53 protein-coding genes and 1 pseudogene (2 of these 54 running past the window's edge) are annotated in these 57,671 nt (G+C 57.0%); 20 read left to right on the top strand and 34 right to left on the bottom strand.

Translation table 11 applies throughout. From position 1 onward, the window contains the following. From ACQE3D_RS23040 to ACQE3D_RS23060, 5 genes are all read left to right on the top strand, one after another. Window positions 1-367: the end of a chemotaxis protein CheB gene (locus tag ACQE3D_RS23040; protein ID WP_313730319.1), read on the top strand. Its footprint begins 2,252 nt before the window's first position; 367 of the gene's 2,619 nt are visible here — the last part of the coding sequence; its start codon lies beyond the left edge, outside the window; it ends in the stop codon at window positions 365-367. After that, window positions 351-2,591, top strand: coding sequence for a putative bifunctional diguanylate cyclase/phosphodiesterase (locus tag ACQE3D_RS23045; RefSeq protein ID WP_427551298.1), 2,241 nt, complete (start codon window positions 351-353; stop codon window positions 2,589-2,591). Before ACQE3D_RS23040 ends, ACQE3D_RS23045 begins: the two co-directional genes overlap by 17 nt. Before the next feature lie 557 nt (window positions 2,592-3,148). Continuing rightward, complete coding sequence (locus tag ACQE3D_RS23050; protein ID WP_064026728.1) at window positions 3,149-4,066, top strand: GGDEF domain-containing protein; 918 nt, start codon at window positions 3,149-3,151, stop codon at window positions 4,064-4,066. A gap of 130 nt (window positions 4,067-4,196) precedes the next feature. Beyond that, a complete protein-coding gene (locus ACQE3D_RS23055) occupies window positions 4,197-4,601 on the top strand; it encodes an exosortase system-associated protein, TIGR04073 family (protein ID WP_281021686.1) in 405 nt (134 codons plus the stop codon). A 29-nt stretch (window positions 4,602-4,630) separates the two neighbouring features. After that, on the top strand, window positions 4,631-5,326 hold the full coding sequence (locus tag ACQE3D_RS23060; protein ID WP_313730317.1) for an OmpA family protein: 696 nt from the start codon (window positions 4,631-4,633) through the stop codon (window positions 5,324-5,326). Between the two features lie 49 nt (window positions 5,327-5,375). Here the strand turns inward: ACQE3D_RS23060 and ACQE3D_RS23065 are convergent, their stop codons facing one another. The 6 genes from ACQE3D_RS23065 to ACQE3D_RS23090 all read right to left on the bottom strand — a co-directional run bounded on the left by ACQE3D_RS23065 (window position 5,376) and on the right by ACQE3D_RS23090 (window position 11,141). Continuing rightward, window positions 5,376-5,558, bottom strand: coding sequence for a hypothetical protein (locus ACQE3D_RS23065; protein WP_313730316.1), 183 nt, complete (start codon window positions 5,556-5,558; stop codon window positions 5,376-5,378). 29 nt (window positions 5,559-5,587) lie between these two features. Then, complete coding sequence (locus ACQE3D_RS23070; RefSeq protein WP_313730315.1) at window positions 5,588-5,866, bottom strand: late competence development ComFB family protein; 279 nt, start codon at window positions 5,864-5,866, stop codon at window positions 5,588-5,590. Window positions 5,867-5,927: 61 nt separating this feature from the next. Further along, complete coding sequence (locus tag ACQE3D_RS23075; protein ID WP_281021688.1) at window positions 5,928-6,482, bottom strand: YfiR family protein; 555 nt, start codon at window positions 6,480-6,482, stop codon at window positions 5,928-5,930. Further along, window positions 6,457-8,481, bottom strand: a complete 2,025-nt coding sequence (locus ACQE3D_RS23080) for a TonB-dependent receptor plug domain-containing protein (RefSeq protein ID WP_313730314.1) — start codon at window positions 8,479-8,481, stop codon at window positions 6,457-6,459. The genes ACQE3D_RS23075 and ACQE3D_RS23080 overlap by 26 nt, the downstream gene beginning before the upstream one ends. A 252-nt stretch (window positions 8,482-8,733) precedes the next feature. Next, window positions 8,734-9,933 carry an ABC transporter permease gene (locus ACQE3D_RS23085; protein ID WP_168028403.1) on the bottom strand — a complete coding sequence of 400 codons (1,200 nt, stop codon included), beginning with the start codon at window positions 9,931-9,933 and terminating at the stop codon, window positions 8,734-8,736. Between the two features lie 2 nt (window positions 9,934-9,935). Then, the gene (locus ACQE3D_RS23090) at window positions 9,936-11,141 is read right to left on the bottom strand and encodes an ABC transporter permease (protein WP_313730313.1); all 1,206 of its coding nucleotides are present in this window, start codon (window positions 11,139-11,141) and stop codon (window positions 9,936-9,938) included. 422 nt (window positions 11,142-11,563) lie between these two features. Here ACQE3D_RS23090 and ACQE3D_RS23095 point away from each other — a divergent pair, with 422 nt between their 5' ends. Beyond that, on the top strand, window positions 11,564-12,472 hold the full coding sequence (locus ACQE3D_RS23095; RefSeq protein ID WP_313730312.1) for a DMT family transporter: 909 nt from the start codon (window positions 11,564-11,566) through the stop codon (window positions 12,470-12,472). A gap of 185 nt (window positions 12,473-12,657) precedes the next feature. Here ACQE3D_RS23095 and ACQE3D_RS23100 read toward each other — a convergent pair whose 3' ends face one another. From ACQE3D_RS23100 to ACQE3D_RS23165, 14 genes are all read right to left on the bottom strand, one after another. Further along, window positions 12,658-15,264 (bottom strand): glycosyltransferase, encoded by a 2,607-nt coding sequence (locus ACQE3D_RS23100; protein WP_313730311.1) that lies wholly within the window; start codon window positions 15,262-15,264, stop codon window positions 12,658-12,660. Window positions 15,265-15,487: 223 nt separating this feature from the next. After that, window positions 15,488-15,685: a winged helix-turn-helix domain-containing protein gene (locus tag ACQE3D_RS23105; protein ID WP_064028147.1), complete on the bottom strand. Its 198-nt coding sequence runs from the start codon at window positions 15,683-15,685 to the stop codon at window positions 15,488-15,490. 88 nt (window positions 15,686-15,773) lie between these two features. Further along, window positions 15,774-16,028, bottom strand: coding sequence for a cell division topological specificity factor MinE (minE, locus tag ACQE3D_RS23110; protein ID WP_064028145.1), 255 nt, complete (start codon window positions 16,026-16,028; stop codon window positions 15,774-15,776). Further along, a complete protein-coding gene (gene minD, locus ACQE3D_RS23115; protein WP_064028142.1) occupies window positions 16,028-16,840 on the bottom strand; it encodes a septum site-determining protein MinD in 813 nt (270 codons plus the stop codon). Before minD ends, minE begins: the two co-directional genes overlap by 1 nt. 19 nt (window positions 16,841-16,859) lie before the next feature. Beyond that, on the bottom strand, window positions 16,860-17,603 hold the full coding sequence (gene minC, locus ACQE3D_RS23120) for a septum site-determining protein MinC (protein WP_313730310.1): 744 nt from the start codon (window positions 17,601-17,603) through the stop codon (window positions 16,860-16,862). A 69-nt stretch (window positions 17,604-17,672) separates the two neighbouring features. Further along, complete coding sequence (gene mgtE / locus ACQE3D_RS23125; protein WP_064028140.1) at window positions 17,673-19,031, bottom strand: magnesium transporter; 1,359 nt, start codon at window positions 19,029-19,031, stop codon at window positions 17,673-17,675. A gap of 17 nt (window positions 19,032-19,048) precedes the next feature. Then, window positions 19,049-19,918, bottom strand: a complete 870-nt coding sequence (rapZ, locus tag ACQE3D_RS23130) for an RNase adapter RapZ (protein WP_071159107.1) — start codon at window positions 19,916-19,918, stop codon at window positions 19,049-19,051. A gap of 51 nt (window positions 19,919-19,969) precedes the next feature. Then, window positions 19,970-20,260, bottom strand: a complete 291-nt coding sequence (hpf, locus tag ACQE3D_RS23135; RefSeq protein WP_064028135.1) for a ribosome hibernation-promoting factor, HPF/YfiA family — start codon at window positions 20,258-20,260, stop codon at window positions 19,970-19,972. A gap of 36 nt (window positions 20,261-20,296) precedes the next feature. Next, a complete protein-coding gene (locus tag ACQE3D_RS23140; protein WP_313730309.1) occupies window positions 20,297-21,733 on the bottom strand; it encodes an RNA polymerase factor sigma-54 in 1,437 nt (478 codons plus the stop codon). A 14-nt stretch (window positions 21,734-21,747) separates the two neighbouring features. After that, window positions 21,748-22,473 carry an LPS export ABC transporter ATP-binding protein gene (lptB, locus tag ACQE3D_RS23145; protein ID WP_064028131.1) on the bottom strand — a complete coding sequence of 242 codons (726 nt, stop codon included), beginning with the start codon at window positions 22,471-22,473 and terminating at the stop codon, window positions 21,748-21,750. Next, on the bottom strand, window positions 22,473-22,973 hold the full coding sequence (lptA, locus tag ACQE3D_RS23150; protein WP_064028129.1) for a lipopolysaccharide transport periplasmic protein LptA: 501 nt from the start codon (window positions 22,971-22,973) through the stop codon (window positions 22,473-22,475). The genes lptB and lptA overlap by 1 nt, the downstream gene beginning before the upstream one ends. After that, entirely contained in the window at window positions 22,960-23,529 is a 570-nt protein-coding gene (gene lptC / locus ACQE3D_RS23155; protein ID WP_064028127.1) for an LPS export ABC transporter periplasmic protein LptC, read from the bottom strand. Before lptC ends, lptA begins: the two co-directional genes overlap by 14 nt. Continuing rightward, window positions 23,526-24,059 (bottom strand): 3-deoxy-manno-octulosonate-8-phosphatase KdsC, encoded by a 534-nt coding sequence (kdsC, locus tag ACQE3D_RS23160; RefSeq protein ID WP_313730308.1) that lies wholly within the window; start codon window positions 24,057-24,059, stop codon window positions 23,526-23,528. Before kdsC ends, lptC begins: the two co-directional genes overlap by 4 nt. Window positions 24,060-24,071: 12 nt before the next feature. Next, a complete protein-coding gene (locus ACQE3D_RS23165) occupies window positions 24,072-25,046 on the bottom strand; it encodes a KpsF/GutQ family sugar-phosphate isomerase (RefSeq protein ID WP_281021693.1) in 975 nt (324 codons plus the stop codon). Between the two features lie 429 nt (window positions 25,047-25,475). On the opposite strand from ACQE3D_RS23165, the gene ACQE3D_RS23170 reads away from it, so the two are divergent. Next, window positions 25,476-25,730 carry an HTH domain-containing protein gene (locus ACQE3D_RS23170; protein WP_313730307.1) on the top strand — a complete coding sequence of 85 codons (255 nt, stop codon included), beginning with the start codon at window positions 25,476-25,478 and terminating at the stop codon, window positions 25,728-25,730. A 45-nt stretch (window positions 25,731-25,775) separates the two neighbouring features. Continuing rightward, window positions 25,776-27,242, top strand: coding sequence for a WYL domain-containing protein (locus tag ACQE3D_RS23175; RefSeq protein ID WP_313730306.1), 1,467 nt, complete (start codon window positions 25,776-25,778; stop codon window positions 27,240-27,242). Window positions 27,243-27,735: 493 nt separating this feature from the next. Here the strand turns inward: ACQE3D_RS23175 and ACQE3D_RS23180 are convergent, their stop codons facing one another. The 7 genes from ACQE3D_RS23180 to ACQE3D_RS23210 all read right to left on the bottom strand — a co-directional run bounded on the left by ACQE3D_RS23180 (window position 27,736) and on the right by ACQE3D_RS23210 (window position 37,031). Beyond that, window positions 27,736-28,278, bottom strand: a complete 543-nt coding sequence (locus tag ACQE3D_RS23180) for a flavin reductase family protein (protein WP_071159117.1) — start codon at window positions 28,276-28,278, stop codon at window positions 27,736-27,738. Between the two features lie 187 nt (window positions 28,279-28,465). Beyond that, window positions 28,466-28,963 (bottom strand): hypothetical protein, encoded by a 498-nt coding sequence (locus ACQE3D_RS23185; RefSeq protein ID WP_313730305.1) that lies wholly within the window; start codon window positions 28,961-28,963, stop codon window positions 28,466-28,468. 227 nt (window positions 28,964-29,190) lie between these two features. Further along, window positions 29,191-29,925, bottom strand: a complete 735-nt coding sequence (locus ACQE3D_RS23190) for an RES family NAD+ phosphorylase (RefSeq protein ID WP_313730304.1) — start codon at window positions 29,923-29,925, stop codon at window positions 29,191-29,193. Between the two features lie 250 nt (window positions 29,926-30,175). Beyond that, window positions 30,176-33,280 (bottom strand): efflux RND transporter permease subunit, encoded by a 3,105-nt coding sequence (locus ACQE3D_RS23195; protein ID WP_313730303.1) that lies wholly within the window; start codon window positions 33,278-33,280, stop codon window positions 30,176-30,178. Then, window positions 33,277-34,443 carry an efflux RND transporter periplasmic adaptor subunit gene (locus ACQE3D_RS23200; RefSeq protein WP_313730302.1) on the bottom strand — a complete coding sequence of 389 codons (1,167 nt, stop codon included), beginning with the start codon at window positions 34,441-34,443 and terminating at the stop codon, window positions 33,277-33,279. Before ACQE3D_RS23200 ends, ACQE3D_RS23195 begins: the two co-directional genes overlap by 4 nt. Further along, on the bottom strand, window positions 34,440-35,822 hold the full coding sequence (locus ACQE3D_RS23205) for an efflux transporter outer membrane subunit (protein ID WP_313730301.1): 1,383 nt from the start codon (window positions 35,820-35,822) through the stop codon (window positions 34,440-34,442). Before ACQE3D_RS23205 ends, ACQE3D_RS23200 begins: the two co-directional genes overlap by 4 nt. Before the next feature lie 12 nt (window positions 35,823-35,834). Beyond that, complete coding sequence (locus ACQE3D_RS23210; RefSeq protein ID WP_313730300.1) at window positions 35,835-37,031, bottom strand: PepSY-associated TM helix domain-containing protein; 1,197 nt, start codon at window positions 37,029-37,031, stop codon at window positions 35,835-35,837. 518 nt (window positions 37,032-37,549) lie between these two features. Between ACQE3D_RS23210 and ACQE3D_RS23215 the strand changes: the two genes are divergently transcribed. The 4 genes and pseudogenes from ACQE3D_RS23215 to ACQE3D_RS23230 all read left to right on the top strand — a co-directional run bounded on the left by ACQE3D_RS23215 (window position 37,550) and on the right by ACQE3D_RS23230 (window position 41,746). Then, complete coding sequence (locus ACQE3D_RS23215) at window positions 37,550-37,981, top strand: putative toxin-antitoxin system toxin component, PIN family (protein WP_064023876.1); 432 nt, start codon at window positions 37,550-37,552, stop codon at window positions 37,979-37,981. Further along, entirely contained in the window at window positions 37,978-38,196 is a 219-nt protein-coding gene (locus ACQE3D_RS23220; protein WP_168028442.1) for a ribbon-helix-helix protein, CopG family, read from the top strand. The genes ACQE3D_RS23215 and ACQE3D_RS23220 overlap by 4 nt, the downstream gene beginning before the upstream one ends. A 694-nt stretch (window positions 38,197-38,890) precedes the next feature. Further along, window positions 38,891-39,973, top strand: a pseudogene (locus ACQE3D_RS23225) (DUF4297 domain-containing protein). A 54-nt stretch (window positions 39,974-40,027) separates the two neighbouring features. Further along, the gene (locus tag ACQE3D_RS23230) at window positions 40,028-41,746 is read left to right on the top strand and encodes a hypothetical protein (RefSeq protein ID WP_313730298.1); all 1,719 of its coding nucleotides are present in this window, start codon (window positions 40,028-40,030) and stop codon (window positions 41,744-41,746) included. A 108-nt stretch (window positions 41,747-41,854) separates the two neighbouring features. Here the strand turns inward: ACQE3D_RS23230 and ACQE3D_RS23235 are convergent, their stop codons facing one another. The 4 genes from ACQE3D_RS23235 to ACQE3D_RS23250 form a co-directional block, all read right to left on the bottom strand. Then, complete coding sequence (locus ACQE3D_RS23235; RefSeq protein WP_313730297.1) at window positions 41,855-42,055, bottom strand: hypothetical protein; 201 nt, start codon at window positions 42,053-42,055, stop codon at window positions 41,855-41,857. Between the two features lie 1,029 nt (window positions 42,056-43,084). After that, the gene (locus ACQE3D_RS23240) at window positions 43,085-43,258 is read right to left on the bottom strand and encodes a hypothetical protein (protein WP_281021708.1); all 174 of its coding nucleotides are present in this window, start codon (window positions 43,256-43,258) and stop codon (window positions 43,085-43,087) included. A 249-nt stretch (window positions 43,259-43,507) separates the two neighbouring features. Next, on the bottom strand, window positions 43,508-45,994 hold the full coding sequence (locus tag ACQE3D_RS23245) for an ABC transporter permease (RefSeq protein ID WP_313730296.1): 2,487 nt from the start codon (window positions 45,992-45,994) through the stop codon (window positions 43,508-43,510). Further along, window positions 45,991-46,677 (bottom strand): ABC transporter ATP-binding protein, encoded by a 687-nt coding sequence (locus ACQE3D_RS23250; protein WP_064023871.1) that lies wholly within the window; start codon window positions 46,675-46,677, stop codon window positions 45,991-45,993. The genes ACQE3D_RS23245 and ACQE3D_RS23250 overlap by 4 nt, the downstream gene beginning before the upstream one ends. On the opposite strand from ACQE3D_RS23250, the gene ACQE3D_RS23255 reads away from it, so the two are divergent. Next, the gene (locus ACQE3D_RS23255; protein WP_313730295.1) at window positions 46,676-47,278 is read left to right on the top strand and encodes an arylesterase; all 603 of its coding nucleotides are present in this window, start codon (window positions 46,676-46,678) and stop codon (window positions 47,276-47,278) included. The two genes, ACQE3D_RS23250 and ACQE3D_RS23255, sit on opposite strands and share 2 nt — an antisense overlap. A gap of 6 nt (window positions 47,279-47,284) precedes the next feature. Here ACQE3D_RS23255 and ACQE3D_RS23260 read toward each other — a convergent pair whose 3' ends face one another. From ACQE3D_RS23260 to ACQE3D_RS23270, 3 genes are all read right to left on the bottom strand, one after another. After that, window positions 47,285-48,307, bottom strand: a complete 1,023-nt coding sequence (locus tag ACQE3D_RS23260; protein ID WP_313730294.1) for a glycosyltransferase — start codon at window positions 48,305-48,307, stop codon at window positions 47,285-47,287. A gap of 45 nt (window positions 48,308-48,352) precedes the next feature. Next, entirely contained in the window at window positions 48,353-49,441 is a 1,089-nt protein-coding gene (locus ACQE3D_RS23265; RefSeq protein ID WP_064023868.1) for a GNAT family N-acetyltransferase, read from the bottom strand. Window positions 49,442-49,567: 126 nt separating this feature from the next. Next, window positions 49,568-50,011 (bottom strand): hypothetical protein, encoded by a 444-nt coding sequence (locus ACQE3D_RS23270; RefSeq protein WP_071159146.1) that lies wholly within the window; start codon window positions 50,009-50,011, stop codon window positions 49,568-49,570. 404 nt (window positions 50,012-50,415) lie between these two features. On the opposite strand from ACQE3D_RS23270, the gene ACQE3D_RS23275 reads away from it, so the two are divergent. The 7 genes from ACQE3D_RS23275 to ACQE3D_RS23305 all read left to right on the top strand — a co-directional run. Beyond that, window positions 50,416-51,834, top strand: coding sequence for an acetyl-CoA carboxylase biotin carboxylase subunit (locus ACQE3D_RS23275; protein ID WP_313730293.1), 1,419 nt, complete (start codon window positions 50,416-50,418; stop codon window positions 51,832-51,834). Window positions 51,835-51,849: 15 nt separating this feature from the next. Beyond that, window positions 51,850-53,673: a sodium-extruding oxaloacetate decarboxylase subunit alpha gene (gene oadA / locus ACQE3D_RS23280; protein WP_313730292.1), complete on the top strand. Its 1,824-nt coding sequence runs from the start codon at window positions 51,850-51,852 to the stop codon at window positions 53,671-53,673. Between the two features lie 134 nt (window positions 53,674-53,807). Beyond that, the gene (locus ACQE3D_RS23285) at window positions 53,808-54,776 is read left to right on the top strand and encodes an L-threonylcarbamoyladenylate synthase (protein WP_071159142.1); all 969 of its coding nucleotides are present in this window, start codon (window positions 53,808-53,810) and stop codon (window positions 54,774-54,776) included. Window position 54,777: 1 nt separating this feature from the next. Beyond that, window positions 54,778-55,227 (top strand): tRNA adenosine(34) deaminase TadA, encoded by a 450-nt coding sequence (gene tadA, locus ACQE3D_RS23290; protein WP_168028427.1) that lies wholly within the window; start codon window positions 54,778-54,780, stop codon window positions 55,225-55,227. 217 nt (window positions 55,228-55,444) lie between these two features. Continuing rightward, window positions 55,445-55,996: a pyridoxamine 5'-phosphate oxidase family protein gene (locus ACQE3D_RS23295; RefSeq protein WP_168028425.1), complete on the top strand. Its 552-nt coding sequence runs from the start codon at window positions 55,445-55,447 to the stop codon at window positions 55,994-55,996. Window positions 55,997-56,323: 327 nt separating this feature from the next. Next, window positions 56,324-56,620, top strand: coding sequence for an antibiotic biosynthesis monooxygenase (locus ACQE3D_RS23300; RefSeq protein ID WP_313730291.1), 297 nt, complete (start codon window positions 56,324-56,326; stop codon window positions 56,618-56,620). A 2-nt stretch (window positions 56,621-56,622) separates the two neighbouring features. Beyond that, a protein-coding gene (locus ACQE3D_RS23305; protein WP_313730290.1) for an iron-containing alcohol dehydrogenase crosses the window boundary here: on the top strand, window positions 56,623-57,671 show its 5' portion. The gene runs 148 nt beyond the window's last position; 1,049 of the gene's 1,197 nt are visible here — the first part of the coding sequence; its start codon is at window positions 56,623-56,625; the stop codon falls past the right edge of the window.

Below are 57,671 nucleotides of genomic sequence, written 5' to 3' on the forward strand. Positions count from 1 at the left end.
CAATCTGCTAAATAGCATGGAAATCGCCACGGTGTTCCTGGACGGCACGCTGAATATCCGCCGTTTTACCAGTCACATCGGCCATTTGTTTAAGTTGATCGCCGCCGATGTGGGGCGGCCGTTGTCCGACATCGTCACCGATCTGGACTATCCCGATCTACAACAGGATGCGCGGGAAGTGTTGCGAACCTTGGTGTTCGTGGAAAAGCAGATCAGAGCGAGCGACGAACGTTGGTTCAAGGTGAGGATCATGCCGTACCGGACCCAGGACAATTTGATCGACGGCGTGGTTATTACCTTTATCGATATCTCCGAAACCAAGAAGCTGGAAGCCGAATTAAGGAACAGCCATGAAAAATCGGAATGACACGATTCGCACGAAAGTCGAGCTGCGCCAACGAGCCGAACGGCAGTTGGCCAATACCGTGCCGGCCATGCCGGTTGATCCGCAAGACCGCTCGCTGCACGAGTTACAAGTGCATCAGATCGAACTGGAAATTCAAAACGAAGCGTTGCGGGAAGCCCGCGGCCTTGCCGAACAAGCGTTGGAGCGCTACGCGGAATTGTTCGATTTCGCGCCGATCGCCTATTTTACGTTAGGCGACGACGGCGGCATCCAGCAAGCCAATTTCAAGGGCGAACAATTATTGAAGCTGCAGCGCTTCACGGTTGACGGGCGACGCTTCGCAGATTTCGTTGCCGGCGAATTTCGGTCGGCGTTCGATCAATTTCTGGAGCAGGTGTTTGCCGGAATCGCCGCGCGGCATTGCGAGATCGTTCTGGCAGCGGCCGGAACTTCCCGTTGGGTGACTATCGAGGCGATTGCCGATCGGAAAAATCGAACCTGTCTGGCGGCGGTCATCGACATCACCGAGCGCAAACGCAACGAACAAGAAGTACAGTTGGCCGCGACAATTTACCTGGCGCTCTCGGAGGCGATTATGGTGGCCGACGCCGACAATCGCATTGTCGCGATCAATCCGGCGTTTAGCTCGCTGACGGGATATTCCGCCGACGAAGCCATCGGGCAATCCACCTCATTGCTGAAATCCGGTCGCCAAGATCAGGCGTTTTTTCAGGCGATGTGGCACAGCTTGCATCAAACCGGCCAATGGCAAGGCGAGCTTTGGAACCGCCGCAAAAACGGCGAGGAATTTCTGGCGCGTTTATCGATCAGCACCGTCTACGGCGACAGCGGCCAAATCGTTCGCCGGGTGGCGATGTCGTCCGACATCACCGAACAACGCCGAGCGGAAGAAATCATTCACAGACAGGCCAACGTCGATCCTTTGACCGGCCTGCCTAACCGGCGTCTGTTTCTAGATCGCTTGCAACGCGCGATTGGAAAATCCCGCCGCGGCCACCAAAAATTGGCGCTGATGTTCCTGGATCTGGATCACTTTAAGGATATTAACGATACCTTGGGACACGACGTGGGCGACCGTTTGCTCGAGGAAACCACGCATCGTCTGATGGCCTGCATCCGCGAGACCGATACCCTGGCGCGGCCGGGCGGGGATGAATTCACGCTGATCATGGGGGAATTGCAAGACCTTAACAGCATCGATCGGGTGGCGCAGGCGATTCTGCGGACCATGACGGCGCCGTTCAAATTGAAGGATGAACGTTGCTACATCTCCGTCAGCATCGGCATCGCCCTGTATCCGGACGATGCCGACTCATTGGAGGATTTACTGAAAAAAGCCGATCAAGCCATGTATGCCGCCAAGAAGCTGGGCCGCAGCCGGTTTTGTTACTTTACGCCGGCAATGCAGGAAGCCGCCGAAATTCGCTTGCGGCTGACCAACGACCTTCGCCACGCGTTGGCCGACCAACAAATCTGGGTGGCGTATCAACCGATCGTGGATTTGGCTACCGGAGAAATCCGCAAAGCCGAAGTGCTGATCCGCTGGGAACATCCCACTCGCGGCCTCGTCAATCCCGCCGAGTTTATTCCCATCGCCGAAGACACCGGGCTGATCACCGAGATCGGCTCCTGGGTGTTTCATCAAGTGGCCGAGCAAGTCGCGGTTTGGCGCAATCGTCACAGTGCCCAATTCCAGATCAGTATCAATAAATCCCCCGCCCAGTTTCACAACAATAGCGACAAGTTGGGCGACTGGTTCGAGCATTTGCAGCGTCTGGGTTTGCCGGGCGGATGCATCGCGGTGGAAATTACCGAAGGTTTGTTGCTGGACGCCTCCAATACCGTTACCGAGAAACTGCTGGCTTTTAAAAACGCCGGGATGCAGACGTCGTTGGACGATTTCGGCACCGGCTATTCGTCGCTATCCTATCTGAAAAAATACCAGATCGATTTCTTGAAGATCGATCAGGCTTTCGTCTCCGGTTTGACCGCGCATTCCACCGATATGGCCTTGTGCGAGGCAATTATCATGCTGGCGCACGTATTGGGCATGAAAGTGATCGCCGAAGGCGTGGAAACCGAGGTGCAGCGCGATTTATTAATGCAGGCCGGCTGCGATTACGGGCAAGGTTACCTTTTCTCGAAACCGGTGCCGGCGGCGGACTTCGAAAAGCTGTTCAGCTCGACTCGGGCCGATGGTGGACCGCGATTTCAACAGCGTTGAACCTAAAAAGAGCAGTTTGGCGATGAAAAATCCCGTTCGTCCTGAGCTTGTCGAAGGGCGCGCGGGACTTTTCATTCACCCGTTTGGTGAGTGTATTGCGAGCCGTCCATGCTTCGACAGGGCTCTCCTGAGCGCAGCCGAAGGGCTCAGCACGAACGGCCCGCAATACACGCCAACTGCCCTTTTTAGGTTGAAGGACTCTCGATGACAATCTCATCGGCGTTTTCGACCCATTTTCCGGTTTCGCTAGCCCGCTGCAGGGTAGGTTGACCGGATATGGCTACTAGGCTCGCGGTGCGACGGACAATATCGCGGCGCAGTTTCAAACCGGGCGAGCGGCCAAACCGACTTTTTCAAAATGGGTGCTGCCTGTCAGTGTAAGCGTTGGCGCCAATACCCTACCCGCCATCGTGTCGGCGCGCTCGCTATCGGCGCGGCCTCCGCAGCTCCACCGTTTCAGGCAAATGCAGACACCAAACGCCGGAGGTTTTACAATATTGGCCTATGCTTGACTACACCCTTAAACACTAACGACGGAACAGGGTTACAATGCCGCCATGACCAGCACTCCCCCGGATAAGACCCAGCAAGACTCGGCGAACACGCTGGTGACCAAACTGTCGGAAGCCGGCAGGACCAGAACCGAGCTGGAGCCTTACCTGATCATGCTGTCGGGGCATCATCAAGGCAAACAGTACAAACTGGACAAGCCGCAAATCAGTTTGGGGCGGGGGGCGGATGCCGACATCTGCGTGCCGGACCCGAAAATCTCCCGCCAACATTGTGCCTTCATCCGCTATCCCGGCTACATCGTTATCGCCGACCTCAACTCCACCAACGGCACCTTCGTCAACGGAAAACGCATTCAAAAGCAACGCATCGATTTGCTGGACCGGGTCCGGGTCGGCGATTTATACCTGAAGATCGATTATAAGCGCTTCATAGAAGCCCGCTCCGAGGAGGAACTATACCAAGCCGCCAATATCGACGCGCTGACCGGCATCCTGAACCGCAATGCTTTTATGATGCGGGCTCAACAAGAATTGGCGTTTTGCAAACGTGCCGACGCTCGAATGACCATCGTCATGTGCGACGCCGATCATTTCAAACAGAAAAACGACACCTACGGCCATTTGGCTGGTGACCAGATTCTCCGTGAACTGGCGAACATCCTCGGCGCGGAAATGCGCGAGGAAGACTTGGTGGCCCGCTACGGGGGCGAGGAATTCATCATGCTGCTCCGCGAATCCAGCGTTGCAGCCTCGGTCGCCTGGGCCGAGCGTATTCGTTTAACCGTGATGAACCATAGTTTCCGTTTCCAAAACCGCTACATACCGACGACCATATCGATCGGTATCTGCAGCCGCCCCATCGATCCGTTCCTGACGCTGGAAGCCATCATCCAAGCCGCCGACGATGCGTTGTATCTCGCCAAGAAAAACGGCCGCAATCGGGTCGAAGTTGCTGGCGACTGAGCTGAAAAGAAGGCCCCCTGGCGACCGCTAAACCCTAAATATCCGCTGTCACGGATGCTTTTCCGTTGATCGCTGCTATGCTTAAGCGGCTATGCGGAATTACCTTATGCAACATAACGGGAGCACTGTCATGAAAATCCATCCATTTCTCACCACCTGCCTGCTTTCCGGTTTCCTGTTGACACCGGCGGCAAACGCACACGAAAACGGTTATTTGCACGACTTTACCGACAAAATTAATCAGGGCTTTTTTAATATGGCGCTGGGCGTCGGCGAGCTGCCGAAAAACATCGTCAATATCAGCAGCGAACAGAATATTCTGGTCGGCATGAGCTGGGGTTTGTTGCGCGGCGTTGCCCACACCGTCGGCCGAACCTTGGTCGGTACCGTCGAATTTATCAGCGCGCCGATCCCGAGCGATGAATTCATCTCCCCGGCCTACGTCTGGGAACGCTACAGCGAAGACACCCGCTATTTCGGTCTGCACCTGCCCGGCTATTGGACCCATTACGGTCCGATGGACGACGGCGAGTAACGGCGCACCACCACGACGAGGAGAACACCATGAAAACGCAATCAGTTTACTTGCCACTCGCGGTTTTAGCCGTGTCCTTGACGGCCTGTACCACACCGAAACACGATACCTCGGAATTAAAAGCACAGATCGACGCCTCCATGGCCGGCCATTACGGACAATCTATCCTGCACGAGGAAAAAGCTGCGGAAAACCTGGAAACCGCCAATCACATTCTGGACCATTGGGAGAAAGGCTACTATTGGAATATCGACGAGAAGCAACAGGCTCAAGCCGCCGCGCGAGCCGCCGCCGAGCATAAATTGCAGTCAGAGAAGGAACTGTGCGCTTGGTTGACCGAAGTTCACGGCCACAACCATCACCAGAACGAGCCGATCCACCACGTCGCAGCCTATTTCAAAACCGGCAGCGCGGTACCGTTCAAAACCGATCACGGCGGCATCGGCCATCTCGGTCACTACCTTGGCGCGCATCCGGATGCCAAGGCGGCGGTCACTGCATCGGCCGACACTGTCGGCAAACCCAACGACAACATGGCGCTGTCCAAACGCCGCGCCGATACCGTGGTCAAGTTATTGATCGATCACGGCGCCAAGGCCGAGCAATTGACCGTCAGCGCCACCGGTGAAGGCCAAGGTCCAGACAATACGCCCAACCAGGATTATCGGGTCGCCACGATTACCACCAGCCATCCCAAATACCTCGATTGTCCCAATCTGAAATAAGCCTTTGACTCTCCCGACCCGCGCCCGATGGGCGCGGGCTCGGCCTGTATCACATCTGGTCGGCCGCCTGCTTTTGGCGTTCGGCACTTTCGAAAATTTGTTTTTCCGCGTCCCTGGCTTGTTCGACCGGCTTTTGCAGCGCCTCGGCGACCGCTCGGCCATCGCCGCCGGCGCGTGGCTCGTCCGGCGGCTGATCGGCAGAACCGCAACCGGCGATAACCAGCATCAGCATCGAGCAGACCACTGTCCTAGCCGCCCGTCTCACGAGGCATCCCGGTCGCTTCGCGGCCTATCGAGCACCTGTTTAACGGCTTCGGCAATCGCCGCCTCGACGTTGGCGGTCATCCGTTGATATTGGCTGTCGTCAACGTGTATCCCCTTGTCGATCGGGTTGCGCACGTAACACGGCGTTAATCGGTTCAAGGCCAGGCAAGCCACGTCTTCCCGCAAGCCGCCCCCCTCCGGCAATTCGCCGGATTCGGCCATTTTCCATAACCGGTCGACGACCAATTGCTCGTAATAATTGACGATGTTGAACATACAAACTCCTGACTGAAAACAAATGCAGGTTAACCATAGCCCAGATTCGGACGAGCGCGGTTCATTGCACGATTTCCGCCATTCGCAACAATTTGGAACTGAGTTTCAAACCGGCATCCCTGACCGCCGGCAAATTCACCACCAACTTTAATTTATTGTCGCGCAACGTAAATTGCACCATGCCGCCGCGGCGGGCGAAATCCTCGACATCGCTGACCAGCAGTACGTGGCGGATGCGGGCATATTCGCTGACCGCCTTCGACAATACGTGGAGATCGCTTAAAAACAGGATGCGGCAATTGTCGATGTTATCGCCGAGCGACACGTGTACGACGCGGTTGTCGATTTGCCAGCCTTCCAAAACCGGTAAATAGTCGCGTAGCGGACTGTCGCCCAACAGACAAATATTGACTGGCGCCGATTCCGGCCATTCCGCCAATTCCGCGAAATGAAACAAATAGGCCGTCTTTAGCTGATACTCCTGATTGGATGGCACGCTGTCGCTGGCAGCGACCCACGAAATCGCCGCCACGGCCAACAGCGAAATCCAGCCAACGCGCCAGCGCGCCAGCGCGCCCACGACCGACCGGTTAAAACCGCCAGGATACTTGGGCAAAATAACCACGCTGCAATTGACTGACCGATTGTATGTACAGAATGTCGCTAAACTCGGGATGGTAGGCGTCCAGCAAATTTTGGCCGCTGACCGAAAACTCCAAATTCCGGTGCGGATGCCAACCCAGGCGTAAATCGAGGGTAATGTAATCCGGTATTTCGTGTTGATCCACATAAAGCCTATCGACATAGCGCGCCCAGGCGTCCAGTTCGATTTCGCTGGTCAGGTTGAATAGCGAGCGTAGCGACAACTGATGACTGGGATTGAAGTGCTGCTCGGTCAGCGGATCGCGCAGCCAGGATTGGCTGCGATCGTATTCGATATCGAATTGATTGGCGCTGTATGAGGCTTGCAGGCGCCAATCGTGGTTGACTCGATAGTTGGCCGACACTTCCAGTCCGTAGCTTTTGACTTGCCGCTCGTTGCCGACCGTGGCTTCCAAGGTGCCGGGAATGGGATCGTTGAAAACTTGGCCGGTAAATCGGGTGCCTTGCATCCGATCGTAGATGTCGTAAAACAGCGCGGTATCGATATCGATGGTGTCGGTGGCCTGCCAGCGCCAACCCAACTCGTAGGCCATCAAGTTCTCGGTCAACATGTGGGGATTGGCAATGGCTTCGAAAAACCGGTCGGTACCGGGAATCGTCTTGTACAGCCGAATGCTGTGCTGGGCTCGATTCGGCAAAACCACCGCCCGCGATATCGCCGCCCACAGACTGTGGCGGCGGTCCGGCGTCCAAATCAGACGGGCATTCGGTTCGGTTTCCCACCCGGTGTAAGTAAAATGCTCGACCCGGTTGGCTAGCGTCAATTTGACGTCTTCGCCCAAATCGATTTGATCCTGCAGAAACAGACCGACGTTGTGCTGAGTGAATTCGCCCGGCAAAAAGCTCAAGGTCAGGGTGTTATCGAAACGATCGTTGATCATTTGATAGTTCAAACCCCACAACCAATGGTGGGCGCCGTCGGACGGCAGGCTGTCCTGCCAATCCAGCACGTATTGCGATCGACTCATGCGGTTCATCGCCAACGTCCACTCGGTTTGGGTGAACGCCATGTTCAGGCGCCAATCGTGGCCGCTCTCGGCCCGGTGTCGCCAATCGCCTTGCAGACTGCCGGTCACGCCGTCGCGGCCGAAGTCGTCGGAGCGCCAAGCGGGCGGATCGATACTGGTCACACCGATGTAGTCACCCTGTAAACGGTAACGCGCCACATTGGCTTCCAGCATCCATTGATCCCGTTCGCCGGTTTGACCGTCCAGCCGAAAATTGGCGTTTTGCGCGTTCATATAGTCGGCGGTATCGCCGGCACCGTTCAGCCGCGCGCTGGCGTCGCGGTTGACCGCATTCAAGGTGCCCCGCCAATGTACGCCGTCCGCCAGTTGGCCGCCGTAGCGAACCCCGCCGAAACCGCGCTCCTCGGTGCCGCCGCCGCCGTACAACAAGCCGCCCTGGGTGTCGCGAGCCGAGCGGGTTACGATGTTGACGGTGCCGTTCACTGCGTTGGCGCCCCATAAGGTACCGCTGGGACCGCGCAGCACTTCGATACGCTCGATGTCTTGCAGCGCCGGATTCTGCTGGCCCCAATACACCCCGCTGATCAACGGGTCGTAAACGCTACGGCCGTCGATCATCACTTGAAGTTTATTGGCGTATAGATCGTTGAAGCCGCGCGCGCTGACGGCCCAATTGGATGCATTGATTTTCGCCACGTTCATGCCCGGCACCATCCGTAACACGTCCGGCAGGCTATTGGCACCGGAACGGCGTATATCTTCGCCGGTAATCACGAAGGCCGCCGCCGGACTGTCCTTGACCGATTGCTGGCGACGCGCCAGACCGGAGACATCCAGCTCAGTCAGTTCCTCCCAACTCAGCGGCAGCAGTTCGGCCGTGGAACTGATCGCATCGCTGCCATCGTCGGCAACGGCCGGTCGGCAAGCCGTGCCTAACAGGCAAAGTATCAGGATCGAATATCGGCAATCGCCAGTGTCGCGCATGACCAATCACTCTCGGTAAGCAATTTACCCGAACATTATACGTTAGCCGGCGCTTCGGCATGCCGATAGCATTGACGGCGCCAAGACCGAACAACATCATCAGCCCCGTCGCCGCGAATATTGGTAAATCGCATCGGGTTTCCAATCCTTTTCCGATACGCCGTCGATTCGACTCGCCCCAGCACTATCGGCGCGATCGAGCGCCAAGAGAATGCTTTAGCCTATCCGGTACCGGGATTCGACAATTCAAGCTTACTCGGTCCGTAACGCCCGCAACGGATTCAGGCGCGCGGCGCGGATCGCCGGCACCACGCCGGCGGCGACGCCTATCGCCAACGACAAAAAAAACGCCGAGATCAGATAACCCCAGGCCAATTCAACCGGTAAACCCGGCAACAGCGCCCGTACCGCCAGCACCACGCCGACGCCGACCGCGAGGCCGCCCAAGCCGCCGCTCATGCTCAACAGCAAGGCTTCGCTGAGAAACAGCCGGAACACCGTACCCCGCTCGGCGCCGATGGCACGCAACAAGCCGATTTCACCGACTCGCTCCGAAACCGCGATGGTCATGATCGTCAATATACCCACCGACCCGACCAACAGCGAGATTCCGCCCAGCGCGCCAACCGCCATGGTCAGCACGCCCAGCACCGAATCCATTTTTTCCAGCATCTGATTTTGGCTGACCAGCGTGAAATCCTCGCTGCCGTGCCGCGCGATCAATCGGCGCTTGATGGCCTGTTCCACGGTCGCCACGCTCACTTCGCCGCTATACAACAGGTCGATCTCCATCAGGCTCTGCCGGTCGAACATTTCCATCGCCTTGTCGGCGGCGACAAATACCGTGTCGTCCAGGTCAAAGCCCAGCATTTGGCCTTTGGCCTCCATGACGCCGACGATCCGGAACCGGTCGTTGCCGATCCGCAGCCGTTGGCCGAGCGGACTGCTGCGTCCGTACAATTCGCGATACACCTTGCTGCCCAGCACCGCGAAGGCCCGCGAGGCGTGACCGGCGGTGTCGGGCAGGAAGCGGCCGCTGGCGACCCCGAGTTGCCAGACTTGCGGTAAGGCCGCGCCTACGCCAAACACATTGGCGCGGCGCTGGCGATTGCCGGCCTCGATCCGGGCGTTGCCCTGCACCAACGGCATGGCCGCGACGACATTGTCCAGCCGGCCCAAGCTGACCGCATCGGCCACCGACAACGGCCGCACCGTACTGATCGTCGCGCCGGACAAGCCGAAGGTGGTGGTCTTGCCGGGAAACACCGCCAGCAAATGGGTGCCGAACTGGGTAAATTCCGCTAACACGAAACGGTGTATGCCTTGGCCGATCGCGGTCAGAATCACGACCGCGGCGATGCCGATGATCAGACCCAGCGCGGTCAGCAAGGAGCGCTGCTTATGGCTGAACACGCTGGTCCGCGCCAGCATTAAGGTATCTAGCCAGCTCATGATTAGCGCCGTCCCAAGGCCGTCACCGGGTTCAGACCGGCCGCCTTACGGGCCGGCAACACGCCGAAGCCCAGGCCGGTCACCAGTGCCACCGCCAGCGAAGCTGTCCAAGCCCAAGCCGGCAAATGCAGCGGGAAATTAGGATGCCACCAGCCCAGCGCGGCGATACCGGCGTTGCCCAATAGATTGCCCACTAAAGCGCCGGCCAACGACAACAAGGCGGCTTCGGTCAAGAACAGCGCTTGCAGCTCGGCGCGCCGGGCGCCCAAGGCCTTCAACAGACCGATTTCGGCGGTACGCTGGCTGACGCTGACCAGCATCACGTTCATCACCAGCACGCCGGCCACCGCCAGGCTGACTGAGGCGATGCCGGCCACCGTGTAAGTCAGTGCGCTAAGAATCTTGTCGAAAGTGTTAACCACGCTGTCTTGAGTAATCACGGTAATGTCGTCCTCGCCTTCATGGCGCGCTTGGATGATGCGGCGCACCTCGTCGACAGCTCGGTGCATCGCCGACTCGCTATGCGCCTCGATCAGTATTCGGAACAAGGAGTGACTATCGAACAAGGCCTGCGCCGAGGCCACCGGCACGATCACCAGTTCATCGAAACCGGTACCGATCGACTGGCCTTCCTCGGCCAGCACGCCAACGACCCGGAAGCGGCGGTCGTTGATTCTAAGCCATTCGCCGACCGCTCGACGTTGGCCGAACAAATCCTCGCGGATTTTCTTGCCGATGACGCAGACCGACAGTTCCCGCCCAGCGGCGGCTTCGGGCAGAAATCGGCCCTGGGCGACCGTTAAATGTCGCACCCGCAGCAAGGCATGGGTCGAACCCATGATGTTGGTTTCCCGCTCCAGGCCGGCCACCGACACCGGCGCCGAACCGATATTGACCGGCGCGATCGCGGCGATATTGCGGCTGCGGAACAGGGCTTCGGCGTCGTCCAACGTCAGATCGCGCGGCGTTTCGCCGAGCAGCGGCGGGTGGCCGCCGGTGGTTTCGCTACGGCCCGGCAATACAATCAACAAGTGGGTGCCCAGCGACTCGAATTCGTTGACCACATAGTTGCGCGCGCTGTCGCCCAACGCGGTCAGGATATTCACCGACGCCACGCCGATACTCATCGCCAGCACAATCAAACCGGCTCGTAACGCTTGGGCGGCGATGGCCTTGCCGGCCTGGCGCAGGGTGTCTCTCAAGCGCATGGGTTCACTCCGAGTGAAGAGGGAATTCAAAAAAGGCGGTTATCATTCAGCGCGAAGTAAAAAACACCGTCTCCCGACGGAGCAGGGGAATGAACACCTCAGCGTCAGCTACGCCGTTCGCTGAGCGGAGTCGAAGCGACATCGCTGGCTTCGGCTCCGCTCAGCCAACGCCTTATTTCAGCTCCGCTTTGCCAACGTCTTATTTCGGCTCCGCTTTGACAACTGCTTACATCGACTGTAACCGTTCAACTTAAAGCCAAAGGCAACCAACTTACCCCAAGCGACATCTGAACAGTTACAAAAGGCGAATGTTTGTCGCCATTCTCGCGGTAAATGCCGCCCGCGTATACCTCCAACCCGAATCGGGCCGCCGAAGCACCGTCAAAAGCAGGTAAACTAAACCTTTATCCATTCACCCGACCGTGTCCAAATCCACTTCACCGCCGGCCGCCCGGCTCGTTTCCAGCGCCGCGCGCCGTCGGCAAACCTTGGGCTTGCTGGACATGATTGCCGCCTGTTTATTGTTCTCGTTGATGAACGCCGGCGTTTACGCCAGCCAACGACTGGACCCCGGCTTGCCGGCGGTGATGGCCAGCTTCATTCGGATTCTGTGCAATCTTGCCGTACTGATCCTTCCCGCATTGGCAGGCCGTCGGCTGACGGCCTTGCTGGGCGACTGCCGGCCATCGCTATGGTTACGCGGATTGTTCGGCGCCAGCGCGCTGATGCTGTCGTTTACCTCGATCGCCTGGATCGGTCCCGGCGAAAGCACGTTTTTAACCTCCAGCAGCGGCGTGTTCGTCGCCTTGCTCAGCCCTTTCCTACTGGCGCAGAAGAACTCGTTGGCGGTCTGGCTGGCCATCGTCGGCGCCTTTAGCGGGGTCGGTTTGCTATTCGACTTTCAGCAAAGCGGCAATTTATTCGGCCAGGCCACCGCGCTCGGCGCCGGTTTGCTGTCGGCGCTGGCCTATTTGATGTTGGCGAGGGCCGGACGCAGCAACCCGGCGACCACGATAATCTTTTATTTTTGCTTGGCGGCGCTAATCCTGCACGCCGCCTATTTTACAGCGTTCGGCTTCCGCTGGCCGGCCAGTCCGGAGAGTTGGGGCTTGCTGATCGTGGTCGGTCTGCTCGGCAGCGGCGCCCAGCACTTTCTAACCCGCGCCTACCAATCGGCACCGGCGGCCTTGGTCAGCTCGGTCGGTTATCTGACGCCGGTGCTGAGTTTGAGCTGGGGCGCGATCTTCTTCGAACAAATCCCCAGCTCAACCGCGCTGCTCGGCGCGGTGTTGATTTTATTGTTTGGCGTGTTGTTGCCATTTTTGCGCTAGCGGCGGGGATTTGCTAGCCATTTGCAGCCATCTTTCGCAACTTTCGAATTGATGATTCCATTTTTGCGATCAGGAAATCCGCCATGTTGCTTAAGTTTGCTTTCGGCGCGAGACGACCATCAAAAAAAAGCATAAAAAAGCCCTCGCCAACTGAATGTCGGCGAGGGCTCGGTCGGTCCGGTTAGTTATTCAGCGTCCATTTCGTCGGCCGACAGCTTCTGGCCGGGGATGTAGTTGGGGGCCACGCTGATCAAAATGGTCAGGAAGGTCGCAATATACGGCACCGACTGCACCACCAATACCGCCACCCACAAGCGGCCGCTCAGATTGTCGAACTGCGGCTCCATCCGCATCGCGACCGCGCCTGCCAGCAGCAGGATCAGCAGTAACAGTTCCTGCCAGATAATCAGCAAACCGGCAACTAGCGGGCCTTGCTGCTCGTATTTGGGCGTCCGCATGAACGGTTTACCGGATGTAAACAAGCCTTGCAAGGTGCCGCGCGCCACGGTGTGGGTCAACGACAAACCGGCCAAGGCCGCGCCCAAGGCTTGCCAGAGCGAGCATGCCACCCTGGCCTTATACAGCCACAGCCCACGCAGGATCTTGAACGCGAACAAACCTATCGTCGGCAACAGAAAGGCGTTGACCGGCAACTCGCTATGTTTCGGATCGTAAAGCAGCAAGGCCGTCAATACCAGGCTGGTACCGGTGAACAGTAGGGCCAACGCGTCGGAAAACCAGGGCAACCAACCGGCGACGAAGTAGTAGCGCTGCGCCGACGTCAACGAGGACTTCTTATTGGGCAAGAAATGCCGCCAATGTTGCTTGATGATCTGCATCGCACCGTAGACCCACCGGAAACGTTGGGTCATGTAACCGGAAAACGTATCCGGCATCAGACCGCGACCGAAGGATTCCTTGCAATAAACCGAGTCGTAACCAGCCTCGTACAAGCGCAAACCCAGTTCGCTATCCTCGCAGATACACCATTCGCCCCACGGACCGACTTTTTCGAAAGCCGATTTGCGGATCATCGTCATCGTGCCGTGCTGAATAATCGCGTTGTACTCGTTGCGCTGCACCATGCCGATATTGAAAAAGCCGGCGTACTCCCAATAGCACATGTTTTTGAAAGAGCTTTGGTGGGAATCCCGATAGTCTTGCGGCGATTGCACAAAGCCGACGTTTTCCTGATCGAAGTAGGGCACCATGGCTTTCAGCCAATCCGGCGATAGGATGTAATCGCTGTCGATGACCGCGATGATTTCGGCGTCTTCAGCGGTGTTTTCCAGTGCGTAGTTGATCGCGCCGGCTTTATAGCCCGGCCAATTGTCCAAATGGAAGAAGCGAAATTTCGCGCCCAACCGGTCGCAATCGTCGCGGACCGGCTGCCAAACCGCTGGGTCCTTGGTGTTGTTGTCCATTACCAGGACTTCGTAGTTCGGGTAATCGACCTTGGCCAGCGCGTTCAGCGTCTTGCGGACCATTTCCGGCGGTTCGTTATGAATCGGCAAATGGATGGACACTTTCGGATAGCGGAAATCCGTCGGCGGCGTTAACGGCGTAAACGTGCGGCGGCCCTTGCGGTGCCATAACACTTCGGCGATTTCCAGACTCTCGGTCAACAGCACCAAAATCGCCATCGCCTGCATCATCAACAAAATTGCCCAAAACACCACCGAAAATCCGGTCTGATATTGTGCGGCGGCGATCGACGCGGACCAAAACAGTACCGACGCCGCCAAGTTGGCGACAATGCCGAAAAACAGCTTGCCGGGCAGTTTCAAGCTCTTGCGGGTGAACAGGAACGCCGCCATCAGGATGATACTCAACAAGGCCGCGCCGCTGGCCCAGTTGCGCCAAGTCGGGTTGGCCAGCACGTCGCCTTCCATCGGAAACTTGGGTTCTCGATCGACGTTGAACACGCCCCAATACTGGCCGGCGGTCCCTTCGATCTCGATTTTCCACGGTTGGTCGAAGGCTTCGACAACGTAATAAATCAGTTTTTCCTCAGTGGCCCGGTTCAAAAATCCACGCAGAAATTTAGCCTGATTGGCCAACGAAGCGGTCGAGTGTTTGTAGGGCTGTCCGTCCGACGGCCAACCGACCTCGGAAATCACGATTTGCTTGCCGGGGTACATGGCTTGCAATTCGTGGTAGCGCATGAATACGTAATCAACCGCCTCTTCGATCGGAATGCCTTCCCAGTAGGGCAGAATATGCACGCCAATGTAATCCACTTCGGCAACCAGCTCGGGATGGGCTTCCCACACATCCCAGGTTTCGGCGGTACTGACCGGCTTCCAGGTGCGTTTTTTCACCTCGCGGATGTACTCGATCAACTCCTCGATTTCGACGTTCTTGCGGATCTGGGTCTCGTTGCCGACCAGCGTGCGAACAATGGCTTTCGGATATTGGTTGCTAAGCTGGATCAGCGCTTCGATTTCCCGGCGGTTTTTCTCGCGGTCGTCGTCTATCCAGGCGCCCATCGCCAAGTTCAAGCCGTTCTTGGCCGCCAGTTCCGGCACGACTTCCATGCCTTCCAACGCGGTATAGGTTCTGATCGAATGCGCCTTGTCCGACAGCAGGTTAATGTCTTCGGCGATTTGTTCCTGGGTCGGGTATTTGCCTTCGCGCGGGTTGGAATCTCGACGCATCGGGCTGAAGGTCAGCCCCATCATGGTTTTATTCCAGGACGGGATTTTTAGGGGATTGTTAATGTAGGACCAGATACCGAGGTTGACGGCAACCAGAAACACCAATGAAAAAAAGGTGGCAATTTTGGCTTTCATTTCGGGTGACAAACTCCGCTAGGGAAAAATTATTGTTGTTATGGCGGTTATCGAGACGCATCGGTCGCACCGACGGACGTTAACGCCGCCACGCCGGGCATTCCCGGCGGACGGCGAATCGGAGGGCACCTCCCGGATCGTCCAATACCGCGATACAGCCACCGGTATTGGAAGCGAACGCGCTTAGGCCAGTCTTAAGCGCTCCGGAGAGACAAAGGAACGATTACTTGAGAGAGACCGTTTCAACGCGGCCTTTCATTTCGATGTTGAGTTTATCTTCCTTAGCCAGCCAGCCCAAGGCCCGCTGTACCTCGTTTTTGCCCAAACCAGTCTCGGTGGTGATTTTGTTGACACTGGCCTCACCGTTGGTATTCAAAAATTGCCAGATTTTTCCGGCCGCTTCACCAATTATCTCTACCATTTCAGCTCCTCACACTTTAAGCAACAAAAAAATCGGGTATTCGGTCCGGCGCCACGCGGCAGACATACAACAAACGCTAAAGGCGCGATTAACGTTCGTCGGGCAACACAATATTGAGTTCCAATGTTTCCTGATTGCCATCCTGCTCGAAATTGACGGTAATCGCATCCTGACTGACATTGACGTATTTACGAATCACCGCGAGCAACTCCTGTTGCAATTGCGGCAGATAAGAAGGCTGATTTCGCGAGGCGCGCTCGTGGGCGACCAGAATTTGCAGCCGTTCCTTGGCCAACGATGCGCTACTGGGCTTGGATGACCGGAAATAATCTAACAGACTCATCACTTACTCCCGAACAGCTTGCTAAACAAGCCCTTCTTCTCTTCCTCTATGAATCGGTGGGGACGATCCTCGCCCAAATAACGCGCGACGATGTCGGCATAAGCCTGACCGGCGTCGCTTTGCTCGTCCAAAATCACCGGGGTGCCCGAGTTGGAGGCATTCAATACCGACTTGGACTCGGGAATCACGCCCAACAGATGCAGCGACAAAATCTCCTGCACGTCATCCACGCTCAACATTTCGCCCAGCTTGACTCGATCGGGGGAATAACGGGTCAGCAACAAATATTCCTTGATCGGCTCGTCACCCTTCTCGGCGCGGCGCGACTTGCTAGCCAGTATACCCAGCATCCGATCCGAATCGCGCACCGACGACACTTCCGGGTTGGTCACGACGAAGGCATCGTCGGCAAAGTACATGGCAAGTGTAGCACCGCGTTCGATTCCAGCGGGCGAATCGCAAACGATGTATTTAAAATCCTTGGCTAGTTCTTCGAGAATGCGCTCGACGCCTTCCAGGGTCAGCGCATCCTTATCGCGGGTTTGCGAGGCGGGCAAGATATAGAGCTGATCGCAACGCTTGTCCTTGATCAGGGCTTGGTTCAAGGTTGCTTCGTTGTTGATCACATTGACCAAATCGTAGACCACTCGCCGTTCGCACCCCATGATCAAATCCAGATTACGCAGACCGACATCGAAATCGATAACAGCGGTTTTATGGCCTTTCTTGGCCAAACCCATCGCGATCGCCGCGCTGGTGGTGGTTTTACCCACGCCGCCTTTTCCTGATGTTACTACGATAATTCTGGCCAATGTCGTTCCTCCTAGAAATCTAAAGTTCTTTGATGATCAGCTTCTGGTTCGCCAGACTGATTTGTACCGGTTTATGCGGGGCGTGCTGACTCAAATCGTCGCGGAGCTGGTAGGTGCCGGCAATCGAAATCAACTCGGCTTGCAAATCGGAACAAAAAATCCGACTCTCGGCCTTGCCTAGTACGCCAGCCAAGGCGCGTCCCCGCAACGAACCGTAGACGTGGATGTTGCCCTCCGCCATGATTTCGGCACCGGCACTGACAGTCGCGGTCACGATCAAATCGCCTTTGGCGTAAACGCGCTGTCCGGAACGTACCGGTTGAGTGATTAATTTATTTTCGACGTTCGACGCGGCGGGGGCCGATGGTGGCGGCTCCGGCGTCGGCAATGGCTGCTTGGCGGGCTCTTTGCTGATTAGCGGAGTATTGCTACCGTGCAGCGAATGCACCGGCAGATTCATCGCCAGCGCTACTTGGTTTTGTTGCTCGTTACCGCCGCGGATGCCGACCGGCATGAAACCGTGGGAACGCACGGTCGCCACGATGTCGGCGAAATCTAGCACCAGATTCTGCGCGTTGAGCTTTTGCAAATCGATCAACAACGGCGAATTGCGAAAAAACTCCGGGGCCTGGGCGACTTTTTCCTTGAGTTGCTCGTCGATGGCGGGCAAGTCGTTTCCGGACAGCAGCAGCACCGGGACGGTCAATGAGGTGCTTTTAAACTCCAAAGCTGTTTTTTGCGAGTTAATGGTGCCGGTGGACATCGATTTGGGAAAATCAGCTCATGTATGACCCCGAATGTTAGCATTTTCCGTGACAAAAAGCACAATCGCTTACAGTAAAAACAGCGTCGCCAAACCTAAAAAGGTCATAAAACCAACCACATCGGTGACCGTTGTCAACAGCACCCCGCCAGCCAACGCCGGATCGACACCGATTTTTTGTAACAAAACCGGAATCGCCACACCGGAAAAGGCCGCGCACACCAAATTGATCAGCATCGCCGCGCCGAGCAGGATACCAATGTGCGGATTGTGAAACCAAACTCCGGCCACGGCGGCGACGACGACCGCCCAAATCAGCCCGTTCAACAAGCCGACCGAAATTTCCTTGAACAACAAGCCGCGAGCGTTGCCGCCGCTGATCTGGCCCAGCGCCAAGCCTCTAACCACCAGCGTCAAGGTTTGACTTCCGGCGATACCACCCATGCTGGCGACGATCGGCATCAATACCGCCAAAACCACGATTTGCTGTATCGTATCTTCGAACAAATCGATAACCCAGGCCGCCAGAAACGCGGTCAGCAAGTTGACACCCAGCCACAAGGCCCGGCGCTTGGCGCTGGCCACGACCGGTGCGAACATGTCGTGTTCCTCGGTCAAGCCGGCCATGCTCATCAGCGAATGATCGGCTTCTTCGCGAATCACATCCAGGATGTCGTCGATCGTAATCCTACCCAACACTTTACCGTCGTCGGCCAGTACCGGTACCGACAGCAATTTGCGCCGCTCGAACAGCGCGGCCACGTCTCGGCTCGGGGTTTTGTAGGAAATCCCCGGACTCTTGGTATCCATCAACTCGGAAACCTTGGTGTGCGGATCGTGCGTCAACAACTGGCTAATCGCCAACACCCCCTGAAAACTATCCTTGCGATCGACAACGATCAGACTGTCGGTACCGGCCGGCACCCGGCCGCGCAGCCGCAAATAGCGCGACACCACATCCAAGGTAACATCCGCCCGTATCGTCAAGACGTCTTGAGACATCAAGCCGCCCGCCGTATGCTCGCGGTAACTGAGGGCTTGTTCGAACCGATTGCGGTTGTGCACTCCGATCGATTCCATAACCTGAGACAGCAAGGGTTCCGGCAAGACATGCAACAAGTCCACCATGCCGTCGGCACCCATTTGCTCGGTCGCGGCCATCAAATCCTTACGGTCGGTGATCGCCAACAACGCGGTCGCAACTTCGACATTCAACTCGATCAACACCTCGCCCATGACACCGGGCGGAATCAAACGCCACAGGCTGGCGCGCGGCTCCGGTTCCAGCGCCTCCAACACGAATGCCGCTTCGGCCGGATATAGCGAACGCACCAGATTGCGAATTTCGATCTGCGAGCCCTTGGCCAGAATCGCCGTAGCGCGCGCCAAGAGATGTTCGCCGTTTTCCGGCAGGGTGGGTGTTGTCATAAGCTGAAACCGGAAGGTTAGGAGGCCGGGAAACGTAACTCCCGATGCCTGACGATAATGTTAGGGGTAAGGGTTTTAAAGTGTTGCCCCAGCGTCTCGACCAAGTATACCGAACGGTGTTGACCGCCAGTGCAGCCGATCGCGATCGTCAGGTAGCTGCGATTGTCGGACTCGAAACGCGGCGCCCAACGGCCGACGAAATAACCGACATCGTGCAGAAATTCCTTGACGGCCGTTTCGTGCTGCAAAAATTCGACCACTTCGGCGTGTTTACCGGTCAAACCCCTTAGCTGCGGCACCCAATACGGATTCGGCAAACTGCGGGCGTCGAACACGAAATCGGCATCCAGCGGCATGCCGTATTTGAAGCCGAAAGACTGAAACAAAATGGACAGCGAACTCCTACCTTTCTCGCCCAAGCGGTTTTTCAACAAGTCCCGCAACTGATGATAATGGGTAAAACTGGTATCGATGACGATATCCGCGATCACCGCCACCGGATGCAACATTTGTCGTTCGATGTCCAGCGCCTCGCGCAACGGCAAGCTTTCGGTGGTCAACGGATGTTTGCGCCGAGTTTCGCTGTAACGCTTCAGAATGATGTTTTCGTCGGCTTCCATGTAAACCACTTCGCAATCGATACCCTTGCCGCGAATAAATGCGATGCAATCGGGGAAGTCCGCCAGTTTTTCAGTGCGATTGCGAGCGTCGATGCCGATCGCGGTCTTGGCGTACGTGGCCGGCGCCTTCGCCATCACGTCGTCGACAAACTGCTGCAACAGCACCACCGGCAGGTTATCGATGCAGTAGTAACCGCAGTCCTCCAGGGTATCCAGGGCGATACTTTTTCCGGAACCGGACAAGCCGCTGACGATGACGAGTTTCATGATGAGAATTCGAGGCGGGGACGCCAAACCGTCCCCGCGAACCGATAGGAATTAACGGTGATTTTGGTTTTTTTCTTTGTGTTTGACGATTTGTCTGTCCAGTTTATCGACCATGTTATCGATCGCGACATACATATCTTCCTGGACATCCTCGGCATACAGTTTGGCGCCGCTGATTTGCACGGCCGCTTCGGCTTTTTGCTCCAGTTTCTCGACGGTCAAAATCACGTGAACGTCCACGACGTTGTCGAAATGACGCTTGATCTTGCTGATTTTGTCTTCGACATGAGCTTTTAACGAATCGGTAACTTCTACGTGATGACCGGTGATACTAACTTGCATGGAATACTCCTGTTTTTAAAAATTATGCTTCCGTACTCAGATAAGCCTTTTCCGCTGGCTGGTTGGCGGTATCGACATCGCTTCCCGGTATTTGGCAATGGTGCGGCGGGCGACGTTGATGCCTTTTTCATTCAATAAGTCGGATATTTTACTATCGCTTAATGGCTTGGCCGGGTTTTCGGAACCGACCAATTCTTTGATCAGCGCCCGAATCGCGGTCGCCGAACATTCTCCGCCGCCATCGGTACTGACATGGCTGGAGAAGAAGTATTTGAATTCGATGACGCCGTGCGGCGTGTGCATGTATTTTTGGGTGGTGACCCTGGAAATCGTCGACTCGTGAAGTTCCAGTTCCTCGGCGATATCCCGCAACACCATCGGCTTCATCGCGATCGCGCCGTGCTCGAAAAAATCGCCCTGCTTTTCGACGATGCTGCGCGCGACCCGCAACAAGGTGTCGTTGCGGCTGTGTAGGCTTTTGATAAACCAGCGCGCTTCCTGCAGATGGTTTTTCATGCTGACGTTGTCCTGGCTGTTGTCAGCCCGCTTGATCATCCCGGAATAAAACGGATTAATCCGTAATTTCGGGGCGATTTCCGGATTCAGATTGACTTGCCACGCCCCGGCTACCTTCGCGACGAACACATCGGGAACCACGTATTCGACGCTGACTTCCTGGACTTGACCGCCAGGCTTGGGGTCCAAGGTGCGGATCAAGGCCAACACGCCCCGCAACACGTCCTCGGTCATACCGACGCGCTTGATCAAGCGGGCTTGATCGCAAGTCGCCAGTAAATCCAGATGCCGTTTCACAAAATCCAGCGCATCCACACGGTAGGGTGTCGTCGCCGGCAACTGCAGCAACTGCAAACGCAGGCAATCGGCCAAGTCCAAAGCCGCCACACCGACCGGGTCGAAATTCTGCAGCATGTGCAACACGGCCTGAACCTCGTCGATTTCCAGATTGTCGAGCTGCTCCTGCAAGCCCTGACAAATGTCGTTCAGATCGGTGGCGATGTAACCGTCGTCGTTGATGGCATCGATAATCGCCGCCGCGATCGCGTAGTCGCGGTCGGAGATGGGCAGCAACTCCAATTGCCAGAATAAATGATCGTGCAGACTTTCGGACTTGCTGCGGAAGCTTTCGAATTCCGGCGTGTCGCCGTCGTCTCCGCCACTGGGCAAACTGCTTTCGTAAACATCGTCCCAGCTGACGTCGACCGGCAATTCGTCCGGCATGTCGGTTTGCGACCCCTCGCTGGTGACTTGATCGGGGTTTTCGGCTTTCTTTTCTCGAAAATCCAAATTCAGCGACTCTTCCTCTTCCACCTCCAGCATCATATTGGATTCAAGCGCCTGCTGGATTTCCTGCTGCAAATCCAGGGTCGACATCTGCAACAATTTGATCGCCTGCTGCAATTGCGGCGTCATCGTCAGACTCTGACCGATACGGAGTTGTAAGGATTGCTTCATGTGTATTTAAAAATCTATAAGCTAAATTTATCGCCCAGATACACTCTGCGCACTTCCGCATTGTCGACCAGTTCGCGGGATACACCCTCCGCGATAACCTTGCCGTCATTCAGGATGTAGGCGCGATCGCATATCTCCAATGTTTCTCTGACCTTATGCTCGGTAATCAAAATACCGATGCCGCGCTGCTTCAGATGCGCGATGATTTTTTGCAATTCCAGCACCGAAATCGGATCGACGCCGGCAAACGGTTCGTCCAGCAAAATAAATTGCGGCTCGCTGGCCAAGGCACGGGCGATTTCAACCCGGCGCCGCTCGCCGCCGGACAAGCCCAGCGCCAGTTGCTTGCGCAAATGGTTGATATTAAATTCCGCCAGCAGTTCGTCAATCATTAGCTCGATCTGACCGTCGGTCAAGTCGTCGCGAATCTGTAACACCGCCCGCAAATTATCCGCCACGCTCAATTTGCGAAACACCGACGCTTCTTGGGCCAGATAGCCTATCCCCAAGCGAGCCCGCCGATGCATCGGCTGGTAGGTGATGCGCTGATCGTCCAGGTAAATATCGCCCTTATCCGCCCTAATCAAACCGACCAGCATGTAAAAGCTGGTGGTCTTCCCGGCGCCGTTGGGGCCGAGTAAGCCGACGACTTCGCCGGTATCGACCTGCAAACCGACACCATCAACCACGTTACGGTTGTTGTAGCGCTTGTACAACTGCTCGGCAAGCAAACGCGCCATTACGGAGCCTTTTTGGTCTTGGGTTGGATCACCGAATGCACCCGCTTGCCGTCGGTGCTCTGCTCGCCGGCCTTCAACAGCGAGTTCTTGGTATCGTACTCGATATACTCGCTGGACTGTTTGGCGTCGCCCTGCCAAACCGAGGCGTTCTTCATGAAAATCAGCAGATTTTTTTCCGGGTAGAATTCGTTGACCAAGCCTTCGCCGTGCATTTCGTCCTTGCCGACGGCGGGCAACTGTTTGAAGCGCGACGGCTTACCGGTGGCAATTAGCTTGGTGATGGCTCCGTCCTTCAGGTAAACCACCAACTGATCGGCATCGATACGAATCGTGCCTTGCGTCGCGACGACGCCGCCGGTATACGTGCTGACCTGGGTTTTCTCGTCGTAGACGGCATTGTTCGAGTCGATGTAGATCGGTTGTTCCGAATCCGACTCCAGCGCAACGACCGCCGGCGCGAGCCATAACAGGCTCCAACCCAGCATTTTACTTAATTTCATAGCGACCTTTCACTTTGGACAACAATTTCAGGTGAATCGGACTGACGAAAGTCGCTTCCATACCTATTCCCGCCGTTTTATTGGGCGGGCCGATAATTTCGGCCCAAGCCGCTGTCTCCGCATAATGGCTGGCGAGATTAACCCGCAAATCCGAAGTATTGACGGTCAGCGCCGCGTTGGTTTTGGACGCCTCCCGATTGATAAAAACCGTGCCGTTCAATTGCAAATGTTCGCCGTCGGCGGCCATCACGCCACTATCGGCTTTAATCACCCAGGGCATTTGGTTGGGGTTGTACAGCGTCATCACCGGCTTTTGCAAATGGGTGCTGCCGTCGGTTTTAAAATGCTGCATCCGCTCGGCGGACAGCTCGTTTTTAGCGATACCGTCCAGACCCATTTCCTGTTTGTAATAGACCTCGCTGAAAAAATCGGGACTGTTTTCCTCGATCTTGATCTGCTCCTGACGCAGCTCATGCATTTCCGCCAGCCACCAGGACAACGCCGCCGCCAGCGCGACGTAAGCGTACACGGCCAGATTGCGGATGCGTCCCTTCATAGATAGGCCTGCAAAACCGAATCGAAACGCCCCTGCACCTGCATGATCAGATCGCAAACCTCGCGCACCGCGCCTAATCCGCCAGCCGCTTCGGTTTGCCAGTCGGCGTAACGTTTGACCGCGAAATTGGCATCGGCAACCGCCACCGCGAAACCCACCTGGCGCATAATCGGCAAATCCAACACATCGTCGCCGACATAGCCGACCTGCTCGGCTCGCAACCCCAACAACTCCAGAATCTCGGCGAATGCGGCTCGTTTGTTCTCGTGGCCCTGGTACACGTGTTCGACGCCCAGACCGCGCATGCGCAACGTCACCGAATTCGACTTGCGGCCGGAAATGACCGCCACCTCGACGCCGGTCTGCCGCAACAACTTGATACCGTGCCCGTCGCGGGCATGAAAACATTTATATTCGCGACCCTCGTCGTCGAAAAACAGCCGGCCGTCGGTCAACACGCCGTCGACGTCCAAAATCAACAGTTTGAGGCTTTCAATGAGTTGCAGCTTTTGTCTATCCAATCCAAACATGTCGCAACGCCCTCAAACGATGCCGGCCCGCAGCAAATCGTGGGTATTGAGCGCACCCTGCAAGACCCGCTCGTGATCGACAACCAACAAGGCGTTGATTTTTTTGGTTTCCATAATGCGCATCGCCTCCGCCGCCAACATTCCGGCATCGATGACTGTGCCGGGTCGGCTCATGACTTGCGCGACTTGGGTAATGTGAACATCGAGATTTTTCTCCAGCATCCGCCGCAAATCGCCGTCGGTAAAAACTCCCACCACCTTGCGATCGGCATCGACCACCGCCGTCATGCCCAATTTCTTTTCGGTCATTTCCAGCAAGGCCCTACTAACCAACGCGTCGTCGGCCACCGCTGGCACTTCGTCGCCGCGATGCATCATATCCTCGACCCGCAACAGCAGGCGCTTGCCCAGGCTACCGCCCGGATGCGACAACGCAAAATCGTCGCGGGTAAAACCGCGGGTTTCCAATAAGGACACCGCCAACGCGTCGCCCATCACCAGGGCCACCGTCGTACTAGCGGTCGGCGCCAAGCCCAAAGGACAAGCTTCCTGTTCCACCGAGACGTCCAGATGCACGCTGGCCATGCGAGCCAGCGTCGAATCGGCATTGCCGGTCATCGCCACCAAGGGCACGCCCAGTCGCTTAATGATAGGCAAGATCGTCAAAATTTCCCCGGTCTCGCCGGAGTTGGATAATGCCAACACCACGTCCTGGCGAGTAATCATACCCAGATCGCCATGGCTCGCCTCGCCCGGATGTACGAAAAACGCCGGCGTCCCGGTGCTGGCCAGCGTCGCGGCAATCTTACCGGCAATATGCCCGGACTTGCCCATGCCGGTCACGACCACCCGTCCCTTGCAGTCCAACAACAAATGGCAGGCCCGAACGAACGCCTCGTCGATCCGTTCCGCCAGACGCGCGACGGCCTGCATTTCGGTCTGAATCACCGCCAGCGCCAAGGCCTGAATATCGTTATCGCCGCTCACCCGTTACCCTGCCCCAAAACCGCAAAATAAAAAGGAACCATTATTGCATGTAACCGCCGGTAATTTCACGCAACACTTACATCCCAGCGACGATTACACCGCAAAACCGGGCGCGCAAATTCTCAATATTAACCTAACGATCATGAAACGATTTGTCACTGCGGACAATGAATAAGGAAGGGCGTCGTAGCGGATTCAGCGGCGATCGAAGGCGTTCCGATCCAGGTATGCCGGTCCTTTGCCCAATGGCTTTCATAAACAGTCACCAAAATTGGGAAAAAATCCGCAAGCTCACGACAAATCCAACCGTCGCAAGACTTGCCAAGCGTGCAAGCTGGCGGCGAACGGCAACCCGAATTCGGCCAACATCCGGCGCCTGGAAACAGGCGCTAGACTTCTCGATCGAGAAGATCACCGCGATGACGGACCATGCAGCACATCGACAAAATCATCAAATTCCATAATCTGCGAAAACACCGGCGCACACCGATTTCCGGAAAAGAACTCGATAAACAACTGGGATGCTCAAAATCCACTCGACAACGCCTGACGAAGGAACTGCCCGACCATTTAAACGCGCCGCTGATCTGCAACCGCTCGGCGGGCGGTTATTACTACGACCGTACCGACCTGCGTTACCCGTTCGAACTGCCCGGCATTTGGCTGACCGCCGGAGAACTGTAAGCCCTCATTGCCTGCCAACACCTGCTCGGCAACCTGGCGCCGGGATTGTTACGCAACGAAATCGGCCAACTCCGCGACCATCTGCAAAAATTACTGGACCGCTCGCCGGGCATCAAAACCCAGAAACTGAGCCGGGTCAAAATCCTCAGCCACGCTTACCGCTGCCGCGACGGCGACTTGTTCCTAACGCTGGCCCAAGCCCTGTTCGAGCAACAACGGCTACTGGTTCATTACCACGCCCGTAGTGACGCCCAAACCAGCGCACGGACCATCTCGCCGCAGAACCTGGTTTTATATAAAGACAACTGGTACCTGGACGCCTACTGCCACCAACGCGACGAACCGCGCACCTTTGCGCTGGACAGGATCAAGTCCGCAACCGCCAGCGGCGAACCGGCGCTTCTGCTGGAGCCGGACACACTGCAACAACACTTCGGCTCTGCCTACGGCATCTTCGCCGGCACGCCCAAACACACCGCCATCCTGAATTTCTCCGCCAAAGCCGGCCGCTGGGTCGCCGACGAATGCTGGCACAGCCAACAAGAATCCGAGTGGCTGGCCGACGGCCGCTACCAACTGCGCATCCCCTTCAACCGCCACGAAGAATTGCTGATGGATATTCTGAAATACGGCGCCGAGATGGAAGTGGTGGAGCCAGGGTTTTTGCGGGAGTTGGTGAAGGCGGCCGCAGAGAAAATGTTAGCGATGTATCGGTCGAATATCCGCGCTGACCGTGCGAGTTTGGTCAATAAACTGATCAAATTACCCGGCATCAAGGTCTGTCTGGAAGCCACCGGTATTTACCACTTCGATCTGGCGATTGCGTTGCATGACGCCGGCATTCCGGTGATGGCGATCAATCCCAAAGCCTCGCATAATTTTGCCAAGGTCTTGATGAAAAACAGTAAAACCGATGCGGTCGATGCCAATACCCTCTCCGAATATGTCGAGCGCATGGATTTCGTCGCCTGGACACCCCCTTCGAATCAGGTGTTGGCCTTGCGTGGTTTTGCTCGCCGCATCGATGCACTGACGGGTCAAAAAGCCGCCGCGAAAAATCATCTGCATGCGCTGAGTGCGACAGAGGAAACTCCGCAGGCCTTGCTGCGCGATGCCAAATTGGCGATTAGTCAGCTGGAAAAACGTATCGATACGTTGGCTAGCGAGGCGCTGGCGTTGATCGACCAATACCAGGATCTTCAACGAATATTCGAAATGCTGACCGGCATCAAAGGCATTGCCCAAACCAGCGCCATCGCCTTGATGGGCGAGCTGCTGCTATTGCCGCCCAATCTGTCGCATCGCGAATGGGTCAAGTTTGCCGGACTCGATCCCAAGGCCTTTGAGTCGGGCAAAAGCGTACACAAGAAAATGCGGCTGTCCAAGGCCGGTAACCGGCATATTCGTTCGGCGTTGTATATGCCGGCCTTGAGTGCCAAACAGCACGATCCGCATGTGCGGGCGTACTTCCAGCAAGAAACCTTTGCAAGCCGTCTGCGCCGTCATGCGTAAATTACTGCATGCGATCCATGGCATGCTGAAGTACGATCAGCCGTTCGACAACACACGGTTTTATGCCATTCCGGTACCAAATGTCGCGCAATAAAGAAACGACGAAATTTGTTGATTTTGAACAGAGTATCTACGAGCTGAAGCGGGTGGACCGGATAATTGACAGCTTTATCGGCGGATGACGCTTCGCTTATCCGCCCTACGGCCCTGGTCGCCGAAACCTTGCCGTTCGGCAGGATAACGTTTTCCAAAAAAGCTCGACGGTTTGCTGGAGGCTCGGGCGTAGTCGAAAATTTCTTGATGATTTCCAGGGGAGCTCGAACGCTGGCGTAAATAACGCCAACGTTTGAGCTCGAAACTAGAATCGCCGAGTTCGGAACATCCGTCGTCGCGTTCCAGACCGCAAGCGGCGGCATGAACCCACCGCGCTAGCGTCGTCGCTAAAAACGAATGCCGGAACCGACCGAAATCCGCCGCTTTTGCGGATGGGCGATCAGATACCTTCGGGCAATTTCGCCGCCATCATCTCCCGCCGATCCAGTTTTATGCCGTCGGCAACGAAACTGCCGTCGCCGACTGCGTGCAGGGTGCGGCGTTCCGCGCGTTCGTCGTCCAGGTAAGCGGCCAGCCCTTCCAGCACGACGATGTTATGGCGTTCGACGATGTCGATCACCCGGCATTCGATGTTCGCTAAGCATTCTTGGATTAAAGGCGCCGCGACGTGCTGGCCGCGTAGCGCGGTCAAACCGAATTTGGCGAATTTGTCGGTATCGCTGCCCGAGCAAATGCCTATGCCGACCACCCGGTCGAGCAAGTCCAGCGTCGGAATCGCCAGCACGCAGGCCTTGGTGTCGCGAAGCGCTTGATAGGAATGGTTCCACGGCCCGGTTGCGATCGCGAATTTGGGCGAGAAGTCCAACACCATGGTCCAGGAAACCGTCATCACGTTGTCGCGCCGGCCGTCGTTGGTCGTCACCCACACCACCGGGCCGGGTTCGATCAACGTGAAGGCGTGGTTGAGGGGCAGGGTTTTCATCCGGCTAGACTCCGAAAGGGGGACGCCGGTAAAGCCGTCACAGCTTCACAAGCGGTCGTGATGCGTCGCGTACCACCGGTACCGGCATAACCTTATCACCGTAGCGAAGCCGGAAACAACGCGGTAAGTTCCTATCGGTCGGTATTACGTAGCCGCGATGCAGCGTTAACGGAATCGAGGGCGTCGGCTAGTTCTTCTGGTTATATTGTCGTTGAAGTTCATGTAGTCGCTCTAGTTCCTTTTTGGTTGCTTCTTGTTGCCTTCGAAATGATTCGTCCTGCACTTTCATATCGTTCAATATCTGCTCTACGGAACGTTGTTTATTGCTCAAAACCTCTTGGCAATCGACAGGTTCCACCTGAGCTGTTGTGATTTTTATGTTTTTTATTTGTGATTCGATGGTCGCCATCTTATAGACACCGTATTTGTCCACTACAAGCAACCCTGATTTTCTTCCATAGCTCCATACGCCGGGATATATTCCAGTTAGTCGCATGCATAGATTAGATATTTTGAAGATATTTCCAATAGTGTTCTGTGCAGGAGGCTTCTCTAATTCTTCTATTTCACCAATCTCAACTATTGCTGTTTCTTTCAATTCCTTGTGCTTGCTCAATAAATCATATTCATCGCCAAGTGCGTTTTTTGTAAGCAATAGGGAGCTAATTAGTAAAATATGGCGCATTATTGTTTTTTTATAAAAAATATAATTTCAGGGTCCATGGTTAGTTTGTTATGAGCCCGCGTAGGGCGCATTAGCGGTAGCGTAACGCGCCGAATGATTAAAGACCAACATGCGGCGCAATACGGCTACGCCTATTGACACCCTACGATTGCACTTTGCGGCCTTGGCGCAGACCAGGCTTACATGGCCTGCAGTAGCGAGTCGGGAGGTGAGCGAGGGGTTAGGCCTCAGTTTTCGGCGGCGTACGTTTTCTCAAGCTCACCAAAGCTAAAGGACACTGATTTCACCGATACCAAGCTGCATGTCCGAAGTTCGGCAGCTCCGAGGTCAAAGAGACCAAAATTCAACCCCGGGCCCAGCTTGCTCTTGTAGACGACGCCGTCGAATCCTTTGTTGCGAAATAGCTCCGCAATGATCTGCGTCGGAACATACTCCGCCGAAGAGTGTGTCGGCTCGACCGGCTCTGAGAATGCGCGGTCCACCTGCGCCCAGATGTTTTCCTCAAGTTCTTCTGGCGTCGACTCATCGAAGAGGGGCTGAAGCTGGGAGTCATGCCCCACTGAGAAATCGATTAGCCGGAGGTCCTTCACAAGCTGGAACTGACCCAGCAAGAGCGTACTTCCTATCCATGGTCTTACCTCGGCCATGGCCGTCTCGCGATCGGTTGCGACATAGAGGCACGGTATGCCTTTGGGGTTCACTCTTCCCTCGTAGGCCGAGTCCGAGAGCGGTTTCATACGCTTTGGCGGAAACGGTTCAGATTCTTGCCACTGGTTCTCCCCATCGTCGCAATCGCGAAATTGGCAACCGACCTGGGCTCGCCAAACAGCTCCGCGCTTTGTCACCAGACGATGGCGCATCGAGCTACTTGCCACGAGCGCATCGAGAAACGATGCAACATCGTCAGAGTGCAGATATCGGCGCTGATGCCTCACCGTATGAGAGAAGTTGAAGAAGTCCATCCAGGATCGGAAATGCGATTGCACAGCGAGGGTTCGTTCTCTGAGGCCTAACTAGATTATTAGATAGCTTTCGTATATCCACCAAAAAACGATCCCTGAAACAATAGTTTATTGATAAGCATGGGAGTTTTCCTTCCGTATATCATCGGAGCCAAGTAGATAGAGTAGGTCTACATCAAGTTACCGGCATTGAATCAGATTGAACGGTAGGCTGCAACCGCGTGTAGTGCCTATTCGCAGCGCCCCCAACTCACCTCTCCCCCAACAACGCATAACACGCCGGGGTCAAAATCAAGCTGGCGGCCATGCCGATCAGTAGGCCGGCGGAGAGCGACAGGGTCATCGGGATTAGGAATTGGGCTTGCGGGCTGGTTTCCAGCAGGGTCGGCAGGAAGCCGGCGAAGTTAGTCAGGAAGGCCAGCAAAATGGGCCGGAAGCGGGAGCAACAGGCTTCGGCGATTAGAGCATCCACCGGCCGCTGGTCGCCGTCGTGTTGGCGCAGATAATCCAGCAACACCAGACTGTCGTTGACGACGACGCCACTGGCGGCAATCATGCCGACCAGCGATTCCATCGACAGCGGCAGGCCGGCGGCCCAGTGCGCCAACACCGCGCCGCACCAGGCCACCGGCGCCGCTATCAGAAAGATCAGCGGTTTGGCGTAGGAGCGAAATGGCACCGCGATCAACGCGTAAATCACCAACAGCGCGATCAGCGTGTTTTTGCCGAATGCGGCCAGCAGCTCTTTCTGCTCTTGGCGTTGCTGGCCGATTTTAACGTTCAGGCCGGGAAAGCGGCTTTCCAGCGTTGGGAAGACGTCGCGTTCCAGCACCGCGTAGACTTCGTTGGCGTCGGCCACGGTTGGATCGACCCTGGCCTGGACTTTCAGTACTCGTTGCCGGTCCTCGCGGATGATGCGGGCGTAGCCTTGCAGCACTTCGACATCCGCTAAGCTCGCCAGCGGCGCGCTGGCGCCGTTGGGCAGCCGCACCGGTTGGGCTTGCAGTTGCTCCAGCGAGCGGCGCTCGCGCAGCGGAAAACGCACCATCACCTTGACTTCCTTGCGGCCGCGCATGAAGCGATGCACTTCCTCGCCGTAATAGCCGTTGCGGACCTGCTCGGCCAGTTGTTCCAGGCGCATGCCCAGCCGTTCGGCCTCGGGCTTTAGCGTTAAGTGAATTTCCGGCTTGCCGGGCTCGCCGGAATCGATTACGTCGTACGCGCCGCGAAAGCCTTTGATTTGTTGCTTGAGTTGTTCGACCGCCGGGCCGAGTTGGGCCGGATTGTCGGCGCCGACCGTCAGTTCCAGGTCGTAAGGTTCGTCGCCTTCCTTGAAAATGAAATCCACCTGGCCGATTTGAATCTCGCCGATGCGCTTGCGCCAGTCGCGGATGAAATCCTCGACCTTGATGCGTTGGCGGCCCGCCGCCGACAATTCCAACCACAGTCCGCCGCCGTGTTCCCAGACGATGGTTTCGACGCCGACGATCACGCTATGCTCGGGATCGTGACCGCGTTTGCCGGCCGTGGGCGGCACGCCGTCCAGTTCGTCGCGCAATTCAAACAAGGCGTTTTCGACGCGGGTGGCCAGGGCTTGCGCCTCGCTATACGGCGCGCTTTGCGGCAGCCGGATCGAGACCCAAAAGCTGTCCTTGGACACGTCCGGATTGATCGATTGGCGGACCCGGTCGCTGGCGACCAAACCCCAGCAAATAATCAGCAGGGCCGCGAACAGCGCGACGGTCAGATAGCGCCAGCGCAAGGCCGCCGCCAGTAGCGGCCGGTACACCCGCTCGACCAAACGGTCCAGGCCGCCGTTCAGCCGCGCGCGCAGCCGGTGCAAGGCGTTGCCCGTGGTCGGCGCCTGTACCGGCGCGACCAGATGCGAGGGCAGAATCAGCAGCGCCTCGATCAGCGAAAACACCAGCGTCAGGATCATGATCAGACAGATCGGCCGCATCATTTGTCCGGCCCAACCCGGCAAATACAAGCCCGGCAGAAACGCGACCAACACGATCAACACCGACAGGGTCACCGGCAGCGCCACCGCGCGTACGCCGTTGACGGCGGCTTGCAGCGGGGTTTCGCCGCCATCGATTTGCCGGCTGTGTACGCTTTCGCCGATGATGATGGCGTCGTCCACCAACACGCCCATCGCCAATAAAAAGCCGAACAGCGACAGCATGTTCAGCGAAATATCCAGCGCCGGCATCAGCCAGAACGCGCCCAGTACCGACGTGAAAATGCCGACGCCGGCCCACAAGGCCACCCGCGCCCGCAGGAACAGCGTCAACACCAAACACACCAGTAAAAAGCCGCTCAGGCCGTCCTCGAGCAAGGTGCCGATGCGCTCGTCGTAGGCCTGGGAATCGTCCCACCAGCTAATCAGCCGCAAACCTTCCGGCAGCCCGGCGCGGATGGCCTCGATTTCGGCCTTGACCTTGCGCGCCACCGCCACGCTGTCGCGCTCGGTGTGGATTTCCCAGCCCTGCGCGGTTTCGCCGTTGTGGCGCCAGTCGTACAAGCGTTCCTCCAGGCCGTCGCGGATCGTGGCGATTTGGTCCAGCCGTAGCCGGTTGCCGTCAGGCAGGGTCTTGACGATCAGCGCGCCGACCGCGTCGGCATCCTTGGCCCGACCAGCCACCCGCAACAACAATTCGCCGTCCGGATTGCGGATCAGGCCGCCGGGCAGATCGACCGACGCCGCCCGCACCGCTTGGGTGACTTCGTCCAGCGTCAATTGATATTTGCGCATTTGTTCCGGCGCGACTTCGATGCCGATTTCGTAAGCCCGTTCGCCGTAATTGCGCACCCGGCTGACGCCGGGGATGGTCGACAGCTGTTGCTGAATCCGGTCGCCGAACTGTTGCAATTTGAAGGCATCGGTGTCGCCGTGCAGCGCCACCCAGATCACGCCGTCGTCGTCCTTGCGGTCGGCCGGCAGTACGTCGATTTTTTCCAGTTGCTTGGGCAGACGCGGAATGGCTTGCACCCTGGCGCGCAACAAGGCCATCATTTGTTCGCGATCCCGGTCGGGGCGGATTTCGACCGACACCAGACAGGTATCGCCCTGGATTTCGCCGTGCAAATGCTTGATACCGGGCAAGTCCTGAATCGCTTCCTCGATCGGTATGCACACCGATTCCTCGACTTCGGACGGTCCGGCGCCGGGGAAGGTGGTGGCGATCTCGATCTGATGCGGACTGAAGCGCGGAAACACTTCCTTGTCGATGTCCAGCATGCCGATCACCCCGCCGGCCAGAATCAGCAGCATCAGCAAATTGGCCGCGACCGGGTTGCCGGCAAACCAAGCCAAGACCCCGCCCCGGCGGGCCGCGCCGTGCGAGCGGCTCATGGCCGTTCTGCCGAGACTTCGACCCGCATGCCGGCCACCGGCATCGGCATGTCCGAAACCACGATGCGCTCGCCGGCGTTCAGGCCGGATTTGACGATGACCCGGCCGGGCTCGCCGCGCAGAAGCTCCACGTCGCGGAAGGTCAGGCGTTGTTCGGCATCGACCAGCTTGACTTGGCCCAGATTGTTCAAGGCATTGCGCGGCAAGGCGTACAGTCCGGCCCGAGCCACCCCTTCGATCTCGGCTTGCACGAACAAGCCGCTCAATAGCGGCGCTCCGCCGTCGCGGCTGTTATCGGGTTGTTCGACCTGCGCGACCAGAAACAATTGGCCGCTGCTGCTGTCCAGCTCGGCTTCGCCGCGAACGATGCGCCCCCGCCAGGTTTGCGGCTGGCCGGCCACCTCGGCGCTCAAGGTCACCGCCGGCCATTGCCCGGTCCGGCCGGATAGGCCCAGCGGCAAATCCAGAAACGCCAGTTCGTTGATGCCGACCGGTAGCCGGATTTCGGCGATGTCGTTGGCGTAAATCCGGGCGATCGTCGCGCCGGCCGGCAGAAACTGGCCGCGGCCGACTTGCTTATTCAGCACCCGGCCGGAAAACGGCGCGCGGATTTCGCAGCGACTACGGTCCAGCTTGGCCTTGGCCAGATCGGCTTCGGCGGCCTGCAATTTGGCCTCGGCTTCGGCCAGCTGCGGTTTGCGCAAGGCCAGATCGCTGGCTTCGCCCTCACCCAGCGCCTGCCATTCGCTGCGGGCTTGCTCGGCCTGGGCGCGTTCGTTGATCAACACCCGTTTGGCTTCGGCGATCTTGGCCTGGGTCGCGACGATGGCGTAATCGTAGTCGCGCGGATCGATGCTCGCCAGCAGCTCGTCGGCCTTGAAGAAGCCGCCGGACACCAGGGCCGGGTGCATCTTCTCCACCTTGCCGGCGACTTGGGCGATCAAGTCGATGGCTTCGCGTGGCGCGACCACGCCTTGCGAATGCACGTTCAACTTCAAGGTTTGCGGTTCGGCTTTGATGACCTCGACACGCGGTACCGGCGGCTCGGCCGGGGCCGGCAGACTGCCGGGTCGCAACGCGATCATCGCCCAGGCCGCGCCGACCGCGGCGGTCAGCACCACGGCCGGCAAAATCAGTGGTAACCATCGGGAATGTTCGTTCACACCGGGCCGCCCAAGGCCAAATACAAGTTAATGCGATTGGTTAATAACTGCCGCCGCACCGCCAGATGCGCGCTTTGCGCATTCAAGGTGCTGCGATAGCTGTCCAGCAAGGTCAGAATTTCGATCAAACCTTGCTGATAGGAATATACCGCCAACTTGCGGCTGGCTTCGGTTTGCTCGACCGCCTCGCGCAGCGCGCGTTCCTGGTCTCGCAGCCTGGCCTCGGCGGCCAATGCCTGTTCGACTTCGCGAAACGCGTTCAGCGCCACGCTTTGGTATTGCTGGTAGGCGTCACGGACGCGGGCTTCGTTCAGGCGGATGTCGGCCTGCAAGCGATCGCCGGTGAACAAGGGTTGGGCCAGACCGGCCGCCAAGTTCCAGGCCGCCGAGCGCGGATCGACGATGTCGGCCAGGGCCGGCGTACTGGTGCCGCCGCTGCCGGTCAGCGTCACGCGCGGCAGCAAGGCTTTTTGCGCGCTTTCCAGCCGGGCGTCGGCGGCCGCCAAGCGCCGAAACGCGGCGGCGATATCGGGGCGGCGTGTCAGCAATTCCGCCGGCAGGCCGACCGCCAAGGCCTGGGGCGTTTCCGGCAAGGCCCGGCGGCCGGCCAATTCGCCGTCGGGGTAGCGGGCGATCAGACTCTGCAAGCGCTTGGCCAGAATCTGCACGCCGTTAAGCGCGCTGGCCGATTGCGCTTCGGCATTGGCCAGATCGGTCAGGGCCAGACGCAAGTCCAGGCCGCGGGTCAGGCCGCGATTGAAGCGGCCGCGAATCAACTCGACGATCACTCTGCGATCCTTGACCGACTGCCCGGCGACCTCGGCTTGCCATTGCGCTTCCAGCCATTCGAAGTAGGTCTGGGCGATCGCGGCGGCCAGCGACAGGCGGGCGGCGGCGTAATCGGCGCCGGTCGCGTCGGCGTCGCGTTCCTGGCCGATTTGGGCGGCCTTGATTCGGCCCCACACGTCCAGCTCCCAGCTGGCGCTGAACAGCGCGCTGAAGGCGCCGGACTCCACCGATTGGCGGCCGTCGGCGTCGCCGCGCTGGTAGCCGGGAACGAAGGACAGTTGCGGCCAGCGACCGGAGCCGGCGATCACGGCTTGTTCGCGCGCGGCATCGACCCGCGCGGCGGCGGACAGCAGGTCGAAGTTCTCGGCCAGCCCCACCCGGATCAGCGCGTTCAGTTGCTCGTCGCCGAAACCGGCCAGCCAGCCGGCTATCGGTTCCTGCACGCTCGCCGCTTCTCGCCATTGCGCGGGCACGGCCAAGGTCAACGCGGCCGGATCGCGTTCCGGCGCGGTTTCGCAAGCGCTTAGCACGCCGGCCAGACTGCCGACCAGCGCCGCGCGGCGGACATTGAATTTCGGTATTCGAATCAAGCGATGAGCGATTTAATGGGTTTTAGGACGGCTCTTTTTCAACCAAATGACCACGCCGGTGACCGACAGCATCACAATGGTCAAACCCAACAGGCACACGAAGATCCGGTAGGGCATGCCGAACACGTTGGCCATGTGCAAGGCCGCCAGCCAAGCGGTAATGGTATTGCCGTTGTATTGGCCGCTGGGCAACAACAGCATTTTTGGCGCGCCGCTGACCGCGTCGATTACCACCCGCAATTGGCCGCCCTTGTCTTGGAAATCCAGGTCGCTACGCGCGCTGTATACGTAAAAGCCTCGGCCGGCGTTATACCAGATCGCCGCGGGTTGCAATACCGCGAAGCCTTGCTCGACGCCGGCTTTGCGCGCGGCGGCGTCCGCCAACTGAAAGGCCTCGCCGATCACGACCGGCGGGTTTTGCAAGGGTTGCGGCAATTCGGGAATGTCGGTCCAGGGCTGCCGGAAATCGCTGACCGTCTGCATCACCTTGGCGTAAACCGTATCGCCCAAGTTCATGTACACGCTGGACCAGGCGAAAACCAATAGCGCGATCCACACCCACAAACCGCCGGCGCGGTGCAAGTCGTAATTGATGCGGAACGGCGAGCCACGCCATTTTACCGCCCACGCCGGCCGCCAGCGCCGCCAAAACGACGGGCCCGCCGAGCGAGCTGCTAGCGGCTTGGCCGGCAAGGTCAGATAAAAACCGACGAAGCAATCCAGGGTCCACACCAGCGCGGTGATGCCCAATGTCCAGGCGCCGATGTCGTCCAGGGCCAGGTTGTAATGCAGTTTATAGATAAAGGGCATCAAGTTGCTTATGCCTTCGGTAATCGCGCCCCAGTGCCGTCGGCCCAGTTCCGCGCCGGTGTAGGGGTCCAGAATCACTTGATCGAAATCCAATGCCAGCGGCTGGCCGGTTTGGGCATCGTTGTTGGGCGAAACGCCAATATCGACGTGGCGCGGCGACAGCCACAAGGAGGCCACCCGCGCGCGGCTGCCCAAGGCGTGTTCGGCGCTATCGAGTAACTGCGGAATCGGCAAAGTTTGCCGCCCGGCGGGTTCGGCGTATAGGTGCGGGCTGATCAGGCCGTCCAATTCCTCGTAGAAGGCCAACAGACTGCCGGTCAAACCGACCACGATCAAAAACGCCGTCATCGCCAAGCCGGCATAACGATGCACCAGCACCCAAAACGGGCGAATTTTCATAAGCTCTCCTTTTCGATTCGGACTTACCAGCCGTTAGTTTGGCACTCAATCTAATAAGACGACTGAGACCGCAAAATCCCCACCAAAACAGCCGATTATTTGGATTGATGGATGAAGATGGGAAATTTGCCTGGGTGTTTGCGGCATTCGAACCGGAGGCGATCGGCTCAATGCCGGCCGATTCACTGGTCTGGGCGCTAGGTTGACGCCGTTAGCGAAGACTGGGACGAAATTGGCGGCATGTCGCGATAACCCGGCTGAACAGGCTCGCCCGAATCTTCGCGTTACGCGTTCTCGGCTGAAAATTACTGTTCGAAGCGCCGCGGGGGGGGCATTCCCCCCCACGTCCGAAAATCGCGCCGATTTATTGCTCTCTGCGCTGGTATGTCCAATTAGGGTTATATTTTTCAGGCGACGCGAGGGGCTGGGTGTTCGCATTGAATGCGGGATCGAAAATCTTTCCAAAATTTAGGCATATGCTAGGATAGGAGTGTGTGCATATATGCTGGCAATTTTGCATGGCAATTAGAGTGGTTGTAGATACAAATGTCCTGGTTGCCGGCTTGATCGGCGGTAAAGGACCGAATCGAGAAGTTCTTCGCCGTTGCCTCCAAGGCGATTTACAGCCCTTTGTCGGCAACGCACTTTACCTTGAATATCAAGACCTTCTTAATCGGCCGAAGATTCAGGCTCTTTGCAACCAAACTTCGGTGGCTTTGCAGGAATTTCTTGATGGTTTTGCACAGGTTTGTACCGCAATCGACGCCCGCTACTTATGGCGGCCCAATTTAAAGGACGAAGCGGATAATCATTTGGTGGAACTGGCGATTGCCGCTCGTGCCGCTTACATCATCACCAACAATGTGTCGGACTTTGCCCATGCCGAGCTTAAACGGTTGGGTTACGAAGTCGTGACACCGGAGCAAATATTGAGGTTATTAAAATCATGACAACCTTATCCATTCGATTGCCCGACGATATGGCCGAAAGGCTGAAAAACATAGCCAAGGTCCGCGACATCAGCCTCAACAAGCTGATGTTCGAATTATCCATCCAAGCCTTGGCGGAAGAGGATGCCAAACAACGCTTTCTAGCCGCCCAACTGCGAGGCGACCCTAAGCGGGCTTTACGGTTGTTGGACGAATTGGATGCGCTGGGGCTTTAAGAAGCCTGTAATTTGTAGGGTACATTAGCGGCAGCGTAATGCGTCGCATGATTAAAGGCCAACATGCGGCGCAATACGGCTACGCTTATTGACGCCCTACTATTACGTCTTACGGCCTTGAGCAGACACGCCCGGATCTTCGCGTTACGCGTTCTCGGCGGAAAATGAATGTGCGAAGCGCTGCGGGGTGGTGGGCGTTCCTTGTTCGTTCCTATTAGGGGCTCGCGCTGTTTATACTCTCCGCAGATACGTTCAGTTGCTACGATTGACCGTAGCCGCTGATTACATTTGTAAACCGGCTAATTAATTTGTTAGGCTTTTGGGGCGACGAGATTGCTTGAGCAAATGGGGGTGACGCAATTCGACCCACAAGCGACATTCGCTCCAGTTTTACTAATGTCCGCAAATTGATAATAAGCTGATGTGGGGTTTGCAGTGGTAGGCTGGGTTGAATGATAATGAAACCCAGCTTAGAAGTGGTTAAGTTTTCTAATACTTAAGAGCAGTTCGAATGTAAAGAAACTAGGTTATTTCAAAGCAATTGCTGGGTTTCGCCTTGCTCTATCCAGTCTACGACCCTCAGATTTGGCATTGGTACAAGTAGGTAAAAGGAAGAATTGCCGTCTGTACGGCGGATGACGCTTCGCTTATCTGCCCTACAGCCCTGCGCGACCATAGATAGTTAGGATTCAAAATGGATGAAAGTAACGCAAACCCATTAGGTCAAGACCCTAAAAGGGAAAAATCTGGTAGTGATACTTTTCGCAAGTATAATTACCAATATCACTGGGCTTTCTGTCGCATGCTAGATGAGCACGAAAAGGGTAATGAATTTGCTCTTTTTATAGAAGAGCACGAGGACGTTACTATTGCGAGTTCTTTAGATGTTGATAAAACCACATTCGAGTTTAATCAAGTCAAAGAAACATCCAAAACCTATACTGTTGATAACCTTACAAAGAAATCGAAAAAAGAGCCTAAATCTATAATCGAAAAATTGGCAATTAGCTGCTGTGATAAGAGCTATACAGATAAAATAACGAGAGTAAACTTTGTTTCAACTGGTGGATACAGTTTTGATATTAATAAAAAAGGATATACCTTTGAAGTAATCAATTCTGGCCAATTGAGCAAAGAATAAGAAAAAAAGATTACAGACTGTATAGCGCACATCAAAGATACATCGGAGTTCTTTGAAAAGCTAGCATTCATAATACCAGACCTACCTGATAAAGGCTTCGATCATGTGGTCGAAGGAAGAATCAGCTCCTTGATAAGCAAGCTAGTACCTGGCTTAAATTACAACTCTAATTCTATATACGCATGCATTATTAGGGACTTGAGTAGAAAAGGGGAAAATAAATTTGATTATCAAAATTGGGATGAAGCACTTAGAAAAAAAGCAATAACACATAAGCAATTGACAGAAGTTATTGAGCAACATATAAGCCGAAAGCCTGACGAGAATATTGCGAATGAATTAACTTTTATTCTAACAAATGATTATTCACTAAATTCTATAGAAAGAAGAAAGGTTCGTAACGCTTTCGACCGCTATTATACAAAAAGAGCGGCAAATAGAGAGCCTTTGATAAAGTCTGTTTCAGACGACCTGATTATTAATATTAACAATATTATAGAAAGCTGCTCTAGTGCTAAAGATTTAGAGGCAAAAGTAATAACAAATCTTAATGAGAAAACATTGTTATTTTTCTCAAGCTCAGAAGATTTCACTGGTGCCTTTCTGTATGAATTTCTGGCGAACGTAAAAATATGAGGCAGGATAATTTTAGTTATAAACGATTAGTGAGAAGTCTAAGGAAAATATCTGATGAGAGAAATGTATTTCAATCGACTGACCATAATAAGCAAAACACAAAAGAAAGCAGCCCAGTTCGACTTCTCAAAGAGCTACAATTTAATACTATCAAAAGAAAAGAATAGCGTTGGCAAATCATCTCTTGTTAAGAGTATATTCTGGTGCTTTGGCTGTGAGCCTCAGTTTGATGATAATTGGAAAGCTCTTGATAGCAGAGTGATATTGGAATTTGAGATTAATGAAAAGTCATACCTTTTGGCTAGACATGGTCATAGATTTATTCTGAAGGATAATCAAAACAATTATATGGCATTTACTTCGCTAGGAGATGGTTTTTCTTCTGCGATTATGCACCTAGTTAATTTCAATGCTCTATTAGCAGTACGTGATAAAGATGAAGTTACGATACCTTCGCCAGCTTACTACTTTTTGCCTTTCTATATAGACCAAAAGCAGAGCTGGGCGAATGCCTGGGCAGGCTTTCTTAATTTAGGCCAATTCGCAAACTGGAAAAAGACAATAGTTCCTTATCACACAGGAATGATTAAAAAAGATTACTTTGATACTACTGAAGAAATTTACTCAAAAAAAGTTGAATCTACCGAAGTTAAAAAATCAATTGAGCGATTAGATACTGCAATTTCAGTAGTATGTGATATCCCATTTTTAAATGGCCTAGTCTTGAAAGAAAAGGAGCTTAATGAAGTTGAAGAACAAATCAATGTTGAAGTTATGGATTTATACTATCAACAAGAAATCCTGTTCGAAGAGTTGGCTTCCCTAAGAGCGGAAAAAGCTCATGTGGAGTCTCAGATCATTGTGGCTGAAAATTCATTTATCGAGGCTAGCGAGGATTACGAATTTGCAGAATCTCTAGATGAAGATATTGAATGCCCTACATGTGGGGTTATCCATGACAATTCTATTGTAAATAGATTTACTTTGCTGCAAGACAAAAAGCAAGCTGAAGCCATAATTCAAAGACTCAACTCAGAGTTGATTGTATTGAACGAAAACATAGAGAAAAAGGACGTTGAATTTAAAACACTTAGAGCGCACATTAGTGAGCTCGATCAAAAATATTCATCACCGGAAAACCCAAATAGTTCTTTCTCTACTATCCTTGAAGCAATTGCATCGAATTCGGTGAAAAAAAAGGTTGAAGGGAATAGATGCGTTCAAGTTGAAAAATTGCATAATCTTACTACCGATGAGCAACGTCTGATTAACGAAAGAGCCAAGGCTTCTAAAAATAGTAGAGAGCAGGTTAAAGAGGACTTCCAGGAGTTATTTCCACGCTATGTTACTAAACTCAAGGCTTTTGGGGTTAATACTAGCTCTATAAAATCCCCAGAAAATTATTCTAAAGTTGCAGCAAGCGGCGGTGCTGCAGAGTCAACGAGAGCAATGCTTGCTTATTATGTCAGCATATATAATCTGATTTATAAGTATGGGGAGCATGTTTTATGCCCTCTTGTCATTGATACTCCGAATCAGCACGAGCAAGCAGCAAAACATTACGATAGTATTGTCTCGCTACTTCTTGATGAGCTGCCTAAAAAATCGCAACTATTTGTATGCGGAATGGATTCTGAAAAGTTAAAGCCAATAAAGGATCTAGCAAAAGTAATATATTTGGATGTTGAGCACGCCCTGCTGAATAACACCACATATGACAGGGTCGAATCAGGATATTCGTATATATTTGAATCAGATTTTAATAGTGTATAACAAGTTGCCTAACGAGAGCCATGCTTGGCCAGCTTGTGGATATCTTCGCTAGCTGACTCTGCTCTACTGGACCGCTTAGCAAGGCGTTGAACGGCTGCTCTTAGGCTTTCACTTGTCGTAAACCATAAACTCCTGTTTGTCTCTTGATGGCCGTAAGCCGTCACTAAATTTTAGCGACACTCGACCGCAGCACGGGTTCAGGTCTTGCTTCAGCAGGTCATTGGCGCCGATCAGGTCTTCAGGGCTTTGATAGTTCGATATCAAGGCGTCGAGCAGGTCAGTCGGGATGGTTTTCGATGATACGGTCATGGCTTCCTCCTTATCGGAATCGGTAGTCTCCTACCTCAGGACCGTTTACACAAAAATTCTTACACTCTCCACTGCGCCCGAGTAATCAAGGCTCCGAGCCTTGCCCGCAACTCTAAAAGTCTTGTGCGCAACACTCCGAGTGATAAACGCAAGGCTCCGAGCCTTGCCCGTAACTCTAAAAGTCTCGCGCGCAACACTCCGAGTAATAAACACAAGGCTCCGAGCCTTGCTCGCAACTCTAAAAGTCTCGCGCGCAACACTCCGAGTAATAAACGCAAGGCTCCGAGCCTTGCCCGTAACTCTAAAAGTCTCGCGCGCAATTCTCCGAGTAATAAACACAAGGCTCCGAGCCTTGCTCGCAACTCTAAAAGTCTTGTGCGCAACATTCCGAGTGATAAACGCAAGGCTCCGAGCCTTGCTCGCGATTTTAAAAGCCTAGTCAGCTATTCCCGCTGCGCGACGCGCTTATTTACGCCGAATACGGGATTGGTCGGCAGGCATATTCCTGCCGGTAGTTGCTAAAAATGCGGCCCTATTGATCAGGGGAATTCCGTCGGGCCGAGTTCGTTGAAGCCCCGGCGGGTGCGCCCTTCGACAAGCGGGCGGTATTTAAGGGCCGGGCAATAACGAGCCGGAACGGATTTTTCCCGGCGTGGACAAAAAAATAGGCGCATACCGATCATGTGATTTGGGTCGGGGATAAAGCCGCTTCCGTCGGTTTGTTTGATGCGCCGGGGACAAAGTCCTGTCATGGCCGTTGGGGTAAGCGGAGTATCAAACCGCTGAGCAGGCCTGCGTTGGCCGGTAGGCGCGGCTGGCGTTTTCGGTGGGTTGGCGGCGGATTCCGGCCGAAAACGCCGACGCAAAAAAAGCCCCCGATCCGATCCCGGACGGGGGCTGTGGAAGTACAGAGCACTTAACAACGGGAGGTACTACGAACTTACAGCAACGTCGGAAAACTCGGTCTAGCTGTTTCCGACGCTCGCGCGTCCGTGCGCTCCGAGGATGCCGACTCGACCGGCACCCGAGTTAAAACCGGGACATCGCTCGCGCGGGCTTGGCTTGTTGCAGATTGCTGGCTAACGCGGCGGCGCCGAACAAGGCCATGGATAACAGCCATTGCTCCAACACCAATCCAAAAATGCCGGCTGAAAAGAACGCGCCGGTCGCGATATCTCTGTATAAAGAGTCGGCCTTTTTCATTTCTGCTCCTAGACTGCATCGAGTCGGTTAGTGAAGTTGGTTTCACTTTAGGCCTGAGCGGATTTATTTACAATACGCATTTTTACAGATTTAAAATTTCCAAATAAGAAACAAAATTCTTCCCACAAGGACAGTCGCTCTTGTTAATATCTTTAGGATTGGCTGGAAACCGTCATTAACTTGTAAAGACGGCCGGGAATGGCGTCACCGGCTGGGAGACGACAAGTACGCTTAGGCCTCGTTCTCGCGTCAATCCATGCGTCGCAAAACCGTCAGCGGCGCTTGCCGCACCACGCCGCGCACGCCCCAGAATCCCGCCAACCCCACGCCCAGCATGCCGATCAACGGCAACGCCAGCCACAGCGTCACGTTGGGCCGGTACTCGATCTGCATCACTCGGTTATACAAGGCAAACAACACCGCTTCCGACGCGATCACAGCCAATACGCCGGCCGCTCCGCCCAACACCGCGAACTCGATCCAATGGCCGCGCCGCAAGAAGCCGCGGCCGGCACCGAGCGTGCGCAACAAGGCGCTCTCGCGGATGCGCCGGTCCAGGCTGGCGTAAACCGCCGCGAACAATACGGTAAACCCGGCGGCCAACGCGAAGTACAGCAAGACGTCGATGGCGCGGGTCAGTTGGGTCAGGATGGTTTTGAACTGCTTCAACAACAGATCGACTTCCAGGATCGTCGTCGCCGGAAAGCGCTTGACCAAACCGGTCAACAGAGATTTTTGCGATTCGTCCAGATAAAAGCTGGTCATGTAGGTGGCCGGGAAGCCGGTCAACGTGCCGGGCGAGAAAATCATGTAAAAATTCGGCTGCATCGTATCCCAACGCACGCTGCGCAGATTGGCGACCGTCGCGGTCAAGCGCTCGCTACCGACCGTGAAACTCAATCGGTCGCCGGGATGAATCCCGAGATTGTCGGCCAGCTTTTGTTCGACCGATACCAGGCCGGGCGCCAAGCCCCGCCAGGCGTCGCCGGCGACGACGCGGTTATCCTCGGGCAATTGCTCGGCCCAGGTCAGGCTCAGTTCGCGTTGGGTCGCCGCTTCGCCGGTGCTGTCCTTACTAACTCGGCGCTGCACCGCTTCTTGATTGATCTCGATTAGACGTCCCCGCACCACCGGGTAGAACGGGCTGGCGGTGATGCCGAGTCCAGCGATGTCCCCACTAAAACCGCCGACCTGGTCCGGCAGAATGTTAAGCGCAAAGTGGTTGGGCGCCTGGTCCGGCAATTGCTTTTGCCACTCGGCGATCAAATCGGACCGTACGGTAAAGCTCAAGGCCATTGCCGCCAGGGTTACGCCGAAGGCCAGGATTTGACCGATGCCGGCTGGGCCGTGACTGATCAGGCCGCGCAAGGCCATGCGCCAGCCCAGATTCATGGCCGGCAGCGCGCGGCGGGCGGCCCGCAGCAGGCCGTAGAGCAACAAGCCCAGCAGCGCCAAGGTCAGCGCGCCGATGCCGAGTATCGTCGCGGTCATTTTCCAATCGCCGGTATAGCGCCAGATCAACGCGCCGACCACGCTCAGCGCCAGCCCGTAAATCAACCAGCCGCTGGCCGGCATCGGTTCCAGATCGCGGCGCAATACCCGCAGCGGCGCGACCCGGCGCAGCCGCAACAGCGGCGGCAATGCAAATCCCAGCAGAATCGCCAGCCCGGTGGCGAAGCCGAAACCGACCGCCAGCCAGCCGGGGTCGGCAACCCGCGCCGGCAATAAATCGCGCAGCATCAGGAACAAGCCGTGCTGGGCCAGCCAGCCCAGCAGCGCGCCGCTGCCGCTGGTAACGATACCCAACATTAAAAATTGCCCCAAGTACAGCGCCACGATTTCACCCTGCTTGCAACCCAGGCAGCGTAACAGCGCGGTAGCGTTGAAATGCCGCTCGGTATAGCGGCCGGCGGCCATCGCGATCGCGACGCCGGCGATTAAAATCACCACGACGCTGGACAGGCCCAGATAGCGCTCGGCCCGGCTCAACGCCGAATCCAGTTCCGGCCTGTCGTTGCGCACGTCCAGCAGGCGTTGCGACGGGTTCAACTGCGGCTTCAACCAGTCGCGGTAGGCGTTCAGCGCCGTCTCGTCGCCGCTGAATTGATACGCGAAGCGCACCCGGCTGCCTGGTTGAACCACGCCGGTCGCGGCCAGATCGGCCAGCGCCATCATCACCCGTGGCGAGAAACTGTACAGATCGCCGCGCCGATCCGGCTCGTAGCCCAGCACTCGAGTCACGGTCAGCACGGCCTCGCCGACGGTCAGCCGGGCGCCCGGTTCCAGTTTCAAAGCTTGCAGCACCCGCTTGTCGACCCAAACGGTGCCGGGTTCCGGACCGGCGTGGACTTCGCTCAACTGATCGAACGCGCCGTCGCCGGTTTTCAGATAGCCGCGCAACGGATAACCGCCGCCGGTCGCCTTGATCGAGGCCAACAACATCTCGCCGTTCTCCAGCAACATGCTTGGGAATTCGACGGTTTGCGATTGAGCCAAGCCCAGTTCGCCGGCCTTGCCCAGCCATGCCGGATCGATCGCGGCCGGGCCGGCGACGGCTAGGTCGCCGGCCAGAAATTCGGCGGCCTGCAGCGTCATCGTGCGCTGCAGTCGGTCGGCGAACAGCGCAATCGCGGTCGAACTGGTCACCGCGATCAGCAAGGCCATCACCAACAGGGTCAATTCGCCGGAACGGCCGTCGCGCCACAGCATTTTCATCGCCAAGCGAAAGCGCTTCATACGATGCTCCCGGCTTCCAGCCGTATCGTGCGCTGGCAACGCGCCGCCAAGCTCATGTCGTGGGTTACCAGAATCAGGGTCGTGTGTAACTCCTGGTTCAATTCGAATAATAATTCGACGATGTGCGCACCGGTGTTGCTGTCCAGATTGCCGGTCGGCTCGTCGGCGAACAAAATCGCCGGCCGGCCGACGAAGGCTCGCGCCAACGCGACGCGTTGCTGTTCGCCGCCGGACAGTTGCCGAGGCGTATGTTGCAGCCGCTTACCTAGGCCGACCCGCTCCAGCAAGGTTCGGGCGGCCGGTTCGGCGTTCGCGTTCCCGGCCAGCTCCAACGGCAGCATGACGTTTTCCAGCGCGGTCAAGGCCGGCAGCAATTGGAAGGACTGGAACACGAATCCGACCAACTCGTTGCGCAGCGCGGCCCGGCCGTCTTCGTTCATTTGGGTCAAATCGCGGCCGGCAACGATCACCGAGCCGCTACTCGGGGTGTCCAGCCCGGCCAGCAGACTCAACAGCGTGGACTTGCCCGATCCGGATTCGCCGACGATCGCGATGCTTTCGCCCGGCTTGATGATTAAATTCACCGATGCCAAGATATGCAAATCCCCATCCGAGGTGGGAACGGTTTTGCCGAGACCTTCGGCGACAATGACAGGTAGAGCGGCTGTGCGATTAATTGACATGACTGGAATGGTCCTTGCGATGGTATTAAGTGTGGCACCCGCCGGGGCCGTGGCTAAGACGATCGTGGTGTTGGGAGACAGTATTAGTGCCGGTTACGGCATCGAAGTTCAGCTCGGCTGGGTCGCGCTGCTGCAAAAAAAACTGGTCGACGCCGGCAGCCCCCATGCGGTATTCAACGAGAGTATCAGCGGCGACACGTCGGCCGGCGGCTTGGCGCGTTTGGAGTCGATCTTGGCGCGTCACAAGCCCGATGTCGTGGTGCTGGAGTTGGGTGCCAACGACGGTTTGCGCGGCCTGTCGCCGCAAGAAATGAAGCGTAATCTGACCGAAATCGTCAACCGCTCGCGACACATCGGCGCTGAAGTGTTGTTGCTGGCGATGAAGATTCCCCCCAATTACGGCAAACGCTATATCGAGATGTTTTACGAAGTTTACCCGCAATTAGCCGGCGAGCTACAGTTGGCATGGGTGCCGTTCATTTTGGAAGACATTGCGCTGAAACCGGAACTGATGCAGGCCGACGGCCTGCATCCCAACGCCGACGCCCAACCGCTGCTGGTCGAGAAAATTTGGCCGTCCTTGCTTCCGCTGCTGAAATAGCCGCCGTCAACCGGCGATGAACGGCGACTTCCAATCGCCGGAACGGTAGCGTTCCAGATTGTCGCGAAATACCCCGGCGCCGCGGTATTCCCAATACCCGGACAATTGGCCGAGGTTGTTGCAAAAACTGCGGACCATGACGATGACCGGCACGTAAAACCAATAGCTGGGCCGCAAGTCGGGGTTGTTGCGCTTTAAGGTGGTGATGACCGGATTGACCAGCGTGAAAAACATGAAGCTCAGTACCGCCATCGCGATCAACCAAAAACCGAAGAAACCGAAGCCCAGCAGCAGCGCCAGCATCCAGATCACGTGGTTGCGCAAGTGATAGAACACCGTTTTCAAGTCGGTTTGGCCAATCCGCCCGGTCCCCTTGCCGTACAAATAATATTGCTTGGCGAGTTTTTTCAGATTTGGGCGCGGGCGCCAGGAGATGATGGCTTCCGGCGCCACCGCCACCTTGCAGCCCAAGGCCTTGGCGCGCTGGGCGAATAAGGTGTCCTCGGCGGTATACAGCCATTCCGGATAACCGCCGGCGGCCAGCCAGACGCTTTTACGAAACGCCGAATTCCGGCCGTGAAACACCCGTTCCTCCTCGTTGGCGGCGTTGCCCGACGTGGATAGTTTGCCGGCGAAGAACTCGAAGTCGTTGATGCTTTCGACATTCCTGACCCCGGTCACGGCGCCGTAGTTCGGGTCGTTCAGCAAGGGTTGCACCAGCGCGGCCAGCCAGCCGTCCACCGGCCGGCAACCGCCGTCGGTGACGGCGACAATATCGCAATGGCTGCGGGCGATCGCGATATTGCGGCCCTGGGCAATATTGACGCCCGGCTCGACAAAGAACTTAACGTTGCGATGTTCGGCCGCGTAAGCGTTCAGCACGTCCAATGTACCGTCGCTGGAGCCGCCGTCGACGATGACGATTTCATCGGCGCGCAAGCTTTGCCGCAAGAAAGCGTCCAGCAATTGCCGAATGCTTTCGCGTTCGTTTAACACCGTGGAAATGATGGCTATAGTTGGTCTTTGCATGGGCTGCACACTTACCTTTTGGGGTTGATCGGAGCGACTCCGCCGCTACAAAGGATTGTCGAAATAGTCGCCGTCGAGTCCGCTACGATACCAAGCTTCCGTTACGGCGGCGGGTAACGGCGGCTCGCTAAAAACATGGTAACGATTGCCCTGCGACGGCAGGGCCTCGTAACCCAGGTCGCGAAACACCGACGTCAGCCAGGGCGCCGCGACTTCCAGGTTGATCCAGGTCATACCGATTTCCCGCCAGTAGGCATATAGACGATACAGCAAGGCCGGCAGGGCTTCGCTGTCGTCGAGCCGGTAAAACACATCGCGCAACACCGCCATGTCGATCCCGTCGCCGAAGGCTTGCCGGTGCCAGACGGCGTAAGCTCTCAATCGCCCGCTAGCGTCGCGCAAACCCATTAGTTTCAACGGACAAGTCGGAAAATCGAATATACGCCAATTCAAATACCGGCTGCTTCTTTCCAGACAGGAGACATAGCCGCCGCGTGCCTGGTTCCACAATACGTCGTACTCGTCGCCGCAACGGGTTTCCTCGGTCAGATTGAAGCCGGCGCGGCGCAGTTTGGCATCGCGAAGCAACAGACTCAAATCGAACAGCGAGCCGATGATTCGGCCGGCCGAAGTGCCGACCCGTTTTTGCCACGAGGCCTTGAAGCTGCTCCGCAAGCGGAAAAAATCGTTGCTGTCGCCGCCGATCGCCGCGTACCCGAGTTTCCGGTAGGCTTTTTGGGTAACGACGCCGGCCGAGGTACTGCTGGTCATCGCCGCGAAATGTCGGCATTGATCGATCAGCTCGGTCCCTATACCGCGACCGCGATAGGTCGAATCGACACTGGTGTTGGCGGCGAAGGCGATAACGGTCGATTGGCCGTCCAGCCACCACGGCTGGGCGAAGATGGCCCGAAACCCGATCAGTTTGCCCTGGTCCCGGACCCCGACGCCGATACCCGGAAATGCGGCCTGCCACGGGTTGTTGAGAATTCGGCGCTCCAACCAATCGCCGACGCATTCCGGCGTTTGCTGAAACTCGGTAAAACTGTTCAATACCACCTGAATGCAGTCCGGAATATCGGCCGGACCGATGAATGAATAGCTGAAATTGTCTGCCTGATCGGGCTTGGACATGGAGATTCTCTAAAACTGGACGGAAAACGCGGCGGCCCAAGGCTCGCGCGCTACCCGGCAATCATAGTAGAAGCCCGGCGGCTTTGCCAGCGCCGGCGCCGCCAGTCCTTAAGTCCGGCTCTCCATTCAAGCTCGCGCTAATCGCTTGCCGACGGCCGCCCGTTTTTGTAAGCCCAGTAAAGTCAGCATGCCGCTTAGAAACAGCCAGGCGGCCGACGGCAACGCGCCTTTTAGATCGATAGATCGGGTCTCCTCGACGATCGGTTGAAACACGCTATTCAGTAACAGGGGAAAGTCGATGTCGATACTGCTAGTACTGACGCTACCGATTGCCGTGATCGCGCCGCCCAAGGTTTGCTCGGCTTCGAATCGAACTTGTTCGAAAACCGCTTCCGCTAAATCCCGAGCGGCGCCGACGCTAAGCGGCGCGGCGTCGGCGGCAAGCGCGGCGCCGCCTAAACCGATGCTTTCGTTACCGTTGGCCGGCGTGAGATTGGCCGCTAAACCCGCGTCCGCCCATAATGGACAGACTAACAAAATAACAGTCGAAAACCGCGTGATGCTCTCCATATAAACTCCCTATCAATATTCCAAAACCGATGGCTCGTGTGTTTCCCCTTCGAACCCGCGCGATCGGCCGCTTCAACAAGCCGGACTCAGGCGACCGTCATCCCGATCAGTAGTTTAGCAACTAACACGCCAGATGCCAGTCTCGATGGCCCATTTTTTTCAGGCTGACCGTGGCTTCCGGCGAACTGGCTCCAGGACTCGCCGTGACGAATGCTGGATTGCCGACAAATATTGCCTGGCACTTGTTGCACATACAACAATTCGGTCGGCGCCGACATTGATCGCCGCGAAGGTCCGCCCCGGCACGTCCCGAATCTCAGGGAAATCCCTCAGGGAAATACGGTTGAAAGATCGGCGCAACTTGCTACAGTAGCCGGCAGGTCGCCAACTCAAGGACTGCCGCCATGCTACGCAAAATCCTGATCGCCAATCGCGGCGAAATCGCGGTGCGGATCATTCGCGCCTGCGCCGAAATGGGTATCCGCTCGGCGGCGGTCTATACCGAGGCCGACCGGTTTGCATTGCACGTCAAGAAGGCCGACGAGTCGTATTGCATCGGCAGCGAGCCGGTCGCCGGCTATCTCAATATCTACGGTTTGGTCGATCTGGCGCTACGCACCGGTTGCGATGCCATCCATCCCGGCTACGGATTTCTGTCGGAAAACGCGCTGTTCGCGACCGCCTGCCAGGAACGCGGCCTGGTCTTCATCGGCCCGTCCGCCGAAGTGATCCGCAAGATGGGCGACAAGACCGAAGCTCGCGCGGCGATGCGGGCCGCCGGCCTGCCGGTCACGCCCGGCAGCGACGGCAACGTGGCCGATGTGGAACAGGCGCTGCAAGTGGCGGACGCGATCGGTTATCCGGTGATGCTGAAAGCCACTTCCGGCGGCGGCGGGCGCGGCATCCGCCGCTGCGACAGCCCGGACGAACTGCGCCAACAGTATCCGCGGGTGATTTCCGAAGCCGGCAAGGCCTTCGGCAGCGCCGAAGTGTTTTTGGAAAAATGCGTCGTCGATCCGCTGCATATCGAGGTGCAAGTCCTGGCCGACCAATTCGGCAATACCATCCATCTCTACGAGCGCGATTGCTCGATTCAGCGCCGCAACCAGAAGCTGATTGAAATCGCCCCGTCGCCGCAACTCGACGAAGCCCAACGCCAGTATCTGGGCGGTCTGGCGGTGATGGCGGCCAAGGCGGTCGGCTATACCAACGCCGGCACCGTCGAATTTTTGCTGGATCCCGACGGCCGCTTCTACTTCATGGAAATGAATACCCGCGTCCAGGTCGAACACACCATCACCGAGACCATCACCGGCGTCGATATCGTCGAAGAGCAGATTCGCGTCGCCGCCGGTCTGCCGCTGCGCTTTCGCCAGGAGGAAATCGTTCGGCGCGGCTATGCGATTCAATTTCGGGTGAACGCCGAAGACCCGCAGAACAGCTTTCTACCCAGCTTCGGCCATATTTCCCGCTACTATGCGCCGGGCGGGCCGGGCGTGCGCACCGACACCGCGATTTATACCGGTTACGAAGTGCCGCCGTTTTTCGATTCGATGCTGGCCAAGGTCATCGTCAGTGCCATGACCTGGGAAGACGCGCTCAATCGCGGCGAACGGGCGTTGCGCGACATGGGCTTGTTCGGCATTAAGACCACGATCCCGTATTACCTGGAAATCCTGCGCCATCCGGATTTTCGGCGCGGCCGCTTCAATACCGGTTTCGTCGAGGCGCACCCGGAATTGGTCAACTACTCCAACAAACCCCGCCCGGAAATTCTCGCCAGCGTGCTGGCGGCGGTGGTTGCGTCCCACACCGGCCTGTAAGCCGAGGAGCTAGCGATGAAAAAAGTCTATGTTACCGACGTGATTTTGCGCGACGCTCATCAATCGCTGATCGCCACCCGCTTGCGTACCGAAGACATGTTGCCGGCCTGCGCGCTGCTGGACGACATCGGCTATTGGTCGCTGGAATGCTGGGGCGGCGCCACCTTCGACGCTTGTTTGCGTTTTCTGAAGGAAGATCCGTGGGAGCGTTTGACTAAACTGAAAGCCGCGCTGCCCAACACCCGGCTGCAAATGCTGTTGCGCGGCCAGAACTTGCTCGGTTACCGGCATTATTCCGACGACGTGGTACGTAAATTCGTCGAAACCGCTGCCCAAAACGGCATAGACGTATTCCGGGTTTTCGATGCGCTGAACGACATCCGCAATCTGGAAACCGCCGTCGCGGCCGCCAAGACCGCCGGCAAGCATGCCCAGGGCACGATTTGCTACACCACCAGCCCGGTCCACGATATCGCCAGTTTCATCGCGCTGGGCAAGGGCTTGGCCGATCTCGGCTGCGACTCGATCGCGATCAAGGACATGGCCGGCCTGTTGACCCCCTACCGCGCCGAGGCATTGGTCAAGGCCTTGAAAGATGCGGTCGATCTGCCGCTGCATCTGCATGGTCACGCCACGGCCGGATTGGCCGAAATGTGCCAGCTCAAGGCCATCGAGGCCGGCTGCGAGCACGTCGATACCGCCTTATCGTCCTGGGCCGGCGGCACCAGTCATCCGCCGACCGAAAGCCTGGTCACCGCGTTGCGGGGTAGCGAATACGACACCGGCCTGGACTTGGACAAATTGCAGGCGGTTAATCAATACTTCGCCGAAGTCCGCAAGAAATACCGGCGCTACGAAAGCGAGTTCACCGGCATTGACACCCGCGTCCACATTTTTCAGGTGCCGGGCGGGATGATTTCGAACCTAGCCAATCAACTGAAGGAACGCAACGCGCTGGACCGGATCGGCGAGGTGTACCGGGAGATTCCGGCGGTGCGCAAGGACTTGGGCTATCCGCCGCTGGTGACGCCGACTTCGCAAATCGTCGGCACCCAGGCGGTCTTGAACGTGTTGACCGGCAAGCGCTACGAGACCATCAGCAACGAGGTCAAACGCTATCTGCACGGCGGTTACGGCAAGGCGCCGGCGCCGGTCGATCCGGAACTGCTAAAGAAGGCGGTTGGTAAGGAGGAGCCGATCGAGTGCCGACCGGCCGATCTGCTGAAGCCGGAATTTGTACATCTGCGCGGCGAGATCGGCCATCTGGCGTTGAACGACGAAGACGTGCTCAGTTACGCGATGTTTCCGGAAATCGGCAAGCAATTTTTGGAATTGCGTTCGACCGGCAATTTGGTCCCGGAACCTCTGGAACTGGAGGCCCCGCCGGAGGCTGTGGACAGCAAGAAAGCGCCGACCGAATTCAACGTCGCATTACACGGCGAGTCCTATCACGTCAAAGTCACCGGCGCCGGCCCCAAAAACCAGAGCCTGCGGCATTTTTACTTCACCGTGGACGGCATGCCGGAAGAAATCGTCATCGAAACCCTGGACGAAATCGTGCTGGATGGCGGCGCCCAGGGTGCGGTGAAAAGCGCGATCGCCAGCAAGCGGCGCAGGCCGGCCGCGCCAGGCGACGTGGTCACCAGCATGCCTTGCAACATCATCGACGTATTGATCCGCGAAGGCCAAAAAGTCGTGGCCGGCCAGGCCTTGCTGGTGACCGAAGCGATGAAAATGGAGACCGAAATCACCGCCCCGCTGGCCGGCACCGTCAAGGCGATTTTCGTTGCCAAGGGTGATGCGGTGAATCCGGACGAGGTGTTGATCGAAATAATTTAACACCCAACCGCCGGCTCGGAAGGTAAAATAGGCCGTTTGCTATCGAGACCGGCATCCTCCAAACACAACCAGCCGCGCGCGGCCGGGAGGAGCAACCGGCTCCAGTCTCATCGTTTATCTAGCCGGCAAAGACATTGACTCCGACTCCCGTCACCGAACAATCGATTAATCAGGCCGCCGATTTGTTGCGGCGCGGCGAATTGGTCGCCTTTCCGACCGAAACCGTCTACGGCCTGGGCGGCGATGCCGCCAATCCGGCTGCGGTCGCCAAAATTTTCGCGGCCAAAGGCCGGCCGGCCGACCATCCGCTGATCGTGCACATCGCCTCGGCCGAGCAACTGACCGAATGGGCCGTCGAGATTCCGGACGCGGCGCTGAAACTGGCCGCGCAGTTCTGGCCAGGCCCGCTGACGATGATTTTGAACAAGCGCCCGGACGTGCCGGACGCCGTGACCGGCGGCCAAACCACGATCGCGGTGCGGGTGCCGTCCAACCCGGTCGCGTTGCAGTTATTGCAAGCCTTCGGCGGCGGGATCGCGGCGCCGTCGGCCAACCGCTTCGGCCGGATCAGCCCGACCCAGGCCGGCCACGTCGCCGAGGAATTGGGCGATCGCGTCGCCTGCATTCTGGACGGCGGCGCTTGCTCGGTCGGCGTGGAATCGACGATCATCGATCTCAGCGACGGCCAGCCGGCCATCCTGCGGCCGGGCCGGATCACCCGCAGCCAGCTCAAGGCCGCGCTGGGTACCGAAGTCCGCCTGTCGCCGCAGAGCAAAATCCGCGCGCCCGGCATGCTGGCGGTACATTACGCGCCGAATACGATGGCCTTGCTGTGTCCGGCCGATACCTTGATCGCGATGACCGACGAGCTGTGCGGCCAGGGTAAGCGCATCGGCATTCTGGCCTTCAGTCCGGCCATCGCCGAGATTCCCTGCCCGAACCTGATCAAATTGCCCGAGCAAGCCGAACACTACGAAAGCGCGCTGTACAGCGCCTTGCGCGAATTGGATAGCCGGCAACTGGACACGATTTTGATCGAGCAACCGCCCGACAGCGAAGCCTGGGCCGCCGTCAACGACCGTTTGAGCAAAGCCACGGTGTGAAATGACCGACGCCGAATGGATGCGCCACGCCATCCGCCTGGCGCAACGCGCCGAAGCGCAAGGCGAGGTGCCGGTCGGCGCGCTGTTGGTGCTGAACCAGCGCTGCATCGCCGAAGGCTGGAACCAGCCGATACAAAGCGACGATCCTACCGCCCACGCCGAAATCGTCACTCTGCGCAAGGCCGGCCGGGCGCTGCATAACTACCGCTTGATCGACACCACCTTGTACGTGACGCTGGAACCCTGCGTAATGTGCATGGGCGCCATCGCCCACGCCCGCGTCAAACGTCTGGTGTTCGGCGCTTACGATCCTAAGCGCGGCGCGGTCTGTCATGCCCTGCAACTCAGCGACGCGCCGTTTTTGAATCATCGGGTGGAATGGAGCGGCGGCGTGCTGGAGGCCGACTGCGCCGAACTACTCAGCGATTTTTTCCGAGCCCGGCGCCGTTAACGACATGCATCAGTTTCTGGGTCGAAGTAGGTCGAAATGGTGCAAACTCAGGGGGATATCGTAGACTCCCCGAAAATTGGCGCTGGTAACGCGCCGGTTTGACCGCACCGAGAATTCCGTCGGGCGCAAAGGCTGCGGCCTGCCATGCGACGGTCGTGTGGGGCTGGGGCTTGGTAGCGCCTCACCCGTTTCTGGAACCAGCCAAAGAGAGCAAGCGATGGGAAAGCGTTACACCGAATTGTCCGATAAACACATGCAATTCATCCGCGAACAAAAGCTGTTTTTCGTCGGCACCGCCACGGCCGACAGTCGGGTTAATATCTCGCCCAAGGGCATGGACTCGTTCAAGGTGCTGGGGCCGGCACGGGTGGCCTGGCTGAACGTCACCGGTAGCGGTAACGAAACCGCCGCCCACGTGCGAATCGCCCCGCGGATGACGATCATGTTTTGCGCCTTCGTCGGTTCGCCGTTGATCTTGCGCTTATACGGCAACGCCCGCGTCGTGCATCCGGGCGATGCCGACTGGCCGGACTTGTTCGGCAAATTCCGGCCGCTACCCGGCGCCCGGCAAATCTTCGATGTAGAAATCGACTTGGTGCAGACTTCCTGCGGCATGGCGGTGCCGTTTTTCGATTACGCCGGCGAACGCGAACAGTTGTCCGATTGGGCCGCTGATCAAGGCGAGGCCGGCATCCGTCGTTATTGGCACGACAAAAACCAGCTCAGCATCGACGGTCTTCCGACTTATATCGTCGAAAAAGGCCACTGAAATCGCCGAGTACAAACCGAGGTTTGCAGGCCAACCCGCCACGTCGCGGAGTACAAACCTAGGTTTGTATTCCAATCATCGGTGAATCGGCCTTTGGCGTGGCTTAGATGCTACCCGGTTTCGTTGTCTTCAAGCATTGCTCCCCCGCGTTGGCGATAACGCCAGACCGCCAAGCCACGGAGTACAAACCTAGGTTTGTACTCCTACCGGCGCCAAAACGAGATTGGCCCGGCTTAAAGCTTATCCAGTGAACAGACCGCTCTCTTTGCCATCGCCGCCGGTTTTCGCCTATGCTAAGCGGCTGATTCCACTCAATGGCTCGTTACCATGCACGTTACCCTCGTTCACGTCCACGTCAAACCCGAACATATCGACGACTTCATCGCCGCCACCCGTTTGAACCACTTGGCCTCGGTGCAAGAGGCCGGCAACCGCCGTTTCGATGTCCTGCAAACGCCAGACGACCCCAGCCAATTTATCTTGTACGAAGTCTATGCCTCAGCCGAAGACGCGGCCGCGCACAAGCAGACCGAACATTACCTGGTCTGGCGCGACACGGTCGCAGACTGGATGGCCGAACCGCGCCGGGGCGTGCCGTATAAAGCCTTGTTTCCGGAGGCTTGAGCATGCAGACTTTCAAACCGTTTTACATCGCCCGCCTGCCGCGCATTTTGTTCGGGCGCGGCCGCCTGAACGAGGCGCCGGCCTTGATCGCCGGTTACGGCCGCAAAGCCTTGCTGGTCACCGGCAAGCAGTCGTTTTTCGGCACGCCGGGATGGCAAAGCTTTATCGACGCGTTGGCCGGGCAAGGTGTGGCATGGCAACATTGCACGGTGTCCGGCGAACCCTCGCCGCAATTGATCGACGACACGGTGAGCCGATTCCGTAGCGAAAATATCGACGTCGTGGTCGCGATCGGCGGCGGCAGCGTATTGGACGCAGCCAAGGCCATCGCCGGCCTGCTGCCTAGCGGCGACTCGGTGATGGATTATCTGGAAGGCGTCGGCCGCAACCAAACCTATCGCGGCCCCAGCACGCCGTTCATTGCCGTACCGACCACCGCCGGCACCGGCAGTGAAGCCACCAAAAACGCGGTGCTCAGCGTGCAAGGCCCGGACGGCTTCAAAAAATCGTTTCGCGACGAATGTCTGGTGCCGGAATTCGCGATTCTCGATCCGGACTTGCTGGCGACCTGCTCGCCGGCATTGATCGCCGCCGACGGCATGGACGCGTTGACCCAATTGCTGGAATCCTACGTGTCGGCCAAGGCCAATCCGTTCACCGACGCGTTGGCCTGGAGCGGCATGCAAGCGGTCAAGTCCGGATTCTTCGCGGCCTGGCGCGGCGTGGAACCGGACGCCGGCGAAGGCCGCGCGGCAATGGCCTATGCGGCGCTGTTGTCCGGGATCACGCTGGCGCAAGTCGGCCTGGGTTCGGTACACGGCCTGGCGTCGCCGCTGGGCGCTTTCTTCCCAATCCCGCACGGCGTCGTGTGCGGCACACTGGTCGCCGCCGCCACCGAGGTTAACATCCGCGCGCTGCAAGCCCGCGAACCGGCCAATCCGGCCTTAGTTAAGTATGCCCAAGTCGGCCGCCTACTGACCGGCGACGATGCGCTGGACGACCAACAAGCCCGCGATGCGTTGATCGCGCTGCTGGCCGACTGGAGCGACAC

The sequence above is a fragment of the Methylomonas sp. MS20 genome (assembly GCF_050275925.1).
GTDB classification, from domain to species: Bacteria; Pseudomonadota; Gammaproteobacteria; order Methylococcales; family Methylomonadaceae; genus Methylomonas; species Methylomonas koyamae_A.

Excerpts from the sequence above, each read along its gene's own strand:
- ACQE3D_RS23195 (WP_313730303.1), bottom strand. The coding sequence starts at position 33,280 with ATGAGCCGCTCGCACGGCGCGGCCCGCCGGGGCGGGGTCTTGGCTTGG.
- ACQE3D_RS23105 (WP_064028147.1), bottom strand. The coding sequence starts at position 15,685 with ATGGTAGAGATAATTGGTGAAGCGGCCGGAAAAATCTGGCAATTTTTG.
- ACQE3D_RS23190 (WP_313730304.1), bottom strand. The coding sequence starts at position 29,925 with ATGGACTTCTTCAACTTCTCTCATACGGTGAGGCATCAGCGCCGATAT.
- ACQE3D_RS23185 (WP_313730305.1), bottom strand. The coding sequence starts at position 28,963 with ATGCGCCATATTTTACTAATTAGCTCCCTATTGCTTACAAAAAACGCA.
- hpf (WP_064028135.1), bottom strand. The coding sequence starts at position 20,260 with ATGCAAGTTAGTATCACCGGTCATCACGTAGAAGTTACCGATTCGTTA.
- ACQE3D_RS23250 (WP_064023871.1), bottom strand. The coding sequence starts at position 46,677 with ATGTCAATTAATCGCACAGCCGCTCTACCTGTCATTGTCGCCGAAGGT.
- lptA (WP_064028129.1), bottom strand. The coding sequence starts at position 22,973 with ATGAAATTAAGTAAAATGCTGGGTTGGAGCCTGTTATGGCTCGCGCCG.
- lptC (WP_064028127.1), bottom strand. The coding sequence starts at position 23,529 with ATGAAGGGACGCATCCGCAATCTGGCCGTGTACGCTTACGTCGCGCTG.
- ACQE3D_RS23100 (WP_313730311.1), bottom strand. The coding sequence starts at position 15,264 with ATGAAAGCCAAAATTGCCACCTTTTTTTCATTGGTGTTTCTGGTTGCC.
- ACQE3D_RS23270 (WP_071159146.1), bottom strand. The coding sequence starts at position 50,011 with ATGGAGAGCATCACGCGGTTTTCGACTGTTATTTTGTTAGTCTGTCCA.
- ACQE3D_RS23215 (WP_064023876.1), top strand. The coding sequence starts at position 37,550 with ATGGCAATTAGAGTGGTTGTAGATACAAATGTCCTGGTTGCCGGCTTG.
- ACQE3D_RS23080 (WP_313730314.1), bottom strand. The coding sequence starts at position 8,481 with ATGCGCGACACTGGCGATTGCCGATATTCGATCCTGATACTTTGCCTG.
- ACQE3D_RS23085 (WP_168028403.1), bottom strand. The coding sequence starts at position 9,933 with ATGAGCTGGCTAGATACCTTAATGCTGGCGCGGACCAGCGTGTTCAGC.
- rapZ (WP_071159107.1), bottom strand. The coding sequence starts at position 19,918 with ATGAAACTCGTCATCGTCAGCGGCTTGTCCGGTTCCGGAAAAAGTATC.
- ACQE3D_RS23045 (WP_427551298.1), top strand. The coding sequence starts at position 351 with ATGAAAAATCGGAATGACACGATTCGCACGAAAGTCGAGCTGCGCCAA.
- ACQE3D_RS23140 (WP_313730309.1), bottom strand. The coding sequence starts at position 21,733 with ATGAAGCAATCCTTACAACTCCGTATCGGTCAGAGTCTGACGATGACG.
- ACQE3D_RS23265 (WP_064023868.1), bottom strand. The coding sequence starts at position 49,441 with ATGTCCAAGCCCGATCAGGCAGACAATTTCAGCTATTCATTCATCGGT.
- ACQE3D_RS23050 (WP_064026728.1), top strand. The coding sequence starts at position 3,149 with ATGACCAGCACTCCCCCGGATAAGACCCAGCAAGACTCGGCGAACACG.
- ACQE3D_RS23295 (WP_168028425.1), top strand. The coding sequence starts at position 55,445 with ATGGGAAAGCGTTACACCGAATTGTCCGATAAACACATGCAATTCATC.
- minC (WP_313730310.1), bottom strand. The coding sequence starts at position 17,603 with ATGTCCACCGGCACCATTAACTCGCAAAAAACAGCTTTGGAGTTTAAA.
- ACQE3D_RS23090 (WP_313730313.1), bottom strand. The coding sequence starts at position 11,141 with ATGCGCTTGAGAGACACCCTGCGCCAGGCCGGCAAGGCCATCGCCGCC.
- ACQE3D_RS23240 (WP_281021708.1), bottom strand. The coding sequence starts at position 43,258 with ATGAAAAAGGCCGACTCTTTATACAGAGATATCGCGACCGGCGCGTTC.
- ACQE3D_RS23245 (WP_313730296.1), bottom strand. The coding sequence starts at position 45,994 with ATGAAGCGCTTTCGCTTGGCGATGAAAATGCTGTGGCGCGACGGCCGT.
- oadA (WP_313730292.1), top strand. The coding sequence starts at position 51,850 with ATGAAAAAAGTCTATGTTACCGACGTGATTTTGCGCGACGCTCATCAA.
- tadA (WP_168028427.1), top strand. The coding sequence starts at position 54,778 with ATGACCGACGCCGAATGGATGCGCCACGCCATCCGCCTGGCGCAACGC.
- ACQE3D_RS23055 (WP_281021686.1), top strand. The coding sequence starts at position 4,197 with ATGAAAATCCATCCATTTCTCACCACCTGCCTGCTTTCCGGTTTCCTG.
- ACQE3D_RS23210 (WP_313730300.1), bottom strand. The coding sequence starts at position 37,031 with ATGAAAATTCGCCCGTTTTGGGTGCTGGTGCATCGTTATGCCGGCTTG.
- ACQE3D_RS23220 (WP_168028442.1), top strand. The coding sequence starts at position 37,978 with ATGACAACCTTATCCATTCGATTGCCCGACGATATGGCCGAAAGGCTG.
- ACQE3D_RS23235 (WP_313730297.1), bottom strand. The coding sequence starts at position 42,055 with ATGACCGTATCATCGAAAACCATCCCGACTGACCTGCTCGACGCCTTG.
- ACQE3D_RS23300 (WP_313730291.1), top strand. The coding sequence starts at position 56,324 with ATGCACGTTACCCTCGTTCACGTCCACGTCAAACCCGAACATATCGAC.
- mgtE (WP_064028140.1), bottom strand. The coding sequence starts at position 19,031 with ATGACAACACCCACCCTGCCGGAAAACGGCGAACATCTCTTGGCGCGC.
- minE (WP_064028145.1), bottom strand. The coding sequence starts at position 16,028 with ATGAGTCTGTTAGATTATTTCCGGTCATCCAAGCCCAGTAGCGCATCG.
- lptB (WP_064028131.1), bottom strand. The coding sequence starts at position 22,473 with ATGGCGCGTTTGCTTGCCGAGCAGTTGTACAAGCGCTACAACAACCGT.
- ACQE3D_RS23070 (WP_313730315.1), bottom strand. The coding sequence starts at position 5,866 with ATGTTCAACATCGTCAATTATTACGAGCAATTGGTCGTCGACCGGTTA.
- ACQE3D_RS23170 (WP_313730307.1), top strand. The coding sequence starts at position 25,476 with ATGCAGCACATCGACAAAATCATCAAATTCCATAATCTGCGAAAACAC.
- ACQE3D_RS23180 (WP_071159117.1), bottom strand. The coding sequence starts at position 28,278 with ATGAAAACCCTGCCCCTCAACCACGCCTTCACGTTGATCGAACCCGGC.
- kdsC (WP_313730308.1), bottom strand. The coding sequence starts at position 24,059 with ATGTTTGGATTGGATAGACAAAAGCTGCAACTCATTGAAAGCCTCAAA.
- ACQE3D_RS23060 (WP_313730317.1), top strand. The coding sequence starts at position 4,631 with ATGAAAACGCAATCAGTTTACTTGCCACTCGCGGTTTTAGCCGTGTCC.
- ACQE3D_RS23255 (WP_313730295.1), top strand. The coding sequence starts at position 46,676 with ATGACTGGAATGGTCCTTGCGATGGTATTAAGTGTGGCACCCGCCGGG.
- ACQE3D_RS23275 (WP_313730293.1), top strand. The coding sequence starts at position 50,416 with ATGCTACGCAAAATCCTGATCGCCAATCGCGGCGAAATCGCGGTGCGG.
- ACQE3D_RS23065 (WP_313730316.1), bottom strand. The coding sequence starts at position 5,558 with ATGCTGATGCTGGTTATCGCCGGTTGCGGTTCTGCCGATCAGCCGCCG.
- ACQE3D_RS23260 (WP_313730294.1), bottom strand. The coding sequence starts at position 48,307 with ATGCAAAGACCAACTATAGCCATCATTTCCACGGTGTTAAACGAACGC.
- ACQE3D_RS23230 (WP_313730298.1), top strand. The coding sequence starts at position 40,028 with ATGAGAGAAATGTATTTCAATCGACTGACCATAATAAGCAAAACACAA.